Here is a 51,966-nt window from a genome sequence, read left to right as displayed (position 1 = left end):
GCTCGCGAAGGCGGTATATCAGTAGACATATGTATTGCCTGACACACCGCCTTCGCGAGCAAGCCCGCTCCCACAAGGGGGATGTGTTGTTTTTGATAGGCAAAAAAAAGCCCCGCGACCGAATGAGACGCAGGGCAAGGAAATTGGTTGGTTGCGGCCAACCAAAGGAGCGCTTTAAAAACCGTACTACTTGCTCGCGACCGTCTCCGGCTGCCAGCCGCCACCGAGGGCCTTGTAGATCGCGACGATGCCGCGATACAGATCAACCTCGGCCTGGGCCTGGGTATCTTCGGCCGCCAGGCGTTCACGCTGGGCGTCGAGCAGTACGAGGAAATCGGACGTGCCTTCGCGGTAGCGGATTTGCGCCAGGTCGGCAGCCGAGCGGCTGGACTCGCTCTGGCGAATCAGCGAGATCAGGCGCTGTTGGCGTTTGCCATAGTCGCTGAAAGCGTTTTCCGATTCTTCCAGGGCCAGCAACACTTGCTGCTCGTAAGTCGCCAGGGCGCCTTCGGCATCGGCGTCGGCGCCACGTATGCGGGCTTTTACGCTACCCAGGTCAAACGCGGCCCAGGTGATGCTCGGGCCCAGCGCCCAGGCGTTGGCCGCCGAAGAACCGATCTGCGAACCACGTCCGGCAGTCCAGCCGAGGAAGCCGCTGAGGCTGACCCGAGGGAACAGATCCGCCTTGGCCACGCCGATACGCGCGGTGGCCGAGGCCAGTTGGCGTTCGGCACTGCGAATGTCCGGACGGCGTTGCAGCAGTTCACCCGGATCGCCGATCGGCAGGGCCTTGGCAATCGCCGGCAAGTCTTTCGGGCTCAGGTCCACGGTCAGCTTGTCCGGACGTTCACCCAGCAGGGTGGCGATGCGGTTTTTCTGCCGAACCTGTTCGGCCTGCAGTTGCGGCACGCTGGCCTCAACCGACGCCAGTCGCGCATCGGCGCGCTCCACATCGAGCTGGTCGCCGACGCCGGCATCACGCAGGCTGATGGTGATCTTGCGCGACTCCTGCTGGTTCTCCAGGTTGGCCAGGGCGATTTTCTCCCGCAACTGCGCACCGCGCAGTTGCCCGTAGGAGTCCACCAGTTCGGCAATCATGGTGACTTGCAGTTGGTACAAATCGGCCTCGAATGCCTGTTGCTCGGCGTTGGCCGACTCCAGGTTGCGCTGGATGCGACCGAACAAGTCAATCTCCCAGGCCATGTCCAGGCCCAGGTCGTAGCGTTCGCTGTTGACCCGGTCGGTGGTCTGGCCCGGAATCTGGCCTTTGCCCAGGTCACTGCTGACGCGGCTGGTGATGGTCGGCATGGCGTCGTTGCTGACGTCATCGCGGATCGCCCGCGCCACTTTCCAGCGGGCGAAGGCGACGCGCAGATCACGGTTGCCTTGCAGGGATTGCGTCACCAGCTGGTTGAGGGTCGGGTCTTCGAACTGCTGCCACCAGATGCCTTCGAAACGCGAACGGTCAAAGTTCTTCTGGCCGGCGGCGCCATCGGTGGCGGCCGTGATGTTGGCCGCCTCGGTGGTTGGCGTCTTGTAGTCCGGGCCCACGGCACAGGCACCCAGGGCCAGTACCAGCAGGCTCGGCAGGAAGGCTTTCAAACTCATCAGTGCGACTCCAGCTTCAGGGTGGCCTTGGCAGCTTTGCGTGCCTGGCCGCGCTCGACAAAGTTACGGATCAGTACGTAGAACACCGGCGTCAGCAACAGACCGAAGAAGGTCACCCCAAGCATCCCGGAGAACACCGCGACACCCATGGCGTGGCGCATTTCGGCACCGGCGCCGCTGGAGAACACCAGGGGCACCACACCCATTATGAACGCGAAGGAGGTCATCAGGATCGGCCGCAGACGCAGACGGCACGCTTCCAGGACCGCCGCCAGCGGGCTCAAGCCTTCCTCCTGTTTGTCCTTGGCGAACTCGACGATCAGGATCGCGTTCTTGCAGGCAAGCCCCACCAATACGATCAAACCGATCTGGGTAAAGATGTTGTTGTCACCGCCGGAGGCGATTACACCGGTGATGGCCGACAGCAGGGTCATCGGTACGATCAGGATCACCGCCAGTGGCAGGCTCCAGCTTTCGTATTGAGCCGCCAGTACCAGGAACGCCAGCAGCACACAGAGCGGGAACACGAACAGTGCGGTGTTACCGGACAGGATCTGCTGGTAGGTCAGGTCGGTCCATTCGTAGGTCATGCCGTTGGGCAGTTCTTCCTTGAGCAGTTTCTCGATGGCTTTTTCGGCCTGGCCGGAGCTGTAGCCGGGGGCTGCCGCACCGTTGATTTCAGCGGTGATGAAGCCGTTGTAGTGCATCACGCGGTCCGGGCCCGAGGTATCGCTGACCTTGATGAAGGTCGCCAGCGGGATCATTTCGCCCTTGTTGTTACGCACTTTCAGCTGGCCGATCTGGTCGGATTCGAGGCGGAACTGTTGTTCGGCCTGAACGTTGACCTGGTAGGTGCGACCAAAGCGGTTGAAGTCGTTGGCATACAGCGAACCCAGATAGATCTGCAGGGTGTCGAAGATGTCGCTGACGGCCACGCCGTGGGTCTTGGCTTTTTCCCGGTCGATGGCGGCATCGACCTGGGGCACGTTCACCGTGTAGCTGGTGAACAGGCCGGCCAGTTCCGGCACGTTGTGGCTCTTGTTGATGATGTTCATGGTTTCCTTGTACAGCTCTTCGTAGCCCAGGTTGCCCCGGTCTTCGATCTGCAGGCGGAAACCACCGATGGTGCCCAGGCCTTGTACCGGCGGCGGCGGGAAGATCGCCATGTAGGCTTCCTGGATATTGGCGTACTGGCCGTTCAAGGCACCGGCAATCGCACCGGCGGACATGCTCGGGTCTTTACGTTCGTCGAACGGTTTGAGGGTCACGAAGACGATGCCGGCGTTCGGACTGTTGGTGAAACCGTTGATCGACAGGCCCGGGAAGGCCACGGCGCTTTCCACGCCGGGCTGTTTAAGCGCCAGCTCGGACATGCGCTTGATCACGTCTTCGGTACGGTCCAGGCTCGAGGCATCCGGCAGTTGCGCGAAGGCCACCAGGTATTGCTTGTCCTGGCCGGGGACGAAACCGGTCGGGGTGCTGGAGAAACCGAAGAAGGTCAGGACCATCAGGCCGGCGTACAGCAGCAGGGCGATACCGCTTGAGCGGATCACGCGGGCAACGGTGCCGACATAACCATGGCTGGCCTTTTCAAAGAAGCGGTTGAACGGACGGAACAACCAGCCACCGAAAATCTTGTCCAGCACCTTGGAGAAACGGTCCTTCGGCGCGTCATGGCCCTTGAGCAATACCGCGGCCAGCGCCGGCGACAGGGTCAGGGAGTTGAAGGCCGAGATCACCGTGGAGATCGCGATGGTCAGGGCGAACTGCTTGTAGAACTGGCCGGTCAGGCCGGAAATGAACGCCGCCGGAACGAATACCGCACACAGCACCAGAGCCGTGGCGATGATCGGGCCGGTTACCTCGCCCATGGCTTTTTTGGTCGCTTCAACCGGGGTCAATCCGAGTTCGATATTCCGCTCGACGTTCTCCACCACCACGATGGCGTCGTCCACCACGATACCGATCGCCAATACCAGGCCGAACAGCGACAAGGCGTTGAGCGAGAAGCCAAACAGATGCATCACGGCAAAGGTACCGATCAGCGATACCGGCACAGCGACCAGCGGAATGATCGAGGCGCGCCAGGTTTGCAGGAACAGGATCACCACGAGTACTACGAGGATCAGTGCTTCGAAGAGGGTGTGAACCACCGCCTCGATGGAGCCGCGCACGAAGATCGTCGGGTCATAGACGATGCTGAAGTCCATGCCTTCGGGGAAGCTCTTCTTCAGTTCGGCCATTTTCGACCGCACTTCGTTGGAGATTTCGATGGCGTTGGAACCCGGACGCTGGAAGATCGGGATCGCCACCGCCGGCTGGTTGTTCAACAACGAACGCAGGGCGTACTGGCTGGAGCCCAGTTCGACGCGAGCGATGTCTTTGAGGCGAGTGATTTCACCGTTGTCGCCAGAGCGAATGATGATGTTCTCGAACTCTTCCTCGGAAACCAGACGGCCCTGGGTGTTGACCGACAACTGGAAGGCCGTGGCATTCGGTGCAGGCGGCGCACCCAAGGCACCGGCCGCCACTTGACGGTTCTGCTCACGAATCGCCGTGACCACATCGGTGGCGGTCAGGTTGCGCGAAGCGGTCTTGTTCGGGTCGAGCCAGACACGCAGGGAGTAATCGCCCATGCCAAACAACTGCACATCGCCGACACCACCCAGACGCGCCAGCTCATCCTTGATGTTGAGCAAGGCGTAGTTGGACAGGTAGAGCATGTCGTAGCGTTTGTCCGGCGAGGTCAAGTGCACAACCATGGTCAGGTCGGGCGAAGCCTTGTCCACGGTGATACCGATTCGCGTCACTTCCTCGGGAAGTTTTGGCTCGGTCCGCGTCACACGGTTCTGCACCTGCACCTGTGCGTTGTCCAGGTCAGTACCCAGCGCAAAGGTGATGGTCAGGGTGATCTTGCCGTCAGCAGTGGACTGCGAGGACATGTACAGCATGTTCTCGACACCGGTGATGGCTTGCTCCAGTGGAGCGGCCACGGTTTCACCGATGACTTTTGGGTTGGCACCCGGGAAGTTGGCACGAACCACAACGGTCGGCGGTACCACTTCCGGGTATTCGCTGATCGGCAGCTGGAACAGCGAGATGGCGCCGGCGATCAGGATCAGCAGCGAAAGCACCGCTGCAAAGATCGGCCGTGAAATGAAGAATTGGGAAAAATTCATCGTAAAAATCCCTTAACCGCGTGGGGTCGTGGCAGCCAGTTTCACAGCCGTGCCCGGTGCAACCCTGGCAGGCGCGACTTGGGGCAGGTTGCTGGCTTCCAGCGCTTGGCGTTGTTGTGCGAGTGCCGCGAGGGTTTGTTCGCTGGCCATCGGAATCACTTCAGGGGTGACCGGTGAGCCTGGGCGCACCCGTTGCAGGCCCTTGACGATGATGGTGTCGTCCTTGTTCAGGCCATTGCGCACAATGCGCAGACCTTCGATCTTCGGACCCAGCTCCACCGCGCGGTAGGCGGTCTTGTTGTCGGCATCCATCACCAGCACGAACTTCTTGCCCAGGTCGGTGCCGACCGCTTCGTCATTGATCAGCATGGCGCTGTAAGTGCCGCTGCCCACCAGTTTCAGGCGTGCATACAGGCCCGGGGTGTAGCTGCCATCGCTGTTGTCGAACACGGCGCGCCCACGAATGGTGCCGGTCTTCGGGTTGACCTGGTTGTCGACGAAGTTCATCACGCCCTGGTGCGGGTTGCCGTCCTCGTTGGACAGGCCCATGTAGACCGGGGTGGTGGCGCCGCGCTTGCCCTGGCGAGCGAGCTCGGTGTACTTCAGGAACACACGCTCGTCCGCGTCGAAGTAGGCGTACACCTTGTCAGTAGAGACCACGCTGGTCAGCGGGGTGGTGTCGGCAGTCACCAGGTTGCCGGCGGTGATTTCCGCACGGCTGACGCGGCCGCTGATTGGAGCAGTCACACGAGTAAAGCTCAGGTTCAGCCTGGCCAGATCCAGCTGCGCTTGCAGGGCGCCGACCGCGGCGCGGGCTTCCTGGGCGGCGCTGGTCCGCGAGTCGGCCAGTTCGGCGGAAATCGCGTTGCTGGTGCGCAGGCGTTCACCGCGCTGGGCTTCGTTTTCGCTGCGGGTGGCATTGGCGCGCGATTGTGCAACCAGTGCTTCGAGGCGGCGGACCTCAGCCTGGAACGGACGCGGGTCGATCTGGAACAGCAGGTCGCCTTTCTTGACCAGGGCGCCTTCCGTGAACGCCACTTCATCGATCTGGCCGGAGACCCGCGGACGAATCTCGACGGTTTCCGGCGCTTCGAGACGGCCGGTGAACTCGTCCCATTCGTTGACCGGCTGTTCCAGCACCTTGGCCACGCTGACCTTGGCCGCTGGCATGCTGGCGGCGGTTTCCGGGGCCTTGCCGCAAGCGCTGATCACCACTACGGCCAACAAAGCCAACGGGAAGCGCAAATGTTTGAGTGACTGTTCCATGGATGCATCCGCCAATGTGTTGAGATTGGCGAATGATGCGCGGCGGGTTTGTATCTCACGAATCGAATGGGGCGAAGGTAACTATCATCCGGAATGATATAAGACCCAAGCCAGCCCTCTAGCCTGCGCCTTGTGTTCGGTCGTCATCAACTGGATTGATGACAATTGTGTGTTGCATTGGATGCAATGGTCAGATCTGGAACCGTGTTGCGGCCATCGCGAGCAAGCTCGCTCCCACATTGGATCTTCGCTGTTCCCAAATCCCTGTGGGAGCGAGCCTGCTCGCGATAGGGCCAGAAGCCCTGCAAAATCAGGATCAGGCCAGACTGTCCGGATCCCCAAAGAACATCTGAATCCGCGACCGCAACCAGCGCTCCCCCGGATCATTATCCTGGGACCCGCGCCACGCCATGTGCAACTCGAAACTGCGCACCGGCAACGGCGGATCTTCGGCCCGCACACCGCCAGCGGCAGTCAGCGCATCGGCCGTGTAGTCCGGCACCGTCGCGACGATGTCGGTGCCCGCGAGCAGGGTGCTCAACCCGTTGAACTGCGGAACGGCGAGCACCACATGCCGTTTGCGCCCGAGCTTTTCCAGCTCTTCATCGATGAAGCCGCTGAGGTCGCCTGCGAATGACACCAGTGCATGGGGGCGAGCGCAGTAATCATCCAGGCTCAACGGCCCCGGCACGGTGTCGGCGCGCAACAGCTTCGGTTGGCTGCGACGCAGTACCTTGCGTTTGGCGTTGGCCGGCAGGTCGGTGGTGTAACTGACACCGATGGATATCTCACCGGATGCCAGCAACCCCGGCATCAGGATGTAGTTGACCCGACGTATCACCAGCACAATCCCCGGCGATTCGGCACGCAGGCGCTTGAGCAGCATTGGCAGCAAGGCGAACTCGACGTCGTCCGAAAGGCCGATGCGGAACACGGCAGTACTTGTGGCAGGATCGAACTCGGCCGCACGGCTGACCGCGGTGGAAATCGAATCCAGTGCCGGGGAGAGCAGGGCGAAGATCTCGACGGCCCTGGCGGACGGCTCCATGCTGCGGCCGGTACGCACAAACAAGGGGTCATCGAACAGGCCGCGCAGGCGCGAGAGCGCCGCACTGATGGCTGGCTGGCCGAGGAACAGTTTTTCCGCAGCACGGGTCACGCTGCGTTCGTGCATCAATGTTTCGAAAACGATCAACAGGTTCAGGTCGACACGACGCAGGTCATTACGATTCATCTGGAGTCCTGGCAGAGTCAGCAAGCTTGACGTGGGCGGCCATATGAGAACAATGGCCAGCAGGAATATTACGGGGAAAGACTGGTACTCTGCACCGGGTAATTCAGTTTTTCCTACATAGGCTGCTTCGGTTTCTTACGACATTTGACGATGTTGCCGCCGCTGCGGAATCAATGACAGGCATGTCGACTATTAATAGCCACAGATAGTGTTGGGTTGAAAGCCCGGCTAGAGTTCATGGCATTAGAGGTTTATTTGGCGAGGTTTGCGATGTCCCGCACGATACGTTTTCACAAGTTTGGTCCAGCCGAGGTGCTCAAATGCGAAGAGCATGCGACGGCTCTGCCTGCACCGGGCGAAGTGCAGGTGCGCGTCGAGGCGATTGGCATCAGTTGGTATGACACTCTCTGGCGTCAGAACCTGGCCCCGTCCCATGCCCGACTGCCTTCAGGCCTTGGCCAGGAGATGGCCGGTATCGTCACCGCTGTCGGTGATGGCGTCGATGACCTGGAGGTCGGTGACAAGGTCGCCAGCTTTCCGGCCCAAAGCCCGAACGACTACCCGGTCTACGGCGAGCAGATCGTTCTGCCGCGCTCGGCAGTCACCCGTTATCCGGATGTGCTTAGCCCGATTGAAGCGAGCGTGCACTACACGCCGTTGTTGATCGCCTATTTCGCCTATGCCGATCTGGCACGGGTCAAGCCCGGGCAATTTGCTCTGGTGACCGACGCGAGTCATTGCGCCGGACCTTCGTTCGTACAACTGGGCAAGGCCTTGGGTGTTCGAGTGATCGCCGCGACCAAGACCGAGGAGGAACGTGAATACCTGCTGTCGCTGGGTGCCGAGAAAGTGATTGTCACCGAGGAAGAAGATCTGCTGATGCGGATCAACAAAATCACCGATAACCGTGGCGTAGATGTGGTGTTCGATGGTTTGGGCGGTCCGCAGATGTCGTTGCTGGGCGATGTGCTGGCGCCTCGCGGCAGCCTGGTGCTGTACGGCCTGCAAGGTGGCAACCAGACACCTTTCCCGGCCTGCGCAGCGTTCCAGAAGAACATTCAGTTCTTCGTGCACTGCATCGGCAACTTCACGGGCAAGCCGGAACTGGGCATCACCCAGGACCAGGCCGCACTGCAACGTGCCTTGCGCGACATCAACCAGTTGACCGCCGACCGCGTTCTGCTGCCGCTCAAGACTCGGGTCTTCCCGTTTGCCGAGTTTGTCGAAGCACACCGCTACATGGACGAATGCCCGTGTCGCGAACGGGTCGCGCTGCAGGTCGAGCCGGCGTAGCACTTACAGTCCTCCCAAGAGTCCGTGCCCACACGGACTCTTTCGTTTGAGCCCCCCCGAAAGCCATCGATCCGCAGGCCGGTCCAGCAACTGAACTGGTTTTTGCCCGTAATCTGTAGCTTCTAATCAGCCACTAAGCCCTGATAATTGAATGATTACTTTCATCTCAAGGAATGAGTCATGGCCGGGTGTCAGGCTGAAACTTTTCAATGTGCGCCATCGGTGCAAATCTCCAAATTAGTTGGCCGTTGGCTAGTTGCCAAAAAGACAGCTGCAACTTCCTTCCTTGTTTCTTGTATTAAGTGTCTGTGGGACTTTGTCGGATATTTCCTAGGACTCCGGTTTCAAATCAGCAAACCCTTGCCAGCAGGGCGCTCCAGCCTCACCTCTGTCGTTAAGTCGAGGGGGTGTTGCGATCGTTTCAAATGATTTCAAGAAAATTCAAGTGTTAGCATTTGGCAATAAAGTCCATGACTCCATTCGCGCCGACAGTCCAACGGGATTTGCTGTCTGCACGATATTGAACTTACGAGTATCAGGTAAATAAAGATGACCAGCATCCATGACCAAGCGATGAACTATGTCTATCAACAAGTGCTGCAGCGATTGCTGGGTTTTTTCTCCCGTGCCGAACGCACTGCATTGCAATTGTTGATTCAGCGCCTGGCAGTAGCCGCCGGGGGCATGGAGCACATTGGCGATTACAAGGTGTTGGCGATCCAGTCCGGGGCCCGTGACAACTGCTACACCCTGGCTTTGTTGCGTGCTGCACAGTTGACCATCGCCACGCGGACGCCGGCGACATTCCAGTTGCGCATCGCCTCGTTACGGTTGAACGGCACAAGCGGCGCGGCCGTGGAAAACATGCACCGGACCAACAGCGCATTGTTTGTCTATGACGATCCTCGGGTCGAGGTACTGATGGTCGATGATCGGGAAGTCTTGCCGTTCAACCACCTGGCGCCGATCTCCGACGCCGGCCGCGAGTCCAGCCGCCTGAACCTGCTGCTGATCGGCCATCGCCGGGAGTGGCGCGGCGGGTTCGAGCTTTGGGATGACGGTTATCTGGCCACGGGAGAGTTCTACGGACAAATCGCTCGCTGGGACGGCGGTGTCGACGCCTTGCTCATCAGTGACACGCCGCGTCAGCAAAAGCAGTTCATCGACGGCTTGAGGCGCGCCGCCACCAAGGCAGGGCTCAAGCCTTCGCCTGCGGGCGAGCCGGGTTATGCGGGGTTGTTTGCATTGCTCGATGAACTGGGCAGCGACTGTTATCACGGGTTCTACGCCGATTACGGCCAGGCCCGGTGGCGTCCGCAAGAGCGCTTCGAAACCTGCCGTCGTACGGCCTGCATCGACATTCACGACCTGCTGGTCAGCAACCTGGAAGAGCGCTGGCCATTGTTGACTGAATTTCTCGGGTTCCAGCCTGACGAACTGTCCGCGCAGATCAGCGACAACGAATTCGTCAGCCCATCGATCACGGCGCACGTCCGAGGGTTGCATGCGTGCTTCGTACAGAATCGCAATTACGAATCCGGTGTTGCGCAATACCTGCAACGGGCCTTGGTGATGATGCGCCGCAAGCACTTGCCCGAGCGATTGTGCGAGCAGGCCATCGAGGTTTTCGGCAATCCGGCGACACTGGCCGAATTGCGCGCCCGAGCGGCGGCCGAGGCACAAAAGAACCTGGGCCTGAGCGAAGCACAACTGGTGTGCCTGCTGTTTGCGCCCTTTACCGAAAAAGGTGCGGGGCTCGAGCGTTTTCTGCGTCAGTGCCATCCGGGCATGCTGGTGGCCATGCCCGAGTTGCACAAGGCCATGCAGGGGCATCCGGTCGCCGAACAGATCATGCAATGGATGATTGATGTCAGCGGATTGCCCGTCAGCCTGATTGGCCGGCTTTACCGCATGGAGTGGACGCCCGCAGACGCTGGCGGGGCGGCTGAAGCAATCATCCCGAGGGCCGTGTCGCAAAATGCGCTGGACGATCCTGATGCTGACAGCACGTTGGTGGATGAATGGTCAGCGGGTCACTGAACGTGGGTGGATTTTCAGTCAATGCAAATGGCCTTCGCCGATGAAAGGTCCACGAGAAACGGATTTCGCCTATCAAGCGGTTTATCGATACCTGGTCAGCCTGATCAACGAGTCTGAAGGGGATTCGCGCATCCGCCTGCCGTCGCTGCGGCACCTGGCTGAGCGTCTGAATGTGTCGATCTCGACCATTCAGTACGCCTATTCGCTGCTGGAGAAAGAAGGGCGGGTCTATTCGGTGGCCAAGTCCGGTTACTACGCATTGCCAGTGTCCGCAATCAACCTGCAGGACAGCGGCAGCGACCTGCTGGAAGCGGTCTACGTCAATGCCAGGCGCCCGGGGATGCTGGTCATGAGCGCCGATGAACCGGCGTTATTGCAGCCACTGGACAGCCCGTTGTTGCTGCTGGAGCGGGAGTTGCTGCGCCAGTATCCCCGCCAGCCGCAGTCGCCTTCGCAACCCTGCGGCGAACTTGAATTGCGCGCCGCCCTGGCGGCACGCTACACCACGTCTCCCATGCGTTACTGGCACGCCGATGATGTCTACATCGGCGCCGACCTGCGCGGTGTACTGGAAATCCTGATCGCCGTGCTGGGCTTGAAGGACGCCACGGTGGTGGTCGAATCGCCGTGCGACTGGACGATCCTGCGTTTGTTTCAAGCGGCCTGCGTGCGGGTGATCGAGTTGCCCGTGCAAGCCGATGCCTGTCTGGATCCGGAACGTCTTGAAATGCTGCTCGATACCGAACCGGTAAGGCTGGTGATGCTGTCATCGGCCCTGAACATGCCCCGTGGCAGCCTGGCGCCTGACCACAACAGGCAGGCCATTGCCCGGCTGTTGGCCGCGCATGACAGTTGGGTGCTGGAAAACGACTGTTATGGCGAACTCGGATTCGACCTGGGCACCCTGCGCTTTCGAGACTTGCTGGACCCTGAACGGCTGATGGTGTTTTCCACGTTCGAGAAAATCATCGGACCTGAAGCGCCTTACGGTTTTCTGCTTTCAAGGCATTTGAGCGCGGAGTTGCAACGGCACTTTCTGCTGCGGTCCTTCCGACTCTCGCCGATACGCCAGAAAGCCATTGCCCGTTTGTATAGCAGCGGTCGCATTGATCAACACCTGCTGGTGCTGCGGCGGCTGCTCAATGACCGCAAGAATCAAATGACCCTGTTGTTGCAGGAGCGATTGGGTGATGCCTTGCATTTCGTCGAGCCGCAAGGGGGTGCAACGATCTGGATGCGCTCGTTGCGTCGGGTCAATGTCCGTCGTGTGTTCCAGCGCCTGCTGGCGCATCAGGTGGTCATCGCGCCGGGCGAGCTGTTCAGCCTCCACGGCCTGCACGGGCAGCATCTGCGCCTGAGTCATACCTTCGGCGGCGATCACAACCTGGCGGCCGCGCTGGGATTGCTGGGGGATGCGCTGCGCCTGGAATCAATCGAGTGAGTGAGACAAAAAATAACAACTTCCACTGTGCTGGATCGATCCCATCGCCTTGCGGTCAAACTGCCAGTAAACTGCGACCCAATTCCTGAACCACTCTATTCCAGAGGTTTTGCATGACACTCAGTCCTTTTGCGGGTAAACCGGCACCGGCACAATTGTTGGTCGACATCCCGCGACTGGTAACGGCCTATTACACCGGTCAGCCTGATGCCGCGATTTCGACCCAGCGCGTTGCCTTCGGCACGTCGGGGCACCGTGGCAGCTCGTTCGACTTGAGTTTCAATGAATGGCACGTTCTGGCGATCAGCCAGGCGATCTGCCTGTACCGCGAAGCTCAAGGCATCGATGGCCCGCTGTTTGTCGGTATCGACACCCACGCGCTGTCCACGCCGGCCGGCGCCAGTGCCCTCGAGGTACTGGCAGCCAACGGCGTGACCGTGATGATCGCAGAAGGTGACGAGTACACGCCGACACCGGCCATTTCCCATGCGATTCTCTGCTACAACCGTGGACGCACCACCGGCCTGGCGGACGGCATTGTCATCACGCCGTCCCACAACCCGCCGCAAAGCGGTGGCTACAAGTACAACCCAACCAACGGTGGTCCGGCCGATACCCACATCACCAAGTGGATCGAAGCCAAGGCCAACGAACTGCTGGCCAACAAGCTCGCCGGCGTCAAGCGCATCAGCTACGAGCAGGCACTGAAGGCCAGCACTACCCATCGTCACGATTACCTCAACACCTATGTCGCCGACCTGATCAACGTGATCGACTTCGACGCCATCCGCGATGCCAAGCTGCGCCTGGGTGTCGATCCGTTGGGTGGAGCAGGGGTGCGTTACTGGTCGGCGATTGCCGAGCATTACCGCCTGGACCTGGATGTGGTGAACAAAGAGGTCGACCCGACCTTCCGCTTCATGACCGTCGACTGGGACGGCCAGATCCGCATGGACCCATCGTCCAGCCACGCAATGCAAGGCCTGATCGGCCTGAAAGAGCGCTTCGACGTGGCGTTTGCCTGCGATCCGGACCACGACCGCCATGGCATCGTCACGCCGTCCGGTGGCTTGCTGGCACCGAACAACTACCTCGCCGTTGCCATCGACTACCTGTTCCGGAATCGTCCGCAATGGCGCGCCGATGCCGCCGTGGGTAAAACCGTGGTCAGCAGCGGCTTGATCGATCGCGTGGCCAAGCGCCTGGATCGTCGCCTGTACGAAGTGCCGGTGGGTTTCAAATGGTTCGCCGACGGCCTGTTCGATGGCTCCCTGGGTTTCGGCGGCGAAGAAAGCGCCGGTGCCTCGTTCCTGCGCAAGGACGGCGGGGTCTGGAGCACCGACAAGGACGGTTTGATTCCGGCCCTGCTGGCCGCCGAGATGACGGCCCGGACTGGTCGCGACCCGAGTCAGGCGTATCGCGCCTTGACCGATGAACTGGGTGAGCCGTTCTCGGTACGGGTCGACGCCAAGGCCAATCCGGAGCAGAAAGCGCTGCTGAGCAAGCTGTCGCCGCAACAGGTCACCTCGACTCAACTGGCCGGCGAACCGATCCAGAGCATCCTCAGCCACGCACCGGGCAATGACCAGGCCATTGGCGGTCTCAAGGTCATGACCGAGAACGGCTGGTTTGCGGCGCGTCCGTCGGGCACGGAAGACATCTACAAGATCTACGCCGAAAGCTTTGTCAGCGACGACCACCTCAAGCAACTGGTGGCCGAGGCGCAAACGCTGGTGGATGGTGCCATTTCCTTGTAGGAGCGAGCCTGCTCGCGATGGTCGTCAACGATAACGCTGGCAGCCTGACACCCCGCGGTATCCTCGGGTTTTTCGCGAGCGGGCTCGCTCCTACATTGGACCGCATTCCCCATGTAGGAGCTGGCTTGCCAGCGAAGACATTTGAACAGGCACCCAAAAAAGGGGCGACCAACATGGTCGCCCCTTTTTTTGGATTGCGCTCAGCGAATCAAGCCAGGTCCACCAGAACAATCTCGCTGTCCTCGATGGCCGTCACCCGCAGCACCTGCTCATCGGCAACGGCTACACCGTCTCGAGCTTGTGCACGCAAGCCATTGACCTCAATGACCCCCGTAGCCGGTACCAGGTAGGCGCGACGACCGTTGTCCAGGTGATACTCGGCGGATTCGCCGGCCTTGAGGTTCGCGGCCACCAGCCGGGCATCGGCACGGATGCGCAGGCTCTGATCGTCGCCTTCCTTGCCGCTGGCCAGGGTGACAAAACCTTCGCGGTTACCTTTCGGGAACGGCTTGGCGCCCCAGGACGGCGCCAGGCCGGACTCGTTCGGGATGATCCAGATCTGGAAAATCCTGGTCGGCGTCGCTTCCAGGTTGTACTCGCTGTGGGCGATCCCGGTACCGGCGCTCATGACCTGGACGTCGCCCGCTTCGGTGCGCCCCTTGTTGCCAAGGTTGTCCTGGTGGGTAATGGCGCCTTCGCGGACATAGGTGATGATTTCCATGTCGCGGTGCGGGTGTTGCGGGAAACCGGTGCCGGGCGCGATCACGTCGTCATTCCAGACCCGCAGGTTGCCCCAGTTCATACGCTTGGGATCGTAGTATTCGGCGAACGAAAAATGATGGTGGGCATCCAACCAGCCGTGGTGAGCACCGCCGAGCGAGTTGAAAGGTCTGAGTTCAAGCATGATCGTCTCCAGAAAAGGTTCGTCATGGGGCCAGGTGCCTGAGCCACGAAGCGAGACCGGTGAGTGATGACGGTCATCATCCAACAGGCAACAATCGATAAAAAGCGTAAAAAATGCAGCATTCCTATCGAATGGATTGATATGAAATAACCTCGAAAGTTTCTCATCCAACCTTCACTTCATCGCATAAGCCAATGAGTCATAAGCAATTCACTAGAACTCAACGGCAAATGCAGACACCATAGCGCTCAACAGCCTCACACCCTGGAGTCAGTCCGCGTGCCGCAACACACCCCCGATCTCCCGCCTGAACTTCGCCCACTGGCCGAGATGCCGCTGATCAAGCGATTGCTCGCCCGATTCTTCGGTTACAGCCTGACTCGCCTGCACGCACAGCATCGGGCGTCGTGGTTGCATGGCCAGGCCGACGGTTTTCGCAGCGGTCACAGTGCCGGGGTCGATTACGGCTACAAGGAAGGCAGGCTCGAAGGTCTGGAGGAGGGTCGACAGGTCCTGCTGATCCGCGACTCGCGCTGCACTGAACACCGACCGCCGAATGTCGATGACCTGTTGTTCGACGACTGGCGCCTGCCGTTGAGCGCCGAGCTGAAGAAGCGCATGAAGGCCGATGTCGCCCGATTGTTGCCGGCCCATGCCCAACCCAGTGCCGCACAGTGGAAAATGATCTTCAGCGACACCCCGTCCACTTCGGTGATCGCGGGTGCCGGCGCAGGCAAGTCGACCACGCTGGTGCTGCGTATCCTGCTGCTGACCCATTACCTGGGCTTCGAGCTGAGTTCGATGACGGTGGTGACCTTCACCCGCGAGTCGCGCAAGGACTTCATCAACAAGCTGATCGAACTGTTTGCGCTCTGGGGCCGCGGGATCAGCTTCAAGGAGGCGCGGGACCTGGTGCGCACCTTTCACTCGCGGATCCTGCCGATGGTACGCAGCCTTCCGGGTTTCGAGCGTTTGCAGGCTTTCGAGAACCTCAGCCTGCGGGCTGCACAGGGGGACGAGGAGGTCGACAGCAATCCGTTCGATCTGCGCATCAACGACGCCCAACGCCAACAGCTCAATGCCTGCTATCACCGTCTGCACCGTGACGATGAGCATTTTCGCGAGTTGATCAAGCCATTGTCCCGGCATGCCCTGCAACTCAAGGAGCTGGAGCGCGATCACCCGGATGTGCAAAAACGCATGGGCGTTACCGAGCTTGCGGCCAAACGCGATGAAGAACTGTGCGACGCCATCGAGGACCTGTGGTTTCGCGCCGGTGCCTGGCCTATCAAGGGCATCGAACCGAATCGCCAGTCGTTCGATATCAACGGTTCGACATTCCATTGTCACGGCTACATCCCGTCGCTGGATGCCTGGGTGGTGCTGGGGTTCGATCCTCGGGAGAACCCGCAGGTGACGCGACCAAACGCCAAGCTGACGGTGCGTGCAGAGTGGGCAGTAAAGCGCACTCTGTTTCAAGCTTTCTGTCGTAAGCCATTGATATGGCTTGATAGTTACGAATCATCAAAACGTGTTCTGGCCTCACTCGCCGATGATGCCAGCGCCGGGCCGGGTTTCGATTACAAGGTCAAGGGCGAGCTCGCTTCAGCGCCACTGCTGGATTGTTTTGTCGCCGCCGCCGGGTTCATTGAAAACCTCGGGCTGGACGTGCCGGGCGCCGTGGCCCGGATGAGTTTCGCCAAGGACGATCCCGACCGGTTCTTCTTCGAAGCCTTGAGTCTGTACTGGCGGGCGCTGGAAGATCATTTGCTGGATCAGAAGCCGCCGATCATGACCTACAACCGAATGTTCGCCCTGTTCAGCGAACATTCGCCGGAGAACCTCAAATTGCTCGGCGATGAGCTGCTGCGGCCGCTGTCACACCTGATGATCGACGAATTCCAGGATGTCTCGCCGCAGATCGTCTCCTGGATCAGGGCCAGCCTGGCAGAGATCCGCAGTCGCGGGCCGGCCATGCACGTCGGGCGCGCAGCCCAGCGTTCCTCGTTGCTCTGTGTGGGCGATGACTGGCAGTCCATCTATGGTTGGCGCGGCAGTTCGCCGACCTACTTCATGGAGTTCAACAAGGAGTTCCCGTCGCCGAGCACCACCAAGGTCATGCTCAGCGACAACTACCGCAGCCACCAGCACATCATCGATGCCGCCGAGCACATCGTGCGCGCGGCACCGGCGATTGCCGGGAAGAAAGCCAAGGCCAGCGGTGAACCCAAGGCATTGCTGCCGGTGAGCGTCCTTGATCGTGATGACCAGGGCATGGCCCAACGCCTGATGGAGCATTATCGAAAGGGCGATTCGATCTTGATGCTTTATCGAAAAAGCAGCGATAAGTTATTGATAGAAGAGCATATTCAATCAGTACTTAATGTTGATTCCAGCTTGCCGTATGAGGCTCGCAGGCTCAAGCAGTTGACGTATCACAGCGCCAAGGGCCTCCAGGCCGATGCGGTGTTTTTGCTGGGCGACTGCCAGCACCTGACCAGTTCACCTTACAAGAATCAGGTTTACCGGATGGCGGGCCTGGGCAAGGCCGGCGACAGTGAGCCCTATGACAATGCCCAGAAGGACGAGATCCTGCGGTTGGCCTACGTGGGTATTACCCGCGCTGTCAGCCATTGCTACTGGTACGTCGACGCACAAGACACCCAGGCCGCGAACATGCCCAAGGCCTCCGACCGGATCGGCAAGGGCAAAGCGTTTTTTGTCGACCATCGTAAAAGCCAAATCACCGCCTGACCTTGTAGGAGCGAGCCCGCTCGCGATGGTCGTTAACGATAACGCGTATTTACTGGCTAAACGCGGCGCTCTTGAGTCCATCGCGAGCAGGCTCGCTCCTACAAGGAACAGCGCTCAACAAAAAGCCCACTTGAAGTGGGCTTTTCAGTCAGTGAGCCTTCAGGCATAACTCTTGAAGGCCTCCGGTGGGATGAAGGCTTCAAGCTCGTCCTCCACCGCTTCGATTATTCGTTCTACATCCGCGGCATTCATGACGGTGGCGCACGGAATACCGGCAATGGCGATCATGGTCTCGCCAGTGGCACGATCAAAAAGACGGGCAATCATGCTGCCCGGGGCGTCCATGCTCGCCTCGAAACCCATGGGATGAAAATGCCAGCGCATCAGCTGGCAGGCGTTTGGAAACGTAACCTTACTGAACCCTTTATTCATGTGTTGCCCGCCTTCATTATCGAGCGCGTCCGTTAGCTCATGGTAGGAGGGAAGAACCTTCATTGGTTCAACCAGTGACAGTTTTTAAAAGTAGCATCCGGATGTGAAAACAATGTGGAGTTTTCAGGTCGTTTGGCGATTGCCGGCACTTTTTTTGATTCAGGTCACGCTTATCGGCCATTTGCGGGCACAAGCCATCATTGGTTTAGTCGTTGAAGACAAAACGGAAGTTGGGCAAGCTCGGTCTTTTCCCGTCGAGATGTTCAATGCACGCCGATGATGATGGCCCGCTGCAAACCCAGGCCACGGGCGAGACGGTCATGCGCTATCACTTGCGCTGGAAGCACCGGGATCTGGATGGCGTCATGGCGCTTTATCACCCTGAAGTCCAGTACAACGACTTTTTCCAGAACCGGGTCATGGGCCTGGCCGAATTGCGCGAATATGTGCGCAGTAGCATGCCCCGGGATCCGGACGAAGCGCTGGAGCACTCCGACCGCATTCGACTGGACGGCAACACTGCGTTCATTCAGTACCGCATCACCTTGCGCGGTGGTGAGGGGTTGGTGTCGTTCCGCGCCAGCGAAGCGATCACCGTCAAGGACGGGCTGATCTGGCGGGTCAATGAATATGCTTCATTGGTGCATGAACAACCCGGCAGCAAAACGTCCGGCAACCAGCGCCCGGCGGTCAGCCGGCTCGGCCTGTCGCCTCGCCAGTTGAGCTTCATGGCCGATGACCTGCAGCAGTATTTCCAGCGCCAACAGCCTTATCTGGACCCGGAGCTCGATCTGCAACGAGTGGCGAAGGAGTGTGGCTACAGCCGCAACCAGATTTCCTACCTGTTGAATCAGGTGCTGGGCCAGAGCTTCTACCGCTACGTCAACCAGGCGCGCCTGCAACATTTGCTTGCGGCGCTGGATGCCGCCATGCCGCCAGTGCGCATCGACGAACTGGCCTTCGCTGCCGGATTCAATTCGCTGTCGGCGTTCTACAGCTGTTTCCGCCAGCACACCGGCCAGTCCCCCAAGGCTTACGTCAAACAAATTTCTTTGCGTGCACGCGCGCAAGACAGCGCCTGAGCCCACGCACTAGGATCGACGTCATCGAAGTTTGAGTGGCGGAGTCTTGCATGCCGGCGTGGCGCACTATCAGTTTGTGGATGGACCAGCTCGACGAGCCCCTATTGGCGCGTCCGGCGCTGGAGCGGGACCTGGATGTCGACGTGGCGATCATCGGCGCGGGTTATACCGGACTCTGGACCGCGTACTACCTCAAGCGGCACAAACCTGACCTGAACATCGCCATCGTCGAAGCGCAAACCGCCGGTTTCGGCGCGTCGGGGCGCAATGGTGGCTGGCTGATGGGCAATTTGCTGGGAGAAGACCGCCTGCTGGCCAAACTGTCGGCCGAAGCGCGCCGCGCCTCCTACGATTTGTTGCACAGCATTCCGGATGAAGTGGAGATTGTCCTCGAACGTGAGGGAATCGACTGCGACTACCGTAAAGGCGGGGTGCTGTATTGCGCCGCACGCTATCCGGAGCAGGAGGCCAGCCTGCGTCACTACCTGGACGATCTCCACCGCCAGGGCCTCAACGACAGCCACTATCGCTGGCTGACCCCGGAACAACTGGCGCAACAGATCCGCGTCGCCAAACCCTACGGCGGTATCTACGCGCCGCACGTGGCGACCATTCACCCGGCCAGGCTGGTACGGGGGCTGGCCCGGGCGGTGGAGCGACTGGGCGTCAGAATCTACGAAAACAGCCCGGTCACCCATTGGCAATCCGGCAGTCTGCGCACGGCCAAAGCTTCGGTGCGCAGTCGCTGGGTGGTGCCGGCGGTAGAAGGCTACTCCGTGACGCTGCCGCCATTGGGGCGTTATCAAATGCCGGTGCAGAGCCTGATCGTCGCGACCGAGCCCTTGTCGGCGGCCACCTGGGACGAAATCGGCCTGAGTCACGGCCAGGCATTCAGCGAGGCCAGTCGCCAGGTCACCTACGGTCAACGCACCGCTGACAACCGATTGATCTTTGGCGCCCGTGGCGGGTACCAGTTCGCTGGCAAGCTGCGCCACGACTTCGACCTGAGCGCTGACGAAATACACCTGCGGCGTTATCTGTTCGGCGAACTGTTCCCGCAGTTGAAGAACGTGCAGATCACCCATTCCTGGGGCGGCAACCTGGGCATGTCCCGGCATTTCCAGCCACACATGCTTTGCGACCGGGCCAACGGCATTGCCCTGTCGGGCGGTTATGGCGGGGAGGGCGTTGGCGCCAGCAACCTGGGAGGCCGCACGCTGGCCGACCTGATCCTGGGGCGCGACACCGATCTGGTACGCCAACCGTGGGTCATCCCCCAGCGCGGCCTCGACGCACTGCGGGCCTGGGAGCCGGAGCCGATCCGCTGGCTCGGCTACAACGCGATCATCCGCAGCTTTGTCCACGAGGACCAGACCCTGGCCAACCCGGCTACAGCGCCCTGGCGGCGCAGGCTGGCCAGCGGGGTGGCCGGTTTCATGGAAGGTTTCATGCACTAAACAGCGTCTCTACATCGACAGGTATCCCCATGAGCATCACGCAATTCAAGAACACCGCAACCCTGAAACTGGACGAATCCAATCCGGTCGCCGTGCCCCTGGGAACTCCCGTGGCCGTGGCTTCGACCACCAGCGTCGAACGCGACGACGGCGTCGAGACCGGTGTCTGGGAATGTACCCCCGGGCGCTGGCGGCGGCAGATCGTCGCCCAGGAATTCTGTCACTTCATTCAGGGCCGCTGCACCTTCACCCCGGACGGCGGCGAGCCCCTGCACATAGAAGCCGGCGACGCACTGATGTTGCCGGCCAACAGCCTCGGTATCTGGGACATCCAGGAAACCGTGCGCAAGACCTACGTGCTGATTTTTTGAGTTTTCAATTCTTTGAAATTTGAAAGCTGATCCTTTGATTGCCTGCCAACAAAAAAAACCTACAGGAATCGACTCATGCTCCGAAAGACACTGACTCTGGCCCCGCTGATGCTGGTTGCATCGATCAGCCAGGCCGCCGAAACCGTCAAGATCTACAACTGGTCGGATTACATCGCGCCAGACACCACGAAAAACTTCCTAAAAGAAACCGGCATCGACGTCACCTATGACGTCTATGACAGCAACGAAACCCTCGATGGTAAGTTGATGACCGGCAAATCCGGCTACGACGTGGTGTTCCCGTCCAACCACTTCATGGCCCGGCAGATTGAAGGCGGCGCCCTGAAGAAACTCGACAAGAGTCAACTTGCGAACTGGAAGAACCTCAACCCTGTGTTGCTCAAGGCGTTGCAGACCAACGATCCGGGCAACGAACACGGCTTCCCGTACCTGTGGGGCAGCACCGGCATCGGCTACAACATTGCCAAGGTCAAGGCCGTGCTGGGGGACAACGTCCCGGTGGATTCCTGGGACTTGATCTTCAAGCCCGAGAACATGCAGAAGTTGCACAAGTGCGGCGTGGCCATCCTCGACAACGGCCCCGAACTGCTGCCGGCCGCGTTGAACTACCTCGGGTTGCCCCATCACAGCAAAAACCCGGAAGACTACAAGAAGGCCGAAGCCCTGCTGATGAAAGTGCGGCCGTATGTCAGCTATTTCCATTCGTCCAAGTACACCAGCGACCTGGCCAACGGCGATATCTGCGTCGCGGTCGGCTTCTCCGGTGACATCCTGCAGGCGGAAAACCGCGCCAGGGAAGCCAACAACGGCATCGACATCGGCTACTCGATTCCCAAGGAAGGTGCCGCGATCTGGTTTGACATGGTTGCCATGCCGGTCGATGCCCCTGATGAAAAGGCCGGTTACGCCTTCATGAACTACCTGCTGCGCCCGGACGTCATGGCCGGCATCAGCAACCATGTGCATTACGCCAATGGCAATGAACAGGCCGACAGCCTGATCGACCCGGCGATCAAGAACGACACCAAGGTTTACCCAAGCCCGGAAATGATGGGCAAGCTGTTTGCCCTGGAAGCCATGCCCTTGAACATCGACCGGATTCGCACGCGAGTGTGGAACAAGATTCGCACCGGCAGCTGAAGACCTGGTCAGGCGATCGGGACAGGACGTCCCGATGCCATCGTCATCAGCCGACCGGCTCGGCTGCGCAACTCATCTGGCCTGAGCCGGGTATCTGGAAAAAAACGTCATCGTCGATTTGCCAGAAGCTGTAGCTGCCTTTGTAATCCTTGCCCGTGTACTGGGTTCCGGAATTGTTCGGCACCTGGTTCAGCGTCACCGAGGTGTTGGCCCATTTCAGGAACACCACGCCCGGTTCGACCGTAAAGAAGGTAGCGGCAACCAATGCGTTAAACCCTGCGCAACGATAAGCCAACGGGCCTTCCGTGAGCCTGCTGGGGTCCTTGGTTCTGGCAATGGCCGACCCCTGGCGCAGTTGGAACGCACGCTCGGCATAACTTCGCACGATGCACGCCTTGTCTTGCGGCCCGCCACCACACTGGTTGCGGGACTCAATCCAGAACCGCTGATCAATCCCGACTTTATTCGGGCGCGGCACCGAATGGTCGTCGCTGAGAGCCAGGAGATAAAGGCGATTGAGTTCCAGATCCATGCGCGCCAGTTGAGCGTCGTGACAGATCAGCTTTTCGGCGGATGCCTGGGGGTTGGCGCAATCGAAACTGGTTTTGTACGTTGGCAAGGGCTTTGGCTTGGCCTTTGTGGCAGCGTCACACAGGCTCGCCGTCATGCACGCGCTGACGGCGAGCACAGAGGCAAGAAGTGGCATGACCATTTTCATTTCGGCGTCACCTGAGTCTTTGCGTGATGCCCGTATTGCAACGCATGTGTCGAAGCGTTGCACAGTCATTCGGTCGCACGGGGTCTATCGAGTGTAAAGCAGTGCTCGAAACCTGCCACATCGTGCCAGGAGAAACGTCAGTCTTCCTCACGAATCGTCGCCACGTCATCGGCCCTGACTTTCACCATCGCTCCGGAAATGTCCTCAAATTCAAAGAACCCGTCCTTGGTCTTGGTCTTCGGCATGTCCTTGGTCAGGTATTGAGTGCCGTTCTGCAGCGTCACCACCGTTGGCGTCGAGCAACCGGCCAGCGCCAGCAGGGCCGCTGCAGCCAGGGGCAAGCCCAATGTCTTGATGTCCATAATCACCTCCCGTTCGTTTAAAGCAGCGCCATCAGCCCGAGACTGTCACTGCACCCGTATGGCGGTTGGTGCCGCCAGGGGGCAGAAAGTTCTACTGCCCGGGAAAAATTCCGTACCGCGCCGCCATTTATCCTTTTCCGATTGCGCCACGCGGGCTGGAACTGGTATCTGTATGCATAACCAGTATCTCTCGCCATGGCCCATTTTCCAGTGACCGCAAATCCCCTCGACGACCCGTTCTACTACTTGAACAACTTCATGCAAGTGCTTGATTGGCTTGAGCAGCGCTTTGCCGATGTGTTGAGCGTCGACGAGCAGCGTTTCATTCATGAGTTTAAGCGCTTACCCCGTGAGTCGCAGGCACTGCTGGTCAGAATGGTCATGCGCAAGGGTGTTCATTTCAGGGCGAGCAAACTGCACTATGACGAAATCGGCGATACCGGCTGCGCCGTCGGGCCGCTCTTGGCGCTCGGCTGGGTCGATGAGCGAATGCCGTTGGCGGTCGAAGCGCTGTTCGAGGTGCTGCTCAAGGGTGAAATCCTCCAGGCCTTTGGCCCGGTCATCGATCAACCCAAAGGCAGGAAAGCCGATTGGTTGCCGGCGCTGTGCGAGCAGTTTCCCCAGGTGCAAAGCTTCAACGACTGGTGTCCGAGCCTGGACGAGCGCCTGTTCAGCCTGACCATCATGCAATTGTGCGATCGCCTGCGCCTGATGTTTTTCGGCAACCTGTATCAGGACTGGTCGGAGTTCGTATTGGCCGACCTCGGTATCTACACCTACGAAAAAGTCGAATTCTGTGCCGAGTCCCGTGGCTTGCGCAGTCGCGAAGACGTGGATACCTGCGTCCTCCTGCACGCATACCAGCAACAGTTCGAGGCCGGTGAAGCGCTGGAAGAGGTGGCCGAGCGGATCAAGGGCCTGGCGCTGGACAATCCGTGGTTGCAACGCCGGCGCGGCAAGCTGCTGTTCCAGATGGCCCAGTACTGCGAACGCATTGCCGATTTCTCCATGGCCCTGAGCTTGTACCGCGAATGCGCTTTTCCCGGCGCGCGTGCGCGGCTCATTCGCGTGCTGGAACGCAGCGGCCAGTTTGAACAGGCGATGGACCTGGCCGTGCAGGCCGAACAGGCACCGCAAAGCGCCGCGGAACGCCAACAGTTGCTCCGAGTCCTGCCACGTCTGCGGCGCAAGCTCGGCGGGCCGCCCATCAAGCGGGCGGCGCCTCGGGAAATGCAGCGCCTGGACCTGCAATTGCCCAGGACAGACTCGGCATTATCGGTGGAGTTCTATGTTCAGGCGCATCTGGCGCAAGATTCGGCGCCGGTGCACTACGTGGAAAACAGCCTGGTCAATTCACTGTTTGGCCTGCTGTGTTGGCCCGCGATCTTCGCGCCTTTGCCGGGGGCGTTTTTTCACCCGTTCCAGCGCGGGCCGGTGGATTTGCTCAGCGAAGACTTCCATGTCCGCCGGGCCGAACTGTTTCAGGCTTGCCTGGCCGAACTCGACGACGGGCGCTACCGGCAGACCATCCGCGAACGTTATGCCGCCAAGTGGGGCGTGCAGTCGCCGTTCGTGTACTGGAGCGTGCTCAGCGAAGAGTTGCTGGAGCAAGCCCTCGATTGCCTCCCGGCCGAGCACCTCAAGCACTGGTTCAACCGCCTCTTGCTGGACATCAAGGCCAATCGCGCCGGCATGCCGGACCTGATCCAGTTCTGGCCGCAGCAAAAGACCTACCGCATGATCGAGGTCAAGGGCCCGGGCGATCGCCTGCAGGACAACCAGTTGCGCTGGCTGGAGTTCTGTCATGAGCACCAGATGCCCATCGCCGTGTGCTACGTGCAATGGGCGGAGCAGGGCGATTGAGCTACAGCATTGCGGTGCGGGCGCTGTGCGAGTTCACCGCCAAGACCGGCGACCTCGATCTGCGCTTCACGCCGTCACCGACCGCGCTGGAAGGTATCGTCGGGCACCGTACGGTGGCCTCGCGGCGCAGCGAGGGTTACCAAAGCGAAATTGCCCTTGAGGGCCAGTATCAAACCTTGACGGTCAAGGGCAGGGCGGATGGCTATGACCCCGGGCAAAACTGCCTGGAGGAGGTCAAGACCTACCGCGGCGACTTGAGCAAACAACCGGCCAACCACCGCCAATTGCATTGGGCCCAGGCCAGGATCTACGGCTGGTTGATGTGTCGGAAACTGGACCTGTCGCGGATCAGTCTGGCACTGGTGTATTTCGACATCGTCAGTGAAAAGGAGACCTGCCTGGTCGAGTCTTTCGACGCCATCGAGCTGAAACAGTTCTTCGAACGGCATTGCGCGCGGTTCCTGCAATGGGCCGAACAGGAAGTCGCCCATCGAGAAGGGCGCAATCTGGCTGCGCAGGGCCTGGCCTTTCCCCATGCCGGTTTTCGACCGGGGCAGCGTCATCTGGCCGAATCGGTGTTCAAGGCCGTCAGCACGGGGCGCTGCCTGATGGCCCAGGCGCCCACGGGCATCGGCAAGACCCTGGGCACCTTGTTCCCCATGCTCAAGGCGCTGGCGCCGCAGCAACTGGACAAGGTGTTCTTCCTTACGGCGAAAACCCCGGGACGGCAACTGGCCCTGGACGCCGCGCACGTGATGCTTGCCAGCGCCGATGCGCCGCCGTTGCGGGTGCTGGAGATGATCGCCCGGGACAAGGCCTGCGAACATCCGGACAAAGCCTGCCACGGCGAGTCCTGCCCACTGGCCCGGGGGTTCTACGATCGCCTGCCCGCCGCACGGCAGGCGGCCAGTCAACTGAGCCTGTTGAACCAGAGCGCCTTGCGCGAGGTCGCCCTGGAGCACGATGTCTGCCCGTATTACCTGAGCCAGGAAATGGCGCGTTGGGCCGACGTGGTGGTTGCCGACTACAACTATTATTTCGATTTCAGCGCGTTGCTGTTCGGCCTGGCCCAGGCCAACAACTGGAAGGTCGCGGTGCTGGTTGACGAAGCCCACAACCTGGTGGAGCGCGGCCGCCAGATGTACAGCGCCAGCCTCGACCAGGCGACCTTCAACGGCGTGCGCAAAACCGCGCCCGAAGCGCTGAAAAAGCCGATGCAACGGGTCAGCCGCGAGTGGAATGCCCTGCATAACGCGCAAACCGGCGCCTATCAGGCCTATGACAAGGCGCCGGAAAAGCTCCTGCAGGCGCTGTCATCGTGCAGCGCCAACATCGGTGACTACCTCAACGATCACCCTCAAGGCCTGGACAGCGCACTGCAGGGATTTTACTTCGACATGCTGCACTTTTGCCGGGTCGCCGAACTGTTCGATGAGCAGTTCCTGTTCGACATCAGCAAGCGCGACCTCGAGCGCCAGCGCAACCTCTCGCAACTGTGCCTGCGCAATGTAGTCCCCGCCGGCTTCATCCGCCCGCGCCTGACCGCCGCGCGTAGCACGGTGCTGTTTTCCGCGACCCTCAGCCCCCGGCACTATTACGCCGATTTACTGGGAGCGCCGCAGGACACGGTGTGCATCGACGTCGAGTCGCCGTTTCACGCCGATCAACTGCAAGTGCACATCGTCGACCAGATCTCCACGCGGTTCGTTCATCGCCAGTCCTCTCTCGAACCGATCGTGGACTTGATCGCCAGACAGTTCTGCAAGCGCCCCGGTAATTACCTGGCGTTTTTCAGCAGTTTCGATTACTTGCAGCAGGTGGCGCAGTTGCTGGCCGAGCGGCACCCGCGGATCAAACTGTGGTCGCAATCCCGTGGCATGGGCGAGGCACAACGCCAGGACTTTCTCGACAGGTTCACCGAAGACGGCGAGGGCGTCGGCTTTGCAGTGCTCGGCGGTGCGTTCGGCGAAGGCATCGATTTGCCCGGCGCACGGTTGATCGGTGCGTTCATCGCCACCCTGGGGCTGGCCCAACTGAACCCGGTCAACGAGCAGTTGAAACAGCGCATGGCTGCGATTTTCGGCGCTGGCTACGATTACACCTACCTGTTTCCCGGCGTACAGAAAGTGGTTCAGGCCGCTGGACGGGTCATCCGTACGCAACAGGATCAAGGGGTGGTGATGTTGATCGACGACCGTTTTGGAGAGCACAAGGTCAGGCAATTACTGCCGCGCTGGTGGTCGATTGCACCAACGAATTCTCGCTCTGCGCTGTAGGAGCTTTTACCTTTAAAAACAAATACATACCTTGATTAAAACAACGAATTGAACAATCAACGCCAGCACGCTTTATTGGAACGGCTAGATATCACAACCCAATTCTTTGATAAGGAAATCAAGGTATGTCAGAAGCACCGAAATACAACTATTCCTCAGACGACGTGATCAAGGCGTTCGACGAGATCTACCCTACGCTCTTCGTCGGCAAAACTGCTGAAGCCACCCCAAAGTTGCTGATCACCGCCGGAGTGGAGGGCTCGGGCAAGACTTACTTGTTGGAAAAGAGCTTGCTGCCATCCGGGAATTACGGGAACTACATTCGACTGTACCTGCCCGAATATCGAAAAAAACACCCGAATTACGCCGACATGATCAAACCCGGCGTTTTGCACGCCTACGAACATACAGAAGCGTTTGCCAGGGAGCTCGGTGAGAAAATCTTCGCCAACGCGCTTTCTCAAAGATGCAACATCATCATGGAGTGCGCGTTCGATGACATCGGTTTTGCCGGATTGGCAACATTTGTTCCCGGGTATCAACTCGAAGTCCATGTCGTGGGCTGCAATCACGCGTTCGCCCATCTGTCCAGCATCAAAAGAACATTCTCCAGCCTGAAAAATCAGGAGTTGGAACGGTTTGTCAGCTATTCGAGACTCGAGAAGAGCATCAGTAACGCCCCGGCGGTTCTCGTTGCGTTCGAGTTCATCGCAAAGACGGTGAGCGGCTCGCAAATTTTCTTGTACGAGCGTGGTCTGGGCACGCTGAGCGAACGGGTACTGCGCGCTCATAGCGCCTATACCCTGGACGCAAATGGGAATCTGAACGAAGCTTCAACGCTGCAGCCATATGCCTACAGCGCCTATGACACAATCCTCAGGAGGTCCGTCTATTCGAGGGAGGAGCGTGACGAAATGGTCAGGGAATGTCATCTACAGCTGCTTAAAACCAGTCAATATGACAAACAGGTTCCCGATTTCGTCTACAACGAGCTTTATTCCTACATCACCAAATACGTGTATCGCTAAGCCAGGATTGCAGGCGATGAAGCAAACTGCCGCAGTCATGGCTTTCCAAATCGGCAGTTTGTCTCATACTCCAGAAAAACAATCATGACGCGAGAACTCAATGAGCGAGGATCGAAACAGGCCGAATACCGTTGAGGACAAGCGCTTTCGCCTGTTGATCGATGCAGTGATCGACTATGCGATCTACATGATTGATCCCGACGGCATCATTACCAGCTGGAACGCCGGCGCCAGGCGTTTCAAGGGCTACGAGGAGGCCGAGATCCTCGGTCAGCACTTCTCGCGCTTCTACACCGATGACGATCGCCGTGCCGGCTTGCCCCAGAGGGCACTGGACACGGCGATTCGTGAAGGGCGTTTCGAGGGCGAAGGCTGGCGGGTACGCAAGGACGGCACACATTTCTGGTGCCATGTGGTCATTGATCCGATCTTCGACCCGTCGGGCACGTTGCTCGGTTTCGCCAAGATCACCCGGGACCTGACCGATCGCAAAATGGCCGAGGAAATCCTCAAGCAAAGCGAGCAGCAGTTTCGCCTGCTGGTGCAGAGCGTTACCGACTATGCGATCTACATGCTTTCCCCGGACGGCCGGGTGAGCAACTGGAACCCCGGCGCCCAGCGCATCAAGGGTTACTTGCCGGAAGAGGTCATTGGCCGGCATTTTTCGATGTTCTACACCCCGGAGGATCGCGATGCCCGCGAGCCACAACGGACGCTGGATATCGCCGTTCGTGAAGGGCGCTTTGAAAACAAGGGCTGGCGGGTGCGCAAGGATGGTACGCGGTTCCTCGCCCATGTCATCGTCGACCCGATCTGGGGCGACACCGGCACATTGCTCGGTTTTGCCAAGATCACCCGGGACATCACTGAAGTCACCCAGGCGCAGCAGGCGCTGGAGCAAACCCGTGAGGCCTTGTTCCAGGCGCAGAAAATGCAGGCCATCGGCCAGCTCAGCGGCGGGATCGCCCACGACTTCAACAACCTGCTGACGGTGATCCTCGGCAATCTGGAAATCGTGCGCAAACGGGTGACGGATGACCCCAAAATAACCCGCCTGATCGACAACGCCACCCAAGGTGCCTTGCGCGGTGTATCCCTGACCCAGCGCATGCTGGCGTTTGCCCGACGCCAGGAGCTCAAGTCGGTACCTGTGCGGATACCGGCGCTGGTGGAAGGCATTTCCGGGCTATTGCGCAGCTCCCTGGGGCCTTCGGTGAAAGTCGAAACACGCTTTCCCGGGGATCTTGAACCGGTGATGGCGGACATCAATCAACTGGAACTGGCCGTACTGAACCTGGCGACCAACGCCCGCGACGCCATGCCCCACGGCGGGACCATCATCTTCAGTGCCAGGACCGAGGAGGTCACCGGCGGCGCCTCATCCCTGGCCGCGGGGCGTTATGTCTGCCTGAACATTGCCGATACCGGCGAGGGCATGGATGAAACCACACTGGCCTCGGCGATGGACCCCTTTTTTACCACCAAGGGCGTCGGTAAAGGTACGGGCCTGGGGTTATCGATGGTCCACGGTTTTATCGAGCAATTGGGTGGGCGCTTCATCCTCAAAAGCAACAAGGATCAGGGTACGACGGCCGAGTTGTGGTTGCCGGTTGCCACCCGGGGTTCGGTGGTTGAGCCTGTAGCGCAAACGCAGACCGTGGAAGTGCCCCGCCTGTGCGTACTGGTGGTGGACGATGACAGTCTGGTGTTGACCAGCACGAGTCTGCTGCTCGAGGACCTCGGGCACCGGGTCATCAGTGCGGCTTCCGGAGCCAGGGCGCTGGAGCTGTTCGGCAGTGAACCGGATATCGATCTGGTGATCACCGACATGGCCATGCCACAGATGAGTGGCGCGCAACTGGCCAACGCCATCAGGCTCATGCGGCCGAGCGTGCCGATCATCCTCGCCACCGGTTTTGCCGAACGCCTGGAAGGCATTGCCGCGCGTCTACCTCGTTTGTCGAAACCCTTTACCCAGCTCAACCTGGTGGAAGTCATTGCCTTGGCGATGAAGTGACGCGGCGGTTACGCCGTTCATAGCGGGCAAGCATCGGCTGGGTGCTGATGCCGTGGACCAGAATGCTCAGGGCCACCACCGAGAGCGTCAGGTCGGCACACACCGTTGCCACTGAAGGCAGCAGATCGTGGTTCAAGGCATAGAAAAGGTAGTAGAAACTCCCGATGCCGCGAATTCCGAACCAGCCAATCAACCAGCGTTGCGGGCCATTGAGCAGCGAACCCCATGGCATCAGCCAGACCGTCAGCGGGCGAATCATCCCGAACAGCACCAACGCGACCAGCAACGCCCGCCAGTCCCAGTGCGCGATCAGCACAATACCGAGCAAGGTGACCAGAAAAACCTCCATGGCCCGTTCCACCAGGCTGCCGAACGACAGCATGTCGCCCATCATGATCCCGGCGGCGACTTGCGTGTCTTCCAGGTGCTCCACATTGCCGAGCACGGCCGCCTCGGGTTCGACATGCTGATGACCGACCACCGCTTGAACCAGGTGTTCGGCCGGTGTGTGGGCGTCACTGCTTGTCCTGACCTCGGCCCGACGCAAGCCCAGGCCGGCGGCAAACACCGAGAGGAACCCGTAGCCGCCGATGGTTTCGGCCACGACGTAAGCCAGTGCGATCAAGGCCAGGGCAAGGTAGTCATTGGGGGAAAACGTGCTGTCGGCATTCTTGATGCGCATGAACAACGTCAGGTGACCAATACCACGCCCCATCCAGTAACCGGTCAGCAGTCCGGCGGGCACGCCCCACAACAGGCGCTTGAAAAACCAGTCATCCAGACCGCTGCCAAAGCTGCCGTTTTGCTGCAAAAACAACAGTCCCAGAATCACGAACGGGAAAGCGATTCCGTCGTTCAGTCCTGCTTCGCCCGAGAGCCCGAACCGCACCGGATCATCATCCTTGGCGTTATTGACCTGAACCAGCGAGGCCAGGACCGGATCGGTCGGCGCCAGTATCGCCCCGATCAGCAGCGACGGCCCCCACGCCAGTCCGAAAGCGAAATGCAGCAGCAGGCAGACGCCGACAATGGTCAGCACCATCACCGGTCCCGCCAGGACGAACGCCACTCGCCATCGGCGATCACGAAGAGGAGGTCGCAGCTTGAGCCCGCAGACAAACAATGAAAACAGCACCGCGACTTCCGTCAGGTGTTCGATCCAGAACGCTGCCTCCTTGATATCCAGCCTGAGCATACCCAGGCCCGCCGGCCCGATGGCGATGCCCAGGACCAGGCACACCGCCGAAGTGGTGACCGGCATCCAGCGCAGGTACGACGAAGTCAGTGCCAGGGTCAGCAACACCGCGCCCAACACCGCCACCCAGGCAACGAAACTCATGGCTCAGATCCCGAAACAACCGTCAGTGCAGGGCTATAGGCTGTTGAGCATTGAAGGGCTGCATCGGTTCAATTATTACCTGCAGGAGTGAGCCTCCTCGCGATAGTGCCGTGTCAGGCAACATCATTGCCGACTGACAGGACGCCATCGCGAGCAGGCTCACGCCCACAAGGGGATAGGCCATGGCTGGAGGGGCGGGTCAGGCCTTGAGATGGCGCAAACTGCGTTCCATCCGCGCAATGCCTTCTTCCAGCAGCGACCGTGGGCAGCCGAAGTTCAGGCGCACGAACTGTTTGCAGCCATTGCCGAAGTCCAGGCCGGCGCTCAAACCCACCTTGGCCTGTTCGAGGAAAAACTGCTGCGGGTCGTCCAGCCCCAGTGCCGTGCAGTCGAGCCACGCCAGGTAGGTGCTTTGCGGCAGGTTCATGGTGATGCCCGGCAGGCGGGTGTGTACGGCCTCGGCCAGGTAATCCCGGTTGCCTTGCAGGTAGACCTTCAGCTCGGCAAGCCATGGTGCGGCTTCGCTGTAGGCGACGCGGGTGGCTTCCATGCCCAGCGGATTGACGCTGTCGACCATGCCGCAACGGGCGTGGTTGACCTTCTCGCGCAGGTGGCGGTCCTGGATGATCATGAACGAGGTCTTCAGGCCGGCGATGTTGTAGGCCTTGCTCGCCGACATCAAGGTGATGGTGCGCTGGGCGACCTGCGGGCTCAGGGTTGCCATCGGAATGTGCTGGCGACCGTCGAAGCACAACTCGGCGTGGATCTCGTCGGAAATGATCCAGGCATCATGCTCAAGGCAAATGTCGGCAATGGCTTGCAGCTCTGCCCGGGGGAAGGCCTTGCCCAGCGGGTTATGCGGATTGCTCAGCAGCAGTGCGCCACCACCTTGCAGCGATTGGCTCAGGGTATCCAGCGGCGTGGTGTAGGTGCCGTCGGCTTGCGCATCGAAATTCAGTTCGACCTTGTTCAGCCCCCAATGCCCGGGCGCATGACGCAGCGGTGGGTAGTTCGGCACCTGCACAACGACATTCTGTGGCGCCTGCACCAGTGCCTTCAGTGCCATGTTGAAGCCGGACTCGACGCCCGGCAGGAAAATCAGCTCCTGGGGCTCGACGCGCCAGGCGTACTTGTTCCAGAGGTCGGCAACGATTGCCTCGCGCAGGTCATCCTGGGCCACGCTGTAGCCGACCATCGGGTGTTCCAGTCGTTTTTGCAGGGCCTGGATGATCATCGGCGGCGCGGCGAAATCCATGTCGGCGACCCACATCGGCAACACATCGGCGGGGTAGCGGCTCCACTTGGTGCTGCCGGTGTTGTGGCGGTCGAACACCTGATCAAAATCGAAAGTCATGCGGGGTCTCGTAACGGCAGGTTGGTTATGGCGCCATGATAAGCGCCAACCCCCTGTAGGAGCGAGCTTGCTCGCGATGGAGTGTCAGTCGACACTCACTCAGCTGATACACCATCGCGAGCAAGCTCGCTCCTACAGTGGGTAGTGTCTGGAGGGCCGACGGTCGGCTGTCATGGTGAATTCGACAGCATTGACTACAGTTTGTAGTGTCGGCAGCCAGACTGCCCAGACCGTGGTTGTTCGAAAAAGCCCGGCCATGTACCGGGTTCCACCTGATCAGGAGTGCACGATGGATCTCAGCCGTCGTCAGTTCTTCAAGGTCGCCGGCATCGGCCTTGCAGGCTCTAGCCTGGGTGCGTTGGGCATGGCCCCGACGCTTGCCTTTGCCGAACAGGTGCGTCACTTCAAGCTCGCCCACACCCATGAAACCCGCAACACCTGCCCGTATTGCTCGGTCGGTTGCGGCTTGATCATGTACAGCCAGGGCGATACGGCGAAGAATGTCGCGCAAAACATCATCCACATCGAAGGTGACGCCGACCACCCGGTCAACCGCGGCACCCTTTGCCCTAAAGGCGCAGGCCTGCTGGACTTCATTCACAGCCCCGGTCGCCTGCAATACCCGCAGGTGCGCAAACCCGGCAGCACCGAATGGACCCGCATCTCCTGGGATGAAGCCCTCGATCGCGTCGCCGACCTGATGAAGGCCGACCGCGACGCCAACTTCATCGAGAAGAACGCCCAGGGCCAAACGGTGAACCGCTGGCTGACCACCGGTTTCCTCGCGGCATCGGCGGCGTCCAACGAAGCCGGCTACATCACCCACAAGGTGGTGCGCAGTCTCGGCATGCTGGGGTTCGATAACCAGGCGCGTGTCTGACACGGCCCGACGGTGGCAAGTCTTGCCCCGACGTACGGCCGTGGTGCCATGACCAATACCTGGACCGATATCGCCAACGCGAATCTGGTCCTGGTGATGGGCGGCAACGCAGCAGAAGCGCATCCGTGCGGCTTCAAATGGGTGACCGAAGCCAAGGCGCACAACAAGGCGCGGCTGATCGTGGTCGACCCGCGTTTTACCCGGACCGCCTCGGTGGCCGACTATTACGCGCCGATTCGCACCGGCACCGACATTGCCTTCATGGGCGGGCTGATCAATTACCTGCTGACCGAGGACAAGATCCACCACGAATACGTGCGCAACTACACCGACGTGTCGTTCATCGTCAAAGCCGGCTATGGCTTCGAGGACGGGATCTTCAGCGGCTACGACGCGGCCAAGCGCCTTTACACCGACAAGTCCGGCTGGGGCTATGAACTCGGTGAAGACGGTTTTGCCAAAGTCGACCCGACCCTGCAGGACCCACGTTGCGTCTATCAGTTGATGAAGCAGCATTACAGCCGTTACACCAAGGAACTGGCGAGCCAGATCTGCGGCATGCCGGTCGATGCAATGCAGAAAATCTGGGAGGAGATCGCCACTTGCTCGATACCGGGCAAGACCATGACCATCCTCTATGCCCTGGGCTGGACCCAGCACTCGATTGGCGCGCAGATGATCCGCAGCGCGGCGATGGTGCAACTACTGCTGGGCAACGTCGGCATGCCGGGCGGCGGCGTGAACGCCTTGCGCGGGCACTCCAACATCCAGGGGCTGACCGATCTGGGCCTGTTGTCCAACTCACTGCCGGGCTACCTCACGTTACCCGGCGATGCCGAGCAGGATTACAACGCCTACATCGTCAAGCGCACGCAAAAACCCTTGCGCCCGGGGCAACTGTCCTACTGGCAGAACTACGGCAAATTCCACGTCAGCCTGATGAAAGCCTGGTACGGCGCCAACGCCACGGCCGAGAACAACTGGGCCTACGACTACCTGCCGAAACTGGACATTCCCCAATATGACATCCTCAAGGTGTTCGACCTGATGGGGCAGGGCAAGGTCAACGGCTACATGTGCCAGGGTTTCAACCCCATTGCCGCATTGCCCGACAAGAACCGGGTGACGGCGGCGCTGGCCAAGCTGAAATGGCTGGTGGTGATGGATCCGCTAGCCACCGAGACCTCGGAGTTCTGGCAAAAGGTCGGGCCGTATAACGACGTGAACAGCGCCGACATCCAGACCGAAGTCATTCGCCTGCCCACCACCTGCTTTGCCGAAGAGGACGGTTCGCTGGTCAACAGCAGCCGCTGGCTGCAATGGCACTGGAAGGGCGCCGACGGACCGGGTGAAGCGCAGACCGATATCCGCATCATGAGCGAGCTGTTCATACGTCTGCGTCAGCGTTATCAGGCCAATGGCGGCAAATACCCCGACCCGATGCTCAAACTGTCGTGGCCGTACAAGATCCCCGAGGAACCTTCACCGGAAGAGCTGGCCAAGGAAATCAACGGCTCCGCCACCACGGACTTCACCGACGCGACGGGCGCGGCGATCAAGGCCAATGCGCAACTGGCCGGGTTCGGCCAGCTCAAGGATGACGGCAGCACGGCGTCCGGTTGCTGGATTTTCTGTGGCAGCTGGACTGAACTGGGCAACCAGATGGCGCGGCGCGACAACAACGACCCGTACGGCATGCACCAGCATCAAGGCTGGGCCTGGGCCTGGCCGGCCAACCGGCGGATTCTCTACAACCGCGCTTCGGCGGACCTGCAAGGCAAGCCGTGGGATCCGAAAAAACGCCTGGTGTGGTGGAACGGCAAAGCCTGGGCCGGCACCGATGTGCCGGACTACAAGGCCGATGTGCCGCCGGAAGCGGGGATGAATCCGTTCATCATGAACCCCGAGGGCGTGGCGCGATTCTTCGCCGTCGACAAGATGAACGAAGGCCCGTTCCCCGAGCACTACGAGCCGTTCGAGACGCCGATCGGCATCAACCCGCTGCACCCGCAAAACAAGAAAGCCACCAGCAACCCGGCGGCGCGGATCTTCGATTCGGTGTGGGATTCCCTCGGCGTGGCCAAGGATTACCCGTACGCCGCGACCAGTTACCGGCTGACCGAGCATTTCCACTTCTGGAGCAAGCATTGCAAGCTCAACTCGATTACCCAACCGGAGCAGTTCGTCGAGATCGGCGAAGTGCTGGCCAAGGAAAAAGGCATCGTCGCCGGCGACCGGGTGCGGGTCAGCAGCAAGCGTGGCTTCATCGAAGCAGTGGCGGTGGTGACCAAGCGGATTCGCCCGTTGCAGGTCAACAACCAGGTGGTGCACCAGATCGGCATTCCGTTGCACTGGGGGTTCACCGGCCTTACGCGCCACGGTTACCTGACCAACACCCTGGTGCCGTTCCTCGGCGATGGCAACACCCAGACCCCGGAATCCAAGTCATTCCTGGTCAACGTGGAGAAAGTCTAAATGGCCAGCCAAGACATCATTGCCCGCTCGGCCACCACCACACCTGCGCCCTCGGTGCGCGGCATGGAGGAAGTCGCCAAGCTGATCGACACCACCAAATGCATCGGTTGCAAGGCCTGTCAGGTCGCCTGCTCGGAATGGAACGAGTTGCGTGACGAGGTCGGCCATAACCATGGCACCTACGACAATCCTCAGGATCTCACCGCAGAAACCTGGACATTGATGCGCTTCACCGAGCACGAGACCGACGCCGGTAACCTGGAATGGCTGATCCGCAAGGATGGCTGCATGCACTGCGCCGAGCCCGGCTGCCTGGCGGCATGCCCCAGCCCGGGGGCGATCATCAAGCACGCCAATGGCATCGTCGATTTCGATCAGGATCATTGCATCGGTTGTGGCTATTGCATCACCGGGTGTCCGTTCAACATTCCACGGATCTCGCAAAAGGATCACAAGGCCTACAAATGCACCTTGTGCTCTGACCGGGTGGCGGTAGGGCTGGAGCCGGCCTGCGTGAAAACCTGCCCGACCGGTGCCATCGTGTTCGGCTCCAAGGACGACATGAAGGAACATGCGGCCGAGCGTATCGTCGACCTCAAGAGCCGGGGTTTTGAAAACGCCGGCCTGTACGACCCCGAAGGCGTTGGCGGTACCCACGTGATGTACGTGTTGCACCACGCCGATACGCCAAGACTGTACGCCGGCTTGCCCGATCACCCGGCGATCAGTCCGTTGGTAGGGCTGTGGAAGGGCATCAGCAAACCCCTGGCACTGTTGGCCATGGGCGCGGCGGTGCTGGCCGGGTTCTTCCACTACGTGCGCGTCGGTCCGCAAATCGTCGAAGAGGATGAACATCCGGAGCCGCCGGACAACGCCGTGCACGAAGTCGATCCATCGGTGCACACCTTCGATCCCCGAGGGGAGGGCAGGCCATGAGCGACAAGACGATCCTGCGCTACACCAGCAACCAGCGCACCAATCACTGGCTGGTGGCGATTCTGTTCCTCATGGCCGGGTTGTCCGGGCTGGCGCTGTTCCACCCGGCATTGTTCTGGCTGAGCAACCTGTTCGGCGGCGGGCCATGGACGCGCATCCTGCACCCGTTCATGGGCGTGCTGATGTTCGTGCTGTTCCTCGGCCTGGTGTTTCGCTTCTGGCGCGCCAACTACTTCATCGCCAATGATCGCCTGTGGCTAAGGCGCATCGACCGGGTGATGAAAAATGAAGAGGAGGGCGTCCCGCCCATCGGCAAATACAACCCCGGGCAGAAGCTGCTGTTCTGGACTTTACTGCTGTGCATGCTGGTGCTGTTGTTCAGCGGGCTGGTGATCTGGCGTGCGTACTTCAGCGAGTATTTCGGCATCACCACCGTACGCTGGGCGATGTTGCTGCATGCGCTGGCCGGTTTCGTGCTGATCCTGAGCATCATCGTGCACATCTATGCCGGCATCTGGATCAAGGGTTCGGTCAGCGCCATGTTGCACGGCAGGGTCAGCCGCGGCTGGGCCAGGAAACACCACGAACTCTGGTATCGCCAAGTGACTCAAGATGAGACCCGCGACGAAGCGCCCAAACGACCGATCACCAAAAAGGGCTGACATTTGCCAACCATCCTTGAACCCGGAGAAATCGAAGCGGCGGCCAGTTCGCCGCCGTTTCTGTACATGCCACCGCATAACCTGTTCAGCCTGCGTGGCCAGCGCCTGGAAACGCTGGCCGAAGGGCACCCGATGGCCGATTACCTGCGCCTGATCGCCGGGTTGTGCCGGGTGCAGCAACAAGTGCTGGACGACCCGCCGCCAAGCGACCCCCTTGACCGACAACGCATCGAGTTGTGCCAGCAACACGGCTTGCCACCGTTCGCGGCCGACAGCCTGGCGCGCGAAAACGATTGGCAGCCTTACCTCGATGCCTTGCTGCAGTGCTATAGCGCGCCGTCACAATCCGCCGTGGCCGATGCCGTGGACACCTTGCGCCTGGCCGGTGCCGGGCAACGTCGTGCCTGGGCGGTGGCGCTGGTCAGTGGTCAGTATTCGCTGGTGCCGGCGGCGCTGGTGCCGTTTCTCGGTGCGGCGCTTCAAACAGCCTGGAGCCACTGGCTGTTGAGTACGCCGAACCTCGCGCTAACTCCCGGCGACAGCCTCAGCCAGTGCCCGGCCTGCGGCTCGCCGGCCATGGCCGGGGTCATCCGTCATCGCGGCAAGCACAACGGCTTGCGTTACCTGGTCTGCTCGCTGTGTGCCTGCGAGTGGCATGTGGTGCGGGTAAAATGCGTGTATTGCGAACAGAGCAAGGGCCTGGAATACCTCAGCCTTGAAGATGATCGCCATGCCGCCAACCAGGCTCCGTTGCGCGCCGAAGTCTGCCCCGGTTGCAACAGTTATCTGAAGTTGCTCTATCTGGAGAACGATGCGGACGCCGAAGCGTTGTCGGCAGACCTGTCCAGCCTGATGCTCGACATGCGCCTGACCCAGGACGGTTATCAGCGTCTGGCACCCAATCTGTTGCTGGCGCCGGGAGACGAGTAACCGCAGCGTCTACACTCTGGCGCGAGGGTCATTCGTTTTCAGGAGCGCCAGATGTCTGCACGCAGTGCCAGCCAACCCTTGCGTCTACCTTCCATCGACAGTTTGTTGCGTCACCCGGCGTGCCGGCCGTTGGCCGAGCGCTATGGACGCGACGCCTTGCTGGGCGCCTTGCGGCTATTGCTGGATGAACTGCGCGAAGGCGTACGGCAGGGTTTGCTCGAACCTGTGGAAGTCAGCGCCGACGTGCTGGCGGGCAGGGTCGGCGAGCGATTGGCAACCGAGCATCGCAGCCATGTGCGTCGGGTGTTCAACCTCACCGGCACGGTCTTGCACACCAATCTCGGCCGGGCGTTGTTGCCCGAGGAGGCGATTGAAGCGGTGCAAATGGCCGCGCGCTATCCGCTCAACCTCGAGTTCGACCTGCGCAGCGGCAAGCGCGGAGATCGCGACGACCTGATCGAAGGCTTGATCCGCGAATTGACCGGCGCCGAAGCGGTGACCGTGGTCAACAACAATGCCGCAGCGGTGCTCTTGACCCTCAACAGCCTGGGCGCGCGCAAGGAAGGGATTATCTCCCGGGGCGAACTCATTGAAATCGGCGGTGCCTTCCGCATTCCCGACATCATGGCCCGCGCCGGGGTGAAGCTGGTTGAGGTCGGCACTACCAACCGCACCCATGCCCGTGACTACGAGACTGCCATCGGCCCGCGTAGCGGCTTGATCATGCGCGTGCATGCAAGCAACTACAGCATTCAAGGCTTCACCACGAGTGTGGCGACGGCTGAACTGGCGCAAATTGCCCACCAACATGGATTGCCGTTGCTCGAAGACCTCGGCAGCGGCAGTCTGCTGGACTTGACCCGCTGGGGCTTGCCGGCAGAGCCGACGGTGCGTCAGGCCCTGCTCGATGGCGCGGACATCGTCACCTTCAGTGGCGACAAACTGCTCGGCGGACCACAGGCCGGATTGATTGTCGGCCGCAAGGAATTGATCGCCAGGATCAAGAAAAACCCGCTCAAACGTGCACTGCGTGTCGACAAAATGACCTTGGCGGCCCTGGAAGCCGTGTTGGGTTTGTACCGAAACCCGGACCGATTGGCCGAGCGTTTGCCGAGCCTGCGCCTGTTGACCCGGCCACAGGCCGAGATTCTCGCCCAGGCCGAGCGCTTGCGGCCGGCGCTTGCCCAAGTGCTGGGTGACGGCTGGAGCGTCAGTGCCATGCCGGCACTGGGCATGATCGGCAGCGGCAGCCAGCCGGTGGCGAGGCTGGCCAGCGCAGCGCTGTGTCTGCGCCCGCTGACGTCCAAGCGCTTGCGCGGACGCTCGTTGTTGACGCTGGAAGAAGCCTTTCGCGACTTGCCGATTGCGGTCCTGGGGCGCATCGACGATGACGCCCTGTGGCTGGACCTGAGGCAACTGGACGACGAGCCGGCATGGCTGGCACAACTCGAACAATTACAGGTGGAGGGCCGGGCAGGGTGATTGTCGGCACCGCAGGGCATATCGACCATGGCAAGACAGCGCTGCTCCAGGCGCTGACCGGTCAGGCGGGTGACCGGCGCCGCGAAGAGCGTGAGCGCGGCATGACCATCGACCTTGGCTACCTGTATGCCGAGCTGGAGGCGGATGCGCAGCTGACCGGATTCATCGACGTTCCCGGCCATGAGCGCTTCACCCACAACATGCTGGCCGGAGCGCAGGGCATCGATCTGGTGTTGCTGGTGGTGGCCGCCGATGACGGGGTGATGCCGCAGACCCGCGAGCACCTGGCGATTGTCCAGTTGCTGGGCATCCCCCGGGCACTGGTGGCGATCAGTAAGTGCGACCGGGTCGACAGCGCCCGGGTACAGATCGTGCGTGAGCAGGTCCGTACCTTGCTGGCGCCCGGAGCGTATGCCGATGCGCCGCTGATTGCGCTGTCGAGCGTGACCGGCGAGGGCATCGAAACCCTGCGCCAACAATTGCTGCAAGCCCAGCGTGAAGTACTGCAGCGCAGCACTGAAGGCGGTTTTCGCCTGGCGATCGATCGGGCTTTCAGCGTGGCCGGGGCCGGTATCGTGGTGACCGGCACGGCACTGTCCGGCCAGGTCGCGGTGGGCGATACCCTGCTGTTGGGGCCACAGGGCAAACCGGTGCGCATTCGCGGCCTGCACGCGCAAAACCAGGCCGCCGACCACGCTTTCGCCGGCCAGCGCGTGGCCTTGAACCTGAGTGCCGAACGGCTGGCCCTGGAACACATCCATCGCGGCCACTGGTTACTCGCCGAAGGCCTGTATGCGCCCACCCGGCGCCTGGACATCGACATGCAACTTCTGGCCGGCGAACCCCGGGCTTTCGAACACTTTCAACCGGTGCACGTGCACCTCGGCACCCAGGACGTGACCGGGCGCGTCGCCTTGCTGGAAGGCACCAGCCTGGCGCCCGGTGGACGGATGTTTGCGCAACTGCTGCTCAACACAGCGGTGCATGCAGTGAAGGGTGATCCGCTGATCCTGCGTGACCAGAGTGCCCAACGAACCCTGGGTGGCGGCCAGGTGCTCGATCCGTTTGCCCCGGATCGGCAACGCCGCAGCCCCGAACGTCTGGCGCAACTGGGTGCGCTGGCGAACAGTGCCGGGCTGGAAGATGTTTTGCCGGCGTTGCTGGCCCACAGCGACACCGGACTCGATCCGCAGCGCCTGGAGCGGCAGTTCAACCGACCGCGCAGCAGTTGGGTGTTGCCCGCTGACGTGCGCCTGATCGATACCCGTCAAGGCCCATTGCTGTTCAGTGCAAGTCGCTGGGAATCCTTGAAAGCGCCCTTAGTGGATCAGCTCGCGCATTTCCATCAACTCGAACCGGATCAGATGGGGCCGGACCGGGATCGCTTGCGTCGATTCATCGGCAGCACGCTGGAACGCCCAACGTTTATCAGCCTGCTCGACGAGTTGTTGGCCAGCGGAGACATCGCCAGCAGCGGCCCGTGGTTGCACCTGCCCGAACATCAGGTGCGCTTGAGCGAAGAGGACGAAACCCTGTGGCTACAATTGCAGCCGCTATTCGAACAGGCCGGATTCGACCCGCCCTGGGTGCGCAACCTGGGACATGACGAAGCCACCGTCCGTGCATTGCTACGCAAAATGGCGCGCCTGGGCTTGATGCACCAGGTGGTGCGCGACCTGTTTTACACCGACAGCATGATTCGCCGATTGGCGGCTATGCTGTTGCAACTGGCGGACGCCAACCCGGTGATTCAGGTGACGGCGTTTCGTGATGCGGTGGGCCTGGGGCGCAAGCGCAGCATTCAGATACTGGAGTATTTTGACCGTGTCGGCCTGACCCGGCGCTTTGGCGATCGTCGGCAGATTCGCCTGGACAGTGCGCTGGCCCAGCGAAATGAGCTTTGATTCAGAGGCAATCATTCAAGGAAGGCAATCGCGCCCGGTGGCGCGGCCGGGCTTCAAACCCGGTTGGGGACGGCATCCGTTCCCGGGCAGGTTCGACTCCGGCTGCCTTCCGCCAATCAACCCCACACGTTCTGACTCAACTGAATCCCCTGTGGGAGCGAGCCTGCTCGCGATGGCAGTTGGTCGAAGCAACACATTCGTCCAGTTTTTACACGGGGGTTGTGAAATGGATCGTCAGAAATTGCGCTGCGCTTCCATGCGATTGGCCTGATCCAGGCCCCACTGGCGAGCGGTATAACTCCAGATTGCCTCAAGGTCACCCTCTGCGGCAGGCGTCAGACGATATTCAGCCATGCGCGGTTAACATTCTCTGTTTGAATGCAACAGGATCGAATGGGCGAGGCTTTCCGCTGGACTCACCTTCCCGAAGGGCGGAACGGATCGTTTCGAGTTCAGCGCTGCGCTCCTGTTCACGACGGATCAGATCGCGAATGTATTCGCTGTCGTTGGTGTAATGACCCGCTTCTATCTGCGCTTTGATCCAGTTGTCTTGCTGGTCAGTCACGGTGATGGTTTTTCGTACGGTTCCCATGAATGGGCCTCCACGGAGATGGTCGACTGCGTGCAAGCCATCATACTATTGATGCGGTTTCGAGCAGCCGGGGCACTATTGCAAACCTTCCAATCCGAACAGAATTTACAGCTTTGCGGCAAGCCCGCTCCAACAATTGAATACATTCCAAACATTGCCGCGTGGTTTGCTCAGAACTCCAGCGGGTACTCAATCACTACATATATCCGGTCTATGTCATCACCCGCCTGCGCCTCATTGGCCCGATGCGAAACGTGTGACACCTGTACCGACAGGTCCTTCGCCGCCCCCGTTTGGACGATGTACTTCAAATCAATGTCCCGTTCCCAATGCTTGCCGCCATCCCCTTGTTGCGGCACGAAGGTGCCGGTCGCCGGGTCGAACGGGTTGTAGGCCCCGCCTTGTGGTGCATGGGTGCCGTCGATCTGGTCGCCGGTGACGTAGCGGGTCATGAACTTCAGGCCGGGTATCCCGAAGGCAGTCAGGTCCAGTTCGTAACGAACCTGCCAGGAGCGTTCGTGGGCGCCGTTGAAGTCGGCGTACTTGATCGAGTTGGCCAGGTAGATGGAATCGCCACCGACGAAATCGAATGGCGTATCACCGTCGACTTTCTGATACGCCAGGGTGAAACCATGGGCGCCCAGCGCGTATTTACCGGACAGGCTGTACGCCGTGTTGTCGATGGCGCCGGCCAGCGCCTGACCACTGTCCCTGGTGTGATAGAGGTTGGCGTCGAGGAACATCCCGGACTGTTTGAAGTGCAGGTTGCCGTAGTACTGATGCCAGGTGTCGGTCAGATCCGAGGCATACAGGGCGCCGCCAACCGGGCTTTGGGTAAACAGATCGGCGCCGACAAACGAAATGCCGCCGGCCTCGGTATTGGCGCCATAACCGAAAAAGTTGCCCTTGCCTGAAGCACTGTCCTGATTCTTGAATGCCGTGAAGTGACCGGCTTGCAGGTTCATGCCGTCGATTTCGCGGTTGTTGAGCAGAAAACCTGTGGCGTACTCCGGCTGCAGGCGTTTGTCCGCGGTATCGAACACCGGGGATTCGACCTCCATTTCGCCAAACGCCAGGGTGGTGTTCGATGCCTTGAGCTTGATCGCGCCGCCACCGCTGGAGTAATTGCTTTCGCTACGACCGTCACTGCCCACGGGCAGCAGACCGGTTCCGGAATGGCCTTTGCCACCGTCGAGTTTCAATCCAGCAAAGGCATGGGCATCGAGACCGAAACCAACTGTGCCCGGCGTGAAACCGGATTCAAAAGCGCTGATAAAACCTTGAGCCCATTCGGCTTTGTAGTTTTTTCCGGTCGGTGAGGGGGATCGATAGTCGCTGTTCAGATAAAAGTTTCGACTGAGCACGCCAAGGGTTGAGCCCTCGAAAAATCCTTCTGCGCCTTGCACCGATTCCTCGGCCGGTGCGTGGTTGGCCAGCAGGCAGAAAAACAGGGCAATAGGCGCCCTGAAGTCTTGCAGGGAAAGGATCATCAATGGGTCACCAAAGGGGCAGGGTTATGCCAGGTTCTGCCTTTGCAATGGCCATGACACTGTCCTTACGGGGGGGAGTGAGGTGGTCATGGTTACGTAGATCGGGTCGGGAATATTGAATCGATGTGCTGTCTTTGATGCCTGGTGCGCAAAGTGCGCTAGAACCCCAATTGGGCTGTCCATCGGCACGGCCCTGCAAGCGGTCGGCTATCGATTATTCTGGTAATGAGGCAAGCGCTGCCGGCCGAGGAGGGGACGCAATCATGTCTGCACAGGATCGAGAACTGCTGGACCAGGTGCTTGCCGCCCATGGCGGCCTGGTGCGCTGGAACAGTTTCAATAAGGTCTGCGCCACGATCGTCACCGGCGGCTCGCTCTGGGGCATGAAAGGGTTGACCCAGGACAGCGCGCCACGCCAGATGACCGCGTGGCTGCATGAACAAAGAGCCTCGGTGAAACCCTTCGGCGCACCGGAGCAATTCACGGCCTATACGCCGAACCGAATCGCCATCGAGAATACCGCGGGCAAGGTGATTGCCGAGCGCCATGCGCCCCGGGCATCCTTCAAGGGCCATGGGGAACACACGGCGTGGGACCCGTTGCACCGGGCCTACTTCAACGGTTATGCGATGTGGTCCTACCTGACCATGCCCTTCCTGTTCACCTTGCCGGGCGTAACCAGCGAGGAAATCGAGCCACTGCAAGAGGGGGCCGAACTCTGGCGGCATTTGCGGGTGCACTTTCCCGACAGCATCGCAACCCACAGCGCCATCCAGGACTTCTATTTCGGCGATGGCTTTCTGCTGTGCCGCCACGACTACAACGTCGATGTGAGCGGCGGCATGCCCGCAACCCAACTGGTTGGTGACTACGTCGAAGCCGACGGATTGCGCATGCCGGGCAAGCGGCTAGCCTATCGACGCAAGATCGATGGGCAGGTCAACAAGGAGGCGTTGCTGGTGTCGATCGACTTGAGTGAGATCCATTACTCGTAGCAAAAGTCGTGTCTGGCGTAAACCGGCGGAGCGCGAAGCCAGCCATCGTGTCCTGTGGGAGCGAACCTGCTCGCGATAAGGCCGGCACATCCAGCATTGATACTGGCTGACACTCCGCCATCGCGAGCGAGCTCGCTCCCACCTTTGTTTTGTGGTGTGACAAGCATTTGTGGGCGTCACTGAAACCTGTGGGAGCGAGCTTGCTCGCGATGAGGCCGGCACATCCAGCATTGATACCGGCTGACACTCCGCCATCGCGAGCAAGCTCGCTCCCACCTTTGTTTTGTGGTGTGACAAGCATTTGTGGGCGCCACTGAAACCTGTGGGAGCGAGCTTGCTCGCGATGAGGCCGGCACGTCCAACATTGATATCGGCTGACACTCCGCCATCGTGAGCAGTCTCGCTCCCACAGGGTTTAGGGGGGATTCCATGCCGCCAAAATGAAGTGAGCGCCACCCGGACGCTCATTTTTTCAGATCCTGTTCATTTGGTTTTCACCACCGCCGGTGGGGTCCAGTCACCGTCGAGGACATCGGCTTGCGGCCAGTAGGCGCGGATGTACAGCGAGAATTCGGCACCTTTGGGCGAGGGCAGCCAGTTGCTTTCCTTGTCCTTGCCCGGTGATTCACTTTGCACGTAAATGGTCAGCGAGCCGTCAGGATTGGTTTGCAGGGATTTGTTCTTGGTGCCGATGGAGTAACGCTTGAGCTCGTTCGGCGAGAAGAAGTGCTGTTCGTTGTACAGCGTCAGCGACCAGAACCCCCTGACTGGCGGCAGCTTGCCTTTGGCGAACGTGACGCTGTAGCCGTACCGGCCGTTGAGGCGCAGGCCGTTCTCATCCAGGTCCTGGTAGAAGTATTTGGTCTCTTTCTGCTGGTTCACGAATATGTTCGAACGCGCGACGGCGGTACGGGTGAAATAGTCGGTGCCGAACGCTGCACCGTTGCTCACGGTGCTCCAGTGATTGGGCAATTGCAGACCGTAGTTGCGGAACTGCAACAGCGGGTCGATCACTTCGCTGTCGGCCTTTTTCGCCTCGTCGATCATCGCGGCGCGAAGTTGCGGGTCGGCCTTGGCGATAGCCGCGAGGGCGGCCATTTGCGCGTAGCGGGCTTCTTCCCCCGGCAATGGCTTGGCGTCCTTGAGCAGGGCCGGCAGCTCATCGAAGAACTTCTCCGGCACCACCCACCTGGTTTCGGCATTGCCTTCAGAAGCCTGGGCCGGGAATTTCGGCAGCCTGGCCCAGTTGCGCTTCTTCATCTTGCCGTCGTATTGCGACAGCGGGTACATGTCGATGCCCGACAATGCGGGTTGCACAGCCTGACGATCGGCGGCGGTATCGTCCTGAAATACCCGAGGGATCACGAACCCGGTGTTCGTACGCGCCCGGTACACCCGCTTGATGCCGGGCGGCACCTTGCCGTTCCAGTCCGGGCCGACCAACAGGTAGAAACCCGGTTGGGTGTTATACATTTTGCCCATCTCGACGAAGCTGTCCGAACGCAGGTCCACCACCTGATACACCCAGAATCGGCCGTCGAAGTCCGGCACTTGCAGCACCACCGGCTCAATGTCCAGGGCGATGCTGCCGGCGCCGTACACCACGTCCTGGTTCGGACAGGCCACCAGCCGCTCGGCCGGGTCGATGTAGTCGCTGAGCATCGACAGCCGATTGATCGGGGCCACGGGTACGATGCCGCCCATCAAGCCGGGTTCCGGCAAGTTCTTGAAGGCCTGGCGACGATTGAAGATATTGGCCATCGGCCAGGCCCAGAAATACGCCTCGCGCGCCATCATGCGCACATACGGTTCGGTTACTTTGGTGCCGGCGACAGGGCCTGAGACAGGGCTGGCGACCGGAGCGGCAACAGTGACTTGCGCTGCGTAACCCGGCGTACTCAACAGGGCTGCGGTTGTGACCGTACTGGCGAAAGTCAAGGCGAGGAGGGCATGACACCGGGGTAAACGATTCATGAAGCGTCCTTACTTGTCGGCAGTCACCGAATGCAGGTGATTCGCTCTCAAGATAGCTCATCCTTTACCCCAGTGCTGTTCAGCGCAGGCGCGAGGGCCTCAGATCGACCTCAAAGATGATCGGCATCAATCACCGCCTTGGCGAACGCCTGCGGATCTTCCTGCGGCAGATTGTGGCCGATGCCACCATTGATCAACCGGAACTCGTATTTGCCGGTGAAGCGCTTGGCATAGTCTTCAGGCGCCGGGTGCGGTGCGCCGTTGGCATCGCCTTCAAGGGTGATGGTTGGCACGCTGATGGACGGCGCCGTGGCCAGTTTCTGCTCCAACGCTTCGTACCGACTTTCGCCCTGGACCAGGCCCAGGCGCCAGCGGTAGTTGAACACGGTGATGTCGACATGGTCGGGGTTGTCCAGCGCCTTGGCACTGCGGTCGAAGGTGGCGTCATCGAACGCCCATTTCGGCGAGGCCAGTTGCCAGATCAGCTTGGCGAAGTCATGGGTGTTCTTCTCGTAACCGGCGCGACCACGGTCAGTGGCGAAGTAGAACTGATACCACCACTGCAATTCCGCCTTGGGTGGCAGCGGGTTCTTGCCGGCCGCCTGGTTGCCGATCAGATAACCGCTGACCGAGACCAACGCCTTGACCCGTTCCGGCCACAGTGCCGAGACAATGCCGGCCGAACGCGCACCCCAGTCGTAGCCACCGAGCACCGCTTGCTTGATCTTCAGGGCATCCATGAAGTCGATGACATCACTGGCCAGTGCAGCCGGTTGGCCATTGCGCAGGGTTTTGTCGGACAGGAAATGCGTATCGCCATAACCCCGGGCATAGGGCATCAGCACCCGATAACCCTTGGCGGCCAGCAACGGCGCAACCTCATCATAGCTATGAATGTCGTACGGCCAGCCGTGCAGCAGGATCACCACCGGCCCGTTGACCGGGCCTGTTTCTGCGTACGCCACGTCCAGCAGCCCGGCGTTGACATGCTTGAGCGGGCCGAAGGGCGAGGGCGCCGCCTGGGTGGTACCGGCAGGGGCCACGGCTGGCTGCGCGGTGGCGGCCGTTTGCGCGTGAGCCGCACCGAGCACGCCGAACAGCGTCAGCGCGAGGATCGAAGGGCCGACCAGGTGGCGGCGAGTCTTGCCGGATTTGCTGTTGCGCAGTGCCATCTTCATGGGATGTCTCCATTACCAGCCGTGGGTCAGGGGTTCCGTCCGAACCCCTTCAAACCTTACGTGCATTCAAGCGCGGCAACGTATCTGGCCTGTGTCCAATTGCAGGCCGGATGAAAGTCTGTGTATCGAGGTGTCACGCCGATACACTGTGATACACAACAGGTCAGACACTGGAGGGGGGCCAGGATCAGTATGAAGGCTAACTCGACTAAAGCACTATTTAGTCGAGTTATGTTGGCAAATGCTTCGATTATGCCAATAAAGTTGCGATTTAAAGACAGGGAGACAAAATGAATCCAAGCACCACGAAAATTGCAGAGCTGATCAAAACCCTGGCCCTTGAGCCCCATATCGAAGGTGGTTTCTTCCGCAGAACCTACCAGTCGGACGACCAGAACATGATTCTGACGTCCGCTGGCCAACGGCATTGCATGACGTCGATTTTCTATCTGCTGACCCAGGACGCTCCAATAGGTCATTTCCATCTGAACCGGTCAGACATCGTTCATTACTATCATCTGGGCGATCCGATTCAGTACACGCTGATTTTTCCGGACGGCGCATTGAAAACCATTGTGATGGGTCACGACGTTCTCGCCGGACAATGCTTGCAACTGCATGTGCCCGGTGGCATCTGGAAAGCTTCGCAGGTGATGCACGGTGCAGCAGGATTCGGCTTGATCAGTGAAGCGGTTACGCCAGGCTTTGATTTCGCGGATATGGAAATGGGTGACCGGCAAAAGCTCGGTCAGCAGTTTCCTGAGCATTGGCCATTGATCGAAAGGCTGACGCGAGGATGAGGTGGTAGCTTGCTTCAAGATCTGTGGGAGTCGGGCCAATCTGGTCACATCTTATTACGTGTAATGTATATTATGTTAAATGCTGTATTAAAGCAGATCCCCGCCTCAGTTCTGAGGTCCCCAGCTCTAGCTCTCCGAACCAACTCTTTGAATTCTCGCGAACTGATTTGTAGATTTGCCATCGATGCTTCAGACATTAAGTTTTCGTGCTCACCCTGCGATGTGTCTGAAGCAATATCGTCGCTGGATCAGTGGGAATCCACGAGCAATAAGAAACCGCTTGCTACCCGGTTTTCAGGGCGTCTTTGAACTATGATTTTCTCTGGGATACCGGAGGCGACAGCCACTCTTTCTCCCCGTGGTCGCTTGGCCCAGGCGATCTTCGGGTCGATAAATCCAAAGGCGTCGAGGGTCGCACCCTGTTGCCGAAGATGTTCCAGGATGCGATGAGGTGCACGGCCCAAGGCACTTTCGTCTGACACCCTGAAACGGAGAAGCCAACGTGAACACCTTGAATCTTCACCCTGCACTGGACAATGGTATCCAGCCTGCCGCTGCGAATTTCACAGGAGGCACCCTGCAATGCCTGTGTGCGACCGACAAGGTCGAGGTCAAGATCGACGCACAAACCCTGCATAACCACGCGTGCGGCTGCAGCAAATGCTGGAAACCGCAAAACGCGATATTCGCTGTCATTGCCGTAGTACCTCGGGATAAGGTCAGCGTCACTGCCCACGGTGAAAAACTGGCAATTGTCGACGAAACCGCCACCATTCAGCGGCACGCCTGCAAGCAGTGCCACACCCATCTCTTCGGGCGCATCGAGAACAAAGACCATGCATTTTATGGTCTGGACTTCGTCCACACCGAGCTCTCTCCCCAACGTGGATGGGCTGCGCCGAGCTTCGCGGCGTTCGTGTCGTCCATCATCGAAACCGGCACACCGCCAGCGCAAATGAAGGCCATCCGTGAGCGCCTGCGCTCGATCGGCCTGGAGCCCTATGACTGCCTGTCCCCGGACTTGATGGACGCACTGGCGACTCATGTCGCCAAACAGAAAGGCCTGCTCCCCGCCGCCTGATTGATCGGCCGCCGCGGTTTCTTCGTCGGACCGCGGCCCCGACATCCCAAAAAAACACTTCCCGCACACTGGGCGCGACAGGTTACTTCAGACTACCCGACAAAAACTGTTTCAACCGCTCGCTACGGGGCTGTTCCAGCACAGCGCTCGGCGCCCCCTGCTCCTCCATCCGGCCCTGATGCAGGAACATGACGTGGTTCGACACCTGCCTGGCAAACGCCATTTCATGGGTGACCACCACCATTGTCCGGCCCTCTTCGGCAAGCTGCTGCATGACTTTGAGCAGCTCACCCACCAGTTCGGGATCCAGCGCGGAGGTCGGCTCATCGAACAGCATCACCTGGGGCTCCATGGCCAGCGCGCGGGCGATAGCAACGCGCTGCTGCTGGCCGCCGGAAAGATGGACCGGATACTGGCTTTCAACCTTGGCTGGCAGACCTACCTTGATGCGGACATACAGGGGTTGCCGCCAGCTGCGATCTTTTTCGGTTAGTGATCCAGGTCGCTGATAGTTGCAAGGCAGGCACTGCCCCCCTGCCTGGGCAGGAATACCTCGGCCAACATGCAGCGCGCGCTGCCGCCACCGATGCGCTCGATGGTGTCGATGTTCACCGGCAACGGCGTGGTGTGAGCTTCGATCAAGCGACGCTGATTGGCGTCCAGTGATTGCCAGGCTGTGCGCGACATCACCAGCAGCGGCTCGCCCGCTGCGCTGTGCACTTCCAGCATGTTGCCGGCAAAGGACTCCAACTGCTCCCAGTTCAAGGCGATGACCTGTTTGCCGCTGGTTTCGAGCCGTTCACGCAGCGCCGTACGTTCACCCGAATGGGGCAAGGACGCCAGGCAAGCCACCGCCAGGCGGGTGCCAACACTCATCATCACATTGGTGTGATAAATCGCCACGCCCTGGCGATCCACCGCGTTGAACGCACAGAGTTCATAGCCCAAATGGGTGACCAACTGATCCAGGGCCTGGGCGTGGGTGCGTGTGGAATACCCGGCGTAGCAAATCCGCTGTTGCCGATCCAGGACCATGCTGCCGGTGCCCTCCAGGAAAACCTCCTGCTCTTCGAGGCTGGACAGGTCTAGCAACTGCTCGACCCGGTATTCGCCCAGCAGCCCGTCGAGTACACCTTTGTCCCGCTCCAGTCGCCGGTTGTGGCCCTGCATCGGATACAGCACCAAGGTGCCATCCGGGTGGCTGCTCCACCAGTTGTTGGGGAAGATCGAGTCCGGGGTATGGGGCGCTTCTCGATCGTTATGCACCAGGACTTCAACGCCGTGCCGACGCAACGCGGCGACATAGCCATCGAACTCGGCAAGGGCCTTGAGTTGAACGTCTTCAGCAACGGTTGCCGGACGCTGGAAGCGGTTGTTCGCCGCCGTGTCCTGATTGAAGGAGAAACGTGTCGGGCGAATCATTAAAACCGTATTGGTGGTTTGCATGGGCACAGACTCAATGAGGGTCGAGAGAGGCTCATTGTCTGTTTCGAGGTGGGAAAAACCCGGTTGATAACAGCTGTTGCGCTGATGAAAACGGCTGAAGATTCTGACCCCTTCAGCCGATTCGGTGAACAACACAAAGCAAATGTGGGAGCGGGCTTGCTCGCGAAGGCGCAGGGTCATCCAACATCAATGTCGACTGACACAC

Annotated in this window: 37 protein-coding genes, 1 tRNA gene and 2 pseudogenes; 23 read left to right on the top strand and 17 right to left on the bottom strand. The window is 60.2% G+C overall.

What is annotated here, in order from left to right; genetic code table 11:
* Positions 1-186 precede the first annotated feature (186 nt).
* The 4 genes from KGB20_RS18775 to KGB20_RS18760 form a co-directional block, all read right to left on the bottom strand.
* Positions 187-1,608 carry an efflux transporter outer membrane subunit gene (locus KGB20_RS18775; RefSeq protein ID WP_154946454.1) on the bottom strand — a complete coding sequence of 474 codons (1,422 nt, stop codon included), beginning with the start codon at positions 1,606-1,608 and terminating at the stop codon, positions 187-189.
* Complete coding sequence (locus KGB20_RS18770) at positions 1,608-4,787, bottom strand: efflux RND transporter permease subunit (protein ID WP_150812992.1); 3,180 nt, start codon at positions 4,785-4,787, stop codon at positions 1,608-1,610. Before KGB20_RS18770 ends, KGB20_RS18775 begins: the two co-directional genes overlap by 1 nt.
* Positions 4,788-4,799: 12 nt before the next feature.
* Positions 4,800-6,053 carry a multidrug efflux RND transporter periplasmic adaptor subunit MexE gene (gene mexE, locus KGB20_RS18765; RefSeq protein ID WP_057714781.1) on the bottom strand — a complete coding sequence of 418 codons (1,254 nt, stop codon included), beginning with the start codon at positions 6,051-6,053 and terminating at the stop codon, positions 4,800-4,802.
* Positions 6,054-6,369: 316 nt separating this feature from the next.
* Entirely contained in the window at positions 6,370-7,287 is a 918-nt protein-coding gene (locus KGB20_RS18760) for a LysR family transcriptional regulator (protein ID WP_150812994.1), read from the bottom strand.
* 270 nt (positions 7,288-7,557) lie between these two features.
* Between KGB20_RS18760 and KGB20_RS18755 the strand changes: the two genes are divergently transcribed.
* The 4 genes from KGB20_RS18755 (at position 7,558) to pgm (ending at position 13,818) form a co-directional block, all read left to right on the top strand.
* A complete protein-coding gene (locus tag KGB20_RS18755; protein WP_057714783.1) occupies positions 7,558-8,580 on the top strand; it encodes a zinc-dependent alcohol dehydrogenase family protein in 1,023 nt (340 codons plus the stop codon).
* Between the two features lie 549 nt (positions 8,581-9,129).
* Positions 9,130-10,620 carry a hypothetical protein gene (locus tag KGB20_RS18750; RefSeq protein ID WP_223473569.1) on the top strand — a complete coding sequence of 497 codons (1,491 nt, stop codon included), beginning with the start codon at positions 9,130-9,132 and terminating at the stop codon, positions 10,618-10,620.
* A gap of 40 nt (positions 10,621-10,660) precedes the next feature.
* Positions 10,661-12,061: a PLP-dependent aminotransferase family protein gene (locus KGB20_RS18745; RefSeq protein ID WP_150812996.1), complete on the top strand. Its 1,401-nt coding sequence runs from the start codon at positions 10,661-10,663 to the stop codon at positions 12,059-12,061.
* A gap of 113 nt (positions 12,062-12,174) precedes the next feature.
* The gene (gene pgm / locus KGB20_RS18740; RefSeq protein WP_154909079.1) at positions 12,175-13,818 is read left to right on the top strand and encodes a phosphoglucomutase (alpha-D-glucose-1,6-bisphosphate-dependent); all 1,644 of its coding nucleotides are present in this window, start codon (positions 12,175-12,177) and stop codon (positions 13,816-13,818) included.
* 208 nt (positions 13,819-14,026) lie between these two features.
* Here pgm and KGB20_RS18735 read toward each other — a convergent pair whose 3' ends face one another.
* Positions 14,027-14,722, bottom strand: a complete 696-nt coding sequence (locus KGB20_RS18735; RefSeq protein WP_102670283.1) for a pirin family protein — start codon at positions 14,720-14,722, stop codon at positions 14,027-14,029.
* 279 nt (positions 14,723-15,001) lie between these two features.
* Between KGB20_RS18735 and KGB20_RS18730 the strand changes: the two genes are divergently transcribed.
* Entirely contained in the window at positions 15,002-17,476 is a 2,475-nt protein-coding gene (locus KGB20_RS18730; protein ID WP_154946452.1) for a UvrD-helicase domain-containing protein, read from the top strand.
* 159 nt (positions 17,477-17,635) lie between these two features.
* Here KGB20_RS18730 and KGB20_RS18725 read toward each other — a convergent pair whose 3' ends face one another.
* Positions 17,636-17,908, bottom strand: a complete 273-nt coding sequence (locus KGB20_RS18725) for a DUF1652 domain-containing protein (protein ID WP_057716601.1) — start codon at positions 17,906-17,908, stop codon at positions 17,636-17,638.
* 266 nt (positions 17,909-18,174) lie between these two features.
* Between KGB20_RS18725 and KGB20_RS18720 the strand changes: the two genes are divergently transcribed.
* The 4 genes from KGB20_RS18720 (at position 18,175) to KGB20_RS18705 (ending at position 21,979) form a co-directional block, all read left to right on the top strand.
* Positions 18,175-18,990 carry a helix-turn-helix transcriptional regulator gene (locus tag KGB20_RS18720; RefSeq protein ID WP_150812999.1) on the top strand — a complete coding sequence of 272 codons (816 nt, stop codon included), beginning with the start codon at positions 18,175-18,177 and terminating at the stop codon, positions 18,988-18,990.
* Between the two features lie 50 nt (positions 18,991-19,040).
* Positions 19,041-20,447, top strand: coding sequence for an NAD(P)/FAD-dependent oxidoreductase (locus KGB20_RS18715; RefSeq protein WP_154946450.1), 1,407 nt, complete (start codon positions 19,041-19,043; stop codon positions 20,445-20,447).
* A 29-nt stretch (positions 20,448-20,476) separates the two neighbouring features.
* Positions 20,477-20,818 (top strand): cupin domain-containing protein, encoded by a 342-nt coding sequence (locus KGB20_RS18710; protein WP_008050088.1) that lies wholly within the window; start codon positions 20,477-20,479, stop codon positions 20,816-20,818.
* A 75-nt stretch (positions 20,819-20,893) separates the two neighbouring features.
* Positions 20,894-21,979 (top strand): polyamine ABC transporter substrate-binding protein, encoded by a 1,086-nt coding sequence (locus KGB20_RS18705; RefSeq protein WP_154860051.1) that lies wholly within the window; start codon positions 20,894-20,896, stop codon positions 21,977-21,979.
* Between the two features lie 46 nt (positions 21,980-22,025).
* Here KGB20_RS18705 and KGB20_RS18700 read toward each other — a convergent pair whose 3' ends face one another.
* Together KGB20_RS18700 and KGB20_RS18695 are read right to left on the bottom strand one after the other, a co-directional pair.
* A complete protein-coding gene (locus KGB20_RS18700; RefSeq protein WP_154946449.1) occupies positions 22,026-22,697 on the bottom strand; it encodes an MliC family protein in 672 nt (223 codons plus the stop codon).
* A 137-nt stretch (positions 22,698-22,834) separates the two neighbouring features.
* Complete coding sequence (locus KGB20_RS18695; RefSeq protein ID WP_150813004.1) at positions 22,835-23,059, bottom strand: YgdI/YgdR family lipoprotein; 225 nt, start codon at positions 23,057-23,059, stop codon at positions 22,835-22,837.
* Between the two features lie 195 nt (positions 23,060-23,254).
* Between KGB20_RS18695 and KGB20_RS18690 the strand changes: the two genes are divergently transcribed.
* The 4 genes from KGB20_RS18690 to KGB20_RS18675 all read left to right on the top strand — a co-directional run bounded on the left by KGB20_RS18690 (position 23,255) and on the right by KGB20_RS18675 (position 30,243).
* On the top strand, positions 23,255-24,922 hold the full coding sequence (locus KGB20_RS18690; RefSeq protein WP_154946448.1) for a VRR-NUC domain-containing protein: 1,668 nt from the start codon (positions 23,255-23,257) through the stop codon (positions 24,920-24,922).
* Complete coding sequence (locus tag KGB20_RS18685) at positions 24,919-27,198, top strand: ATP-dependent DNA helicase (protein ID WP_154946447.1); 2,280 nt, start codon at positions 24,919-24,921, stop codon at positions 27,196-27,198. The genes KGB20_RS18690 and KGB20_RS18685 overlap by 4 nt, the downstream gene beginning before the upstream one ends.
* 125 nt (positions 27,199-27,323) lie before the next feature.
* Positions 27,324-28,226, top strand: coding sequence for a zeta toxin family protein (locus tag KGB20_RS18680; protein WP_223532836.1), 903 nt, complete (start codon positions 27,324-27,326; stop codon positions 28,224-28,226).
* 100 nt (positions 28,227-28,326) lie between these two features.
* Complete coding sequence (locus KGB20_RS18675) at positions 28,327-30,243, top strand: PAS domain-containing sensor histidine kinase (RefSeq protein WP_154909074.1); 1,917 nt, start codon at positions 28,327-28,329, stop codon at positions 30,241-30,243.
* On the opposite strand, the gene KGB20_RS18670 is transcribed toward KGB20_RS18675, so the two are convergent.
* Together KGB20_RS18670 and KGB20_RS18665 are read right to left on the bottom strand one after the other, a co-directional pair.
* The gene (locus KGB20_RS18670; protein ID WP_154946446.1) at positions 30,221-31,582 is read right to left on the bottom strand and encodes a cation:proton antiporter; all 1,362 of its coding nucleotides are present in this window, start codon (positions 31,580-31,582) and stop codon (positions 30,221-30,223) included. The genes KGB20_RS18675 and KGB20_RS18670 overlap by 23 nt on opposite strands.
* 199 nt (positions 31,583-31,781) lie before the next feature.
* A complete protein-coding gene (locus KGB20_RS18665) occupies positions 31,782-32,936 on the bottom strand; it encodes a MalY/PatB family protein (RefSeq protein ID WP_154909072.1) in 1,155 nt (384 codons plus the stop codon).
* 289 nt (positions 32,937-33,225) lie between these two features.
* Here KGB20_RS18665 and fdnG point away from each other — a divergent pair, with 289 nt between their 5' ends.
* The 7 genes from fdnG (at position 33,226) to KGB20_RS18630 (ending at position 42,320) form a co-directional block, all read left to right on the top strand.
* Positions 33,226-36,291: a formate dehydrogenase-N subunit alpha gene (gene fdnG, locus KGB20_RS18660; protein WP_154946445.1), complete on the top strand. Its 3,066-nt coding sequence runs from the start codon at positions 33,226-33,228 to the stop codon at positions 36,289-36,291.
* The gene (fdxH, locus tag KGB20_RS18655; protein WP_057714811.1) at positions 36,292-37,227 is read left to right on the top strand and encodes a formate dehydrogenase subunit beta; all 936 of its coding nucleotides are present in this window, start codon (positions 36,292-36,294) and stop codon (positions 37,225-37,227) included.
* Positions 37,224-37,889 (top strand): formate dehydrogenase subunit gamma, encoded by a 666-nt coding sequence (locus KGB20_RS18650; RefSeq protein ID WP_154946444.1) that lies wholly within the window; start codon positions 37,224-37,226, stop codon positions 37,887-37,889. Before fdxH ends, KGB20_RS18650 begins: the two co-directional genes overlap by 4 nt.
* Positions 37,890-37,892: 3 nt before the next feature.
* Complete coding sequence (gene fdhE / locus KGB20_RS18645) at positions 37,893-38,819, top strand: formate dehydrogenase accessory protein FdhE (protein WP_154946443.1); 927 nt, start codon at positions 37,893-37,895, stop codon at positions 38,817-38,819.
* 51 nt (positions 38,820-38,870) lie between these two features.
* Positions 38,871-40,301, top strand: a complete 1,431-nt coding sequence (gene selA / locus KGB20_RS18640; protein ID WP_154946442.1) for an L-seryl-tRNA(Sec) selenium transferase — start codon at positions 38,871-38,873, stop codon at positions 40,299-40,301.
* The gene (selB, locus tag KGB20_RS18635; RefSeq protein WP_154946441.1) at positions 40,298-42,205 is read left to right on the top strand and encodes a selenocysteine-specific translation elongation factor; all 1,908 of its coding nucleotides are present in this window, start codon (positions 40,298-40,300) and stop codon (positions 42,203-42,205) included. The genes selA and selB overlap by 4 nt, the downstream gene beginning before the upstream one ends.
* A gap of 19 nt (positions 42,206-42,224) precedes the next feature.
* Positions 42,225-42,320: transfer RNA gene (locus KGB20_RS18630), tRNA-Sec, on the top strand.
* A 143-nt stretch (positions 42,321-42,463) separates the two neighbouring features.
* On the opposite strand, the pseudogene KGB20_RS18625 reads toward KGB20_RS18630, so the two are convergent.
* From KGB20_RS18625 to KGB20_RS18615, 3 genes and pseudogenes are all read right to left on the bottom strand, one after another.
* Positions 42,464-42,559, bottom strand: a pseudogene (locus tag KGB20_RS18625) (type II toxin-antitoxin system RelE/ParE family toxin); the annotation flags it as partial.
* Complete coding sequence (locus tag KGB20_RS18620) at positions 42,552-42,797, bottom strand: type II toxin-antitoxin system ParD family antitoxin (RefSeq protein WP_102670266.1); 246 nt, start codon at positions 42,795-42,797, stop codon at positions 42,552-42,554. The pseudogene KGB20_RS18625 and the gene KGB20_RS18620, both read right to left, overlap by 8 nt.
* Before the next feature lie 170 nt (positions 42,798-42,967).
* Positions 42,968-44,287, bottom strand: coding sequence for an OprD family porin (locus tag KGB20_RS18615; protein ID WP_223473566.1), 1,320 nt, complete (start codon positions 44,285-44,287; stop codon positions 42,968-42,970).
* A gap of 263 nt (positions 44,288-44,550) precedes the next feature.
* Here KGB20_RS18615 and KGB20_RS18610 point away from each other — a divergent pair, with 263 nt between their 5' ends.
* A complete protein-coding gene (locus KGB20_RS18610) occupies positions 44,551-45,282 on the top strand; it encodes a hypothetical protein (protein WP_223473565.1) in 732 nt (243 codons plus the stop codon).
* A 483-nt stretch (positions 45,283-45,765) separates the two neighbouring features.
* Here KGB20_RS18610 and KGB20_RS18605 read toward each other — a convergent pair whose 3' ends face one another.
* Entirely contained in the window at positions 45,766-47,256 is a 1,491-nt protein-coding gene (locus KGB20_RS18605; protein WP_223473564.1) for a DUF1254 domain-containing protein, read from the bottom strand.
* A gap of 110 nt (positions 47,257-47,366) precedes the next feature.
* Positions 47,367-48,434, bottom strand: a complete 1,068-nt coding sequence (locus KGB20_RS18600; protein WP_223473563.1) for an alpha/beta fold hydrolase — start codon at positions 48,432-48,434, stop codon at positions 47,367-47,369.
* Between the two features lie 290 nt (positions 48,435-48,724).
* On the opposite strand from KGB20_RS18600, the gene KGB20_RS18595 reads away from it, so the two are divergent.
* Both KGB20_RS18595 and gfa read left to right on the top strand, forming a co-directional pair.
* The gene (locus KGB20_RS18595; protein WP_223473562.1) at positions 48,725-49,234 is read left to right on the top strand and encodes a cupin domain-containing protein; all 510 of its coding nucleotides are present in this window, start codon (positions 48,725-48,727) and stop codon (positions 49,232-49,234) included.
* 502 nt (positions 49,235-49,736) lie between these two features.
* Positions 49,737-50,315 (top strand): S-(hydroxymethyl)glutathione synthase, encoded by a 579-nt coding sequence (gene gfa / locus KGB20_RS18590; protein ID WP_154909060.1) that lies wholly within the window; start codon positions 49,737-49,739, stop codon positions 50,313-50,315.
* An 82-nt stretch (positions 50,316-50,397) separates the two neighbouring features.
* Here the strand turns inward: gfa and KGB20_RS18585 are convergent.
* Positions 50,398-50,760, bottom strand: a pseudogene (locus tag KGB20_RS18585) (ATP-binding cassette domain-containing protein); the annotation flags it as partial.
* Positions 50,761-50,804: 44 nt separating this feature from the next.
* Entirely contained in the window at positions 50,805-51,761 is a 957-nt protein-coding gene (ctlX, locus tag KGB20_RS18580; RefSeq protein ID WP_154909059.1) for a citrulline utilization hydrolase CtlX, read from the bottom strand.
* Positions 51,762-51,966 lie beyond the last annotated feature (205 nt).

This window comes from Pseudomonas sp. BF-R-30, assembly GCF_019956175.1.
Classification (GTDB): Bacteria; Pseudomonadota; Gammaproteobacteria; order Pseudomonadales; family Pseudomonadaceae; genus Aquipseudomonas; species Aquipseudomonas jessenii.
Note: the sequence above shows the minus strand (reverse complement) of the source record. Positions and strands in the feature narration are given on the sequence as shown.

Coding starts and splice junctions, on each gene's coding strand:
- KGB20_RS18760 (WP_150812994.1), bottom strand. CDS start 7,287: ATGAATCGTAATGACCTGCGTCGTGTCGACCTGAACCTGTTGATCGTT.
- KGB20_RS18610 (WP_223473565.1), top strand. CDS start 44,551: ATGTCTGCACAGGATCGAGAACTGCTGGACCAGGTGCTTGCCGCCCAT.
- KGB20_RS18665 (WP_154909072.1), bottom strand. CDS start 32,936: ATGACTTTCGATTTTGATCAGGTGTTCGACCGCCACAACACCGGCAGC.
- KGB20_RS18695 (WP_150813004.1), bottom strand. CDS start 23,059: ATGGACATCAAGACATTGGGCTTGCCCCTGGCTGCAGCGGCCCTGCTG.
- ctlX (WP_154909059.1), bottom strand. CDS start 51,761: ATGCAAACCACCAATACGGTTTTAATGATTCGCCCGACACGTTTCTCC.
- selA (WP_154946442.1), top strand. CDS start 38,871: ATGTCTGCACGCAGTGCCAGCCAACCCTTGCGTCTACCTTCCATCGAC.
- KGB20_RS18605 (WP_223473564.1), bottom strand. CDS start 47,256: ATGAATCGTTTACCCCGGTGTCATGCCCTCCTCGCCTTGACTTTCGCC.
- KGB20_RS18690 (WP_154946448.1), top strand. CDS start 23,255: ATGGCCCATTTTCCAGTGACCGCAAATCCCCTCGACGACCCGTTCTAC.
- KGB20_RS18600 (WP_223473563.1), bottom strand. CDS start 48,434: ATGAAGATGGCACTGCGCAACAGCAAATCCGGCAAGACTCGCCGCCAC.
- KGB20_RS18675 (WP_154909074.1), top strand. CDS start 28,327: ATGAGCGAGGATCGAAACAGGCCGAATACCGTTGAGGACAAGCGCTTT.
- KGB20_RS18650 (WP_154946444.1), top strand. CDS start 37,224: ATGAGCGACAAGACGATCCTGCGCTACACCAGCAACCAGCGCACCAAT.
- pgm (WP_154909079.1), top strand. CDS start 12,175: ATGACACTCAGTCCTTTTGCGGGTAAACCGGCACCGGCACAATTGTTG.
- KGB20_RS18670 (WP_154946446.1), bottom strand. CDS start 31,582: ATGAGTTTCGTTGCCTGGGTGGCGGTGTTGGGCGCGGTGTTGCTGACC.
- KGB20_RS18770 (WP_150812992.1), bottom strand. CDS start 4,787: ATGAATTTTTCCCAATTCTTCATTTCACGGCCGATCTTTGCAGCGGTG.
- KGB20_RS18700 (WP_154946449.1), bottom strand. CDS start 22,697: ATGAAAATGGTCATGCCACTTCTTGCCTCTGTGCTCGCCGTCAGCGCG.
- mexE (WP_057714781.1), bottom strand. CDS start 6,053: ATGGAACAGTCACTCAAACATTTGCGCTTCCCGTTGGCTTTGTTGGCC.
- KGB20_RS18710 (WP_008050088.1), top strand. CDS start 20,477: ATGAGCATCACGCAATTCAAGAACACCGCAACCCTGAAACTGGACGAA.
- KGB20_RS18715 (WP_154946450.1), top strand. CDS start 19,041: ATGCCGGCGTGGCGCACTATCAGTTTGTGGATGGACCAGCTCGACGAG.
- KGB20_RS18620 (WP_102670266.1), bottom strand. CDS start 42,797: ATGGGAACCGTACGAAAAACCATCACCGTGACTGACCAGCAAGACAAC.
- KGB20_RS18705 (WP_154860051.1), top strand. CDS start 20,894: ATGCTCCGAAAGACACTGACTCTGGCCCCGCTGATGCTGGTTGCATCG.
- KGB20_RS18755 (WP_057714783.1), top strand. CDS start 7,558: ATGTCCCGCACGATACGTTTTCACAAGTTTGGTCCAGCCGAGGTGCTC.
- KGB20_RS18615 (WP_223473566.1), bottom strand. CDS start 44,287: ATGATCCTTTCCCTGCAAGACTTCAGGGCGCCTATTGCCCTGTTTTTC.
- fdxH (WP_057714811.1), top strand. CDS start 36,292: ATGGCCAGCCAAGACATCATTGCCCGCTCGGCCACCACCACACCTGCG.
- KGB20_RS18720 (WP_150812999.1), top strand. CDS start 18,175: ATGCACGCCGATGATGATGGCCCGCTGCAAACCCAGGCCACGGGCGAG.
- KGB20_RS18745 (WP_150812996.1), top strand. CDS start 10,661: ATGAAAGGTCCACGAGAAACGGATTTCGCCTATCAAGCGGTTTATCGA.
- KGB20_RS18775 (WP_154946454.1), bottom strand. CDS start 1,608: ATGAGTTTGAAAGCCTTCCTGCCGAGCCTGCTGGTACTGGCCCTGGGT.
- KGB20_RS18595 (WP_223473562.1), top strand. CDS start 48,725: ATGAATCCAAGCACCACGAAAATTGCAGAGCTGATCAAAACCCTGGCC.
- KGB20_RS18735 (WP_102670283.1), bottom strand. CDS start 14,722: ATGCTTGAACTCAGACCTTTCAACTCGCTCGGCGGTGCTCACCACGGC.
- KGB20_RS18750 (WP_223473569.1), top strand. CDS start 9,130: ATGACCAGCATCCATGACCAAGCGATGAACTATGTCTATCAACAAGTG.
- KGB20_RS18725 (WP_057716601.1), bottom strand. CDS start 17,908: ATGAATAAAGGGTTCAGTAAGGTTACGTTTCCAAACGCCTGCCAGCTG.
- KGB20_RS18680 (WP_223532836.1), top strand. CDS start 27,324: ATGTCAGAAGCACCGAAATACAACTATTCCTCAGACGACGTGATCAAG.